The organism is Pelomonas sp. Root405 (assembly GCF_001425165.1).
Lineage (GTDB): Bacteria > Pseudomonadota > Gammaproteobacteria > Burkholderiales > Burkholderiaceae_C > Pelomonas.
This window is the reverse complement of sequence record NZ_LMDU01000013.1, coordinates 396,087-452,680: the sequence shown is the minus strand read 5'-3', so window position 1 is coordinate 452,680 and position 56,594 is coordinate 396,087. Positions and strand designations below refer to the sequence as shown.

Below are 56,594 nucleotides of genomic sequence, written 5' to 3'. Positions count from 1 at the left end.
CCGCGGTCGGCAGCGACTGCCGTGTCCACATCGAAACCTCGGCGCGCGGTTTCGGCGCCATCTGGTCGGCGGTCGTCAGCGACTTTCATCAGCGCCACCAACTCGCCGGCGTGCTGCTGTCCATCCATGACATGGGCGCCACGCCGGCCGTCGTCAGTCTGCGGCTGGACCAGGCCGCGCAGGAGTTGCAGCCATGATCAGCTATGCCGAATGCTCGGCGCGTGAGCGTCTTGCGCTGGTGGTCGACAAGGGCAGCTTTCACGAATGGCTGCCGCCGTCGATGCGGCTGACCAGCCCGCATCTGGCCCAGCTGGGCGTGCCCTCGGCCTTCGACGATGGCGTCGCCATCGGCCGCGCGACGCTCGATGGCCATGAGGTCTTCGTCGCCGCGCAGGAAGGCGAGTTCATGGGCGGCGGCGTCGGCGAGGTGCATGGCGCCAAGCTGGTCGGCCTGATGAAGCGCGCGCTGCGCGACCGGCCCAAAGCGGTAGTGTTGCTGGCCGAGTCCGGCGGCGTGCGCCTGCATGAGGCCAACGCGGGTCTCATCGCTGTGTCCGAGGTGATGCGCGCACTGCTCGATGTGCGCACCGCAGGCATTCCCGTCATCGTGCTGATCGGCGGCGCCAATGGCTGCTTCGGCGGCATGGGCATCGTGGCGCGTTGTGCCGACCACATCGTCATGAGCGACCTCGGTCGGCTGGCCATGTCGGGCCCCGAGGTCATCGAGGCTTCGCACGGTGTCGAAGAGTTCGACTCGCGCGACCGCGCCCTGGTCTGGCGCACGACCGGCGGCAAGCACCGCTGGCTGAGCGGCGATTGCGATGCGCTGGTGGAGGACGACGTCGCCGCCTTTCGCGCGGCAGCCATCACAGCGCTGGATGCGGCGCGGCCGGTCACGCTGGATTTGCTGGAAGCGGAACACGCCCGGCTCGCCGCGCGCCTGCTTTTCGAAGGAAATGACGCGGTCGCCTTCTGGGCGTCGACCGGTGCGGCCGACGCCGCCCGCGTGCCCGACCTCGATGTGGCCGCGCTGCAACCGCTGGGAGCACACTGATGGACTGGCAGACGCTTGCGGATGAGCTCTTCGGTGCCGGGCACGGCATCACACGCGACGGCGACCTGCTGCGCGGCACCGTCGAGTTCGACGGTCAGCCCCTCACGGTCATCGGCAGCACCGACCATGCGCCAGTCGGGGTGCAGCTTGCGCTGGCCCAGGCGCGTGCCGTGCTTGACACGCTGGCGCAGCACCCGAGCCGCGGCATCTTGCTGCTGATCGACACCCAGGGCCAGCAGCTGCGCCGCCGCGACGAGTTGCTCGGCATCAACCGCGCGATGGCCCATCTCGGCATGTGCATCGACCTCGCGCGCCGTCGCGGCCATCGTGTGCTGGGCCTTGTCTATGACCAGGCGCTGTCCGGCGGCTTCATCACATCCGGCCTGATCGCCGATGCCTGCGACGCGCTGCCCGAAGCCGAGATCCGTGTCATGCGCCTGCCGGCCATGGCCCGTGTCACCAAGCTGCCCGAGGCCATGCTGGCCGGGCTGTCCGAGTCCAACCCCGTGTTCGCGCCGGGTGTGGACAACTACGTGGCGATGGGCGGGGTGCGCAAGCTCTGGCAGGGCGACCTGGCCACCGCGCTGCGAGAGGCCTTGGCCAGCGCGCCGACAGCCGACCAGCGCGCCGAGGACGGCGCCGCGCGCGGCGGCCGGCGGATGGCCGCCCGCGTGGCCCAGTTAGTGCTGGACGCGCCATGACGCCGCTGCACCGCCACCAGATCGCCTGGCTGTCCAGCGCCGGCTGGGCGCGCCTGCTGGGCGGCAGCTGGGACGAGACGGCGCGTCACTGCCTTCAGCATTGGGCCGGGCATAGCCTGCCCGTGGTCGTCACACGCCAGTCGATGGATGACGGCGACACCATTGCCCTGGGCCTGTGCGCGCCGGGCCGCTGGCAGCGCCGCCGCCTCGCGCTGCGCGTGCCGCTGGCCGAGGTGCTGTATTTCGACGAGTTCCCGCGCCTCGACCAGGTCCTCGGCCAGCTACCCGCCAGCGCGCGCCCTGCGGCGCGGCAACTGGCTGAACGGCTGCAGGTCGATGGCGTGACAGCCCGCGCCTATGGCAGCCACGGCTGGGAGCACTTCACCGGGCTGGACCATCTGCGCGAGGGCTCGGACGTTGACCTGTGGGTGGCGGTGGAGGACGCGCAGCAGGCGGATGCCGTGACCGCGGTGCTGGCCGGTTTCGTTGCGCCGACGCTGCGGCTGGACGGCGAACTGGTGTTCGAAGGTGGCGCCGCAGTGGCGTGGCGCGAATGGCAGGCCTGGCGCGCCGGTCGAGCCCACACGCTGCTGGTCAAGCGCCTGCACGGCGCGGCGATGGCCACTTCGCTCCATGAGTTCGAAGGCGCCGAGGTCAGCGCATGAAGCCTCAACGCGCAACCGCATCTCACGTGCCCGGCGCGCACGAGATCGGCCGTGCCGCCACGCTGGCCCTGCATGACGAACTCGCCCTGACGCCCAAGCCCGGCCTCGTCACGCTGACCGACCGTGGCAGCCATGGCGACATGGATGCCCACACCTTCATGCGCAGCCTGTTCGCGCTGCGCAGCTACTTCGTGCGCATCGCCGAGCTGGGCGCGGCCGGCGCGCCCTTTGCCGAGCTGGAGCGCTGCGGCATCGCCGCCGAGGCCCGCATGCTGGCCGCTACGGGCGGCGTCAACACTCATCGCGGCGCCATCTTCATGCTCGGCCTGCTCTGCGCATCGGCCGGCGCGCTGTCGGCACAAAGTCAGCGGCCCACGCCCGCGGCCGTGCGCCAGACGCTGCTGGCGAGGTGGGGCGGCACGCTGCGCGTGCGCGCGCAACGACCGCCCACGTTGCCCGGCGGCATAGCCGCGCGCCGCCTGGGCCTGCGCAGTGCCTCCGACGAGGCAGCGCTCGGGTTTCCAACGCTGTTCGAGACGGCCGAGCCCGCATTGCGCGCGGCACGTGGGCGCGGGCTGGCGAGCATGCCGGCCCAGCTGGACACGCTGTTCGCCGTCATGGCCGTGCTGGACGACAGCAACCTGGCGCACCGCGGGGGGGTGGAGGGACTGCGTTTTGCGCAGGCGGCCGCGCGCGATTTCCTCGCCGCCGGTGGCGCTTCGCAGGGCCCTGAAACCGCCGCAGCCATCGGCGCCGAGTTCGTACGCCGCCGACTTTCGCCCGGTGGCTCGGCCGACACACTGGCTGCCGCCTGCTGGCTGCAGCGCATCGGGTGACGCTGGCGCTGCTCTTCCCGGGTCAGGGCGGGCAACACCCGCTGATGCTGCCCTGGCTGGACGCCCAGCCCGAAGCCGCCGCGCCGCTGCAGGCCATGGCTGGCCACCTGGGCGCGGACTGGCGGTCGCGGCTCGGCGACGCGGCTTGGCTGCACAGCAACCAGGTGGCCCAGCCGCTGCTGACCGGCCTCGAAATCGCGGCCTGGCGGGTGCTGGCGCCTGTGCTGCCGCAGCCCGCCGTGGTCGCCGGCTACAGCGTGGGCGAACTTGCAGCCCATGCAGTGGCCGGGGTGTTCGACACCGACACGGCGCTTGAGCTGGCCGCTCTTCGCGCGCGGGCCATGAGCGACAGTGTGGCCGGTCAGGCCACCGGGCTGCTGGCCGTGCAGGGTCCGGGTGCGCTGGCTTTGGCCGAAGCTTCACCGGGCCTGGCGGTCGCTATCCGCATCAACGCCGAGCGCGCCATCGTCGGCGGTGCGGTCACTGCGCTGGAATCCGCTGCGGCAAACTGGACCGCCGCGGGCTTTCGCTGCACGCGCCTGCCCATCGCCGTCGCCTCCCACACGCCGGCCATGTCCGCTGCCGCAGCGGCGGTCGCTCAACGCCTGGCCGTGCTGACCCTGAGGCCACCGTCGACATCCATCGTCTGCAACTTCAGCGGCAGCGCGAGTCGCAACTCTGCCGTTCTGGCCAACGCGCTGTCCCAGCAGATTGCAAGCACCGTGCGCTGGGACGACTGCATGGATGCCGTGGCTGAGCGCGGCGTGCGTTGCGTGCTGGAGGTCGGCCCCGGCTCGGGGCTCGCGGCAATGTGGCGCAACCGCCATCCGGCCATCCCGGCGCGCTCCGTCGACGAGTTCCGTAGCGCAGAGGGCGTGCTGTGCTGGGTTGACGATTGCATGGGGCGTGCGGCCAGCGCTTGAGGCCCCTGCTTCGCGCTCACTGTGAACTCGACTCGCCGAGTTCAGTGTCGGTGCTTTCCTCCAAGGGCGGGCGTTGGTCAACAAACAGCCCGGCGATGGCGAAGACGACAGGAACGTAGTCGACGACGGCGTAGGTCTCACGCCTCTGGCCGCCATAGGCCTGAATGGCCGCCGAGAGGTTGCCCTTCTCTTCGCGCCACTGCATCAAGAGGTTCGCCGCCATGCCCAAGGCGGCGCATTCGTCCATCAACTGTCCAAGCAACTTGGCCGGCGGTAGCTGCCCGTATGCATGCACCGCAGGAAGTGCCTTGGCTTGTGCGGCCATGCCTGCGATTGTGGACGGGCGGATCTGGGCCGGACCGAACGAGAGGTCGGGGATACGGCCGGACAGTGCCAGCGCCGTCTTCGCGAGCCACCACTCCATGCGTCTTTGCGGCCAGCTGCGATTGAACTTCTCGACCGCAACGACGGCCATGGCCAACCGGGCCAGTTGCTGGGTTTCGCGCTCGCCGCCGCCGGCGAACGCACAACCTTCGATGTTCGGATCCGGAACCGCCGTGAATGCGCGCAGGCCTGTCGAGGGGTCAGTTTCGATGGCAAAGCTGGACAGGTACCCGGACCGCAGGAGGACGTTCGCAGCGACACGGTTCCTCGCGGCACCGTGGATGGCGTCGTTGACCGGGCGAGCCAGCGTGCCCTGCCGCTCCAACGGAATCAGGGGAACGAGGACGGCGCGGCTGGGCGACGCTGCGCTGGACTCCTTCGCCTCATTGCCTTCAGATGAGGGCTTGAGGTACTCGGGGCCCGTCAGGCTGAGGCAGGCAGCGATCGCCAGTGTCCCGAGCAGCAGCGGCATTGCCAGCGCACCTGTTCCCGGTGTGCTGAGCGGCGGGACTGCAGGGGCCGATTGCCGTAGGCGAAACCGCTTCACGTCGTGAGCGCCTTCATGGCGAAGGACGCGATGCTGGAGTTCAGCAGCCAGAGCCCGCCCACCCGGGCCAGTTCCTTCATTGATACCGACTCTGTGCCGGGCGGGCCTGCGGCCCAGTGTTCAACCAGGTAGATGCCGAACAGCATCCCGAGCACGGTCACATAGCCGAAAGCCAGCATGTAGATCGCGTACAAGCCCAGGAATGCGGGCTTGAGGTGCGCCACGGCGGGATTGGCCAGCAGATCCCAATAGACCATGGCAGGCCAAGCGGAGAGCAGCGAAGCGAAGAACCCCGCGGCGAACAGCGTCGGTCCATAGAGGTTGCGAACGCGCCGGGCGAGGCTGGATCTGACTGCTCGCGCGCCCCCGGGTCTGGAAAACGCAACGATGTACACGCCAGCCGCAAGGCCGACCAACAGCGGCGACGCCGTCTTGGTCAACAGGGCAAGGACGTGGTTATGCGCCGTCCGATCTGAGAAGAGGGACTCGAAGGTGAAATAGAAGTCGATCGGGATCAACAAGGCGCTGAGACGCGCCCCGACCAGCGTACCGAAAACCACCAGCACGAACAGCGGTGCATGGAGTGTGGGGAATGGTGAATTCATGAGCTGATGACACCTTGCAGATCGGGGTGCGTTGTTTTGTTCGGCACGATGACCTCCTAATCCGGCGGCCACGGTTTCAACGCTGATGTGAGCGCCGGCAATGAGATGGCAGTTTGACGCGGGGGGCAAGGGCGAGGGGCAGCAACCAGCCACTTTCCCGGCGCCCATACTCAACCTTGTGGATAGGCGCTAAGGCCCCAAGGACCTTTCCCGTTTACCTTCACCGGTGCGCCGGGGCTGCTGAAGAACGTGTAGCGCTTGGTGTTGCCGCGCGGTCGGGAGGCGCATTGGTCCGCTTGGCCAGCCCGAGAACAGGTATGCGAGGAGGGCGAGCGCTTCTTGCGAGCGCCGCATCCTCGTAGGGGCGGTTCAAAGGTCGGGGATGCGCTCGTGGTGGCCGGCCACCGCAAGGTGGCTGACGAGCGGCATACCGGGGCCCCAGGCGTGGATGAGCCAGCCGGCCGGCTCAAGCGCGATGGCGAGCGGCGCATCGGGCGCGAGGTCGAGGGCGACCTGGTGGGCCGTGGACGGTGCGGAGATGACGCTGGCGTGCGCGATGCGGCCGAGTGTCATGCGGTGCAGATGGCCGCAGACGACGCGGTCCACCTGGGGATGGCTGGCGATCAGCCCCTCGAACTCGGTCAGGCCCTGCTGCAGGCCCATCGCATCCATGGCCGCCAGGCCGGTGCCGTGTGGCGGGTGGTGCAGGGCGACGATGGTGGGCGTGGCGGGCCGCTCGGCCAGCAGGGCCTGGGCCTGGCTCAGCCTGGACGCATCGAAGCCGCCCTCGGGGCGGCCAGGCATCAGGCTGTCAAGCACGACCAGGCGCAGCGGGCCGGGCAGGTCCAAGGCGTACTGGATGGCCGCATGGCCCGGTGCGCCGCATTGCACGCCGCTGATGCCGGCGAACGTTTCCTGCAGCGGCGCGCGCGCATCGTGGTTGCCCGGCAGCAGCGCCAGCGGCAGGCCGGCGGCCGTCAGCGGTGCCAGCAGATCGCGCAGCTGCGCGTACTCGGACGGGTGACCCGCATCGACGAGGTCGCCGCTGATCAACACGGCCACCGGCCGGGGGCGGACCTGCAGCACCCGATCGACCGCATGGCGCAGTGCGGCCGCGGTGTCGACGCGGCCGGAGATGAGCCGGCCCGGATGGGTGATGTGGGGGTCGCTGAGCTGGACCAGCAAATAGGGTGTGGCGTCCATGGTCAGCGTCCTGGTTTCAGTTGCGCATCAACGTGGATTTGTCGTCTGCGAAGCAGGGCAAACTCATTTCCGCATCAAAGTGCTTTTGCCAAACAGCGACTCGATCAGATCCACCGCCACCAGGGCCGTCTTGTTTCGCTCGTCCAGCGCCGGGTTCAGTTCCATCAGGTCCATGGACGCCATGCGGCCGGTGTCGGCAATCATCTCCATGCACAGGTGGGCTTCGCGGTAGGTCGGGCCGCCACCGACCGTCGTGCCGACGCCTGGCGCCATCACGGGGTCGAGGAAGTCGACGTCGAAGCTGACGTGCAGGTGGGTGTTGTCGTCCAGCGTAGCCAGCGCCAGCTCCATGGTGTGGCGCATGCCCATCTCGTCGATGAAGCGCATGTCGAACACTTCCAGGTCGTGTTCATGCACGAAGCGGCGTTCGCCCTCGTCGACGCTGCGGATGCCGATCTGGCGTATCCACTTCGGGCTGACCGCAGGCACATGGCCGCCGATCTCGATGAGTTCCTTGGGACCGAAGCCGCACAAGCAGGCGACCGGCATGCCGTGGATGTTGCCGCTCGGCGTCAGTTCGCTGGTGTTGAAGTCGGCATGGGCGTCCAGCCACAGCACGCGCAGCTTTTTGCCGGTGTCGCGGCAGTGGTGGGACACGGCGGCGATGGAACCCAGGCCCAGACAGTGGTCGCCGCCCAGCAGCATGGGCATGCGACCGGTCTTGAGCTCGTTGTAGACGGCGTCGTGCACGATGCGGTTCCAGGCCACGACCTCGTCGAGGTGGCGATAGCCTTCCACCGGCGGCGCCCAGGGGTTGGACGGGCCGACAAGGTTGCCCCGATCGACGACATCGACGCCCCGCGCACGCAGCGCCTCGGCCAGGCCGGCCACGCGAATGGCCTCGGGGCCCATGCTGGCGCCGCGTACGCCGGCGCCGACGTCGGTGGGTGCGCCGATCAGGGAAACGTTTCTGAGCTTGGTCATGGTGCGGGAACGATTGAAAGTTCGGGTTCGCCTTGGAGCACGGCCCATGCCTCTTCGGCCGTCTCGACGTAGTGGAAGAGCTTTTCGTCGCCGGGGCTGATCATTCCCGTCTCCAGCAGCAGCTCGATGTTGATCAGCTTGGTCCAGAACTCGCGCCCGAACAGCAGGATGGGGCGGGGGCGGCTCTTCTTGGTCTGGATCAGCGTCAGGCTTTCGAACAGCTCATCCAGCGTGCCGAAGCCGCCAGGAAAGCACACCAGCGCGATGGCGCGCATCAGGAAGTGCATCTTGCGCAGGCCGAAGTAGTGGAAACGAAAGCACAGTTCCGGCGTGATGTAGGGGTTGGGGTACTGCTCGTGTGGCAGCACGATGTTCAGGCCGACGCTCTTGCCGCCCACCTCGTAGGCGCCGCGGTTGCCGGCTTCCATGATGCCGGGGCCGCCGCCGGTGGCGATGACGATGGGCTGGCTGCGCTCTGAGCATGCGCTGGTCACGATCTGCGCGAAGCGGCGCGCCTCCTCGTAGTAGCGGCTCATGGCCAGCTGGCGGCGCGCCTTGACGGCGCCGGCCTCGTCGCCGCGGTCCTCGGCCACGGTCAACAGCGCCTGGGCGGCCTCGGCCGACAGGATGCGCGCGCTGCCGAAGATGACGATGGTCGACTTGACGCCCTGCTCGTTCTGCATGACCTCGGGCTTCATCAGCTCCAGCTGCATGCGCACGTGGCGCATGTCCTGGCGCAACAGGAAGGTGTCGTCGGCGAACGCGAGCTGGTAGGCGCTGCCGGGCTGGTCGTACTCGGGGTGGGGCTGCAGCGTGCGGACTTCTTCCTTGGCTGTCGGGAAGTTGCGCGTCGGGACGTCGGTGGGCTTCATGGGCGGGGGCGATTGTGGGCAGGTCAGTGCCGAATTTTGTGCCGCAATGCTGCGGCCCCGCGGGATTTCATCCACCGCTGCAGACCGAGCACTCCAGGTCTCGCTGCATGGCGATCTCGCTCCACTGCATGCGGCGACCGTCCAGCATCAGCAGCCGGCCGGCAAGCGGCTCGCCCACGCCGGCCAGCAGCTTCAACGCCTCGGCGGCCTGCATGCTGCCGATGATGCCCACCAGCGGCGCGAACACACCCATGGTCGAGCAGGCCACGTCCTCGAAACCCGACTCGGGTGGGAACAGGCAGGCGTAGCAGGGCAACTCGCGTGAGCGGCTGTCATAGACGCTGATCTGGCCGTCGAACCCGGCGGCAGCGCCCGAAACCAACGGTTTGGCGTGACGCACGCAGGCGGCATTGACGAGGTGGCGGGTGGCGAAGTTGTCGGTGCAGTCGATCACGACGTCCACGCGGGGCACCTCGGCATCCAACAGGGCGGCGTCGGCCTTCTCGGCCAGCGCGCGCACCTGCACGCCAGGGTTGAGTGCGGCCATGCGCGCCGCGGCTGAGTCGACCTTGGGCTGGTCCAGGCTGCTCATGTCGTGGGCGATCTGGCGCTGCAGGTTGGTCAGCGACACGGTGTCGTGGTCCACCAGCGTGATGCGGCCCACGCCCGCGGACGCCAGGTAGAGCGCCACCGGCGAGCCCAGGCCGCCGGCGCCGATCACCAGCGCCTTGGCATCCAGCAGGCGCTGCTGGCCTTCGATGCCGATGTCGTCGAGGAGCAGATGGCGCGAATAGCGCAGCAGGTCGTCGTCGGTCATTGCGTCAGGATAGCGGCACGGTCAGGGTGCAGGTACAAGCCCGCGCCCGGCAAAGGCTTGCGGCGGCGCCGACACTGGCGCGCATGCAGCCACCCACCACGACCCGGCACGGCTCCGCGCAGACGCTGCTGCTCGCCACAGCTACGGGCCTCGCCGTCGCGTCCATCTATTACGTGCAGCCGCTGCTGGGCCTGTTGTCCGACCAGTTCGGCGTCGGAACCGCCACCATCGGGCTGCTGCCCACGCTGACCCAGCTCGGTTATGCCGCGGCCATCCTGCTGCTGTCGCCGCTGGGCGATCGGTACGACCGCCGCCGCATCATCGTCATCAAGGCGGCCGCCCTCGTCGCGGCGCTGGCCTTTGCGGCCATGGCGCCGGGCTTCGCGTCCTTGTGCGTCGCCAGCGTGGCCATCGGCCTGATGGCCACGCTCGCGCAGGACCTGGTGCCTGCCGCGGCCACGCTGGCGCCAGAGGCGGAACGCGGCAAGCGCGTGGGGCAGGTGATGACGGGGCTGCTGCTGGGCATCCTGCTGTCGCGCGTGGCGGCCGGCTCGGTGGCGGCGTGGGCGGGCTGGCGGGCCGTCTATGCGGCAGCGGCCGTGGCGGTTGCGCTGCTGATCCCGCTGCTTTGGTGGTCGCTGCCGCGTTTCGTGCCGGCGACACAGCTCAGCTACGGTGCATTGCTGGCATCCATGGCGCGGCTGTGGATCCAGCACGCACCGCTGCGCCGCGCGGCATTGGCGCAGGGTCTGCTTAGCGTGGCGTTCAGCGCGTTCTGGTCCACGTTGGCGCTGGTGCTGGCCGGGCCGGAGTTTGGACAGGGTAGCGCCGTGGCGGGCGCCTTTGGGCTGGCCGGCGCGGCTGGCGCGCTGGTGGCGCCGCTGGCCGGCGGCATGGCCGACAGGCGCGGGCCGCATGCGGTCATCCGCATCGGCGCCTTGCTGGTCTTCATCGCCTTTGCCGTACAGGCGCTGGCGCCGGCCTCGCTGTGGCTGTTGGTGGCCGTGGCGATCGTGTTCGACCTGGGCGTGCAGGCGGCGCTGATCTCTCACCAGAGCGTCATCTACAGCCTGGACCCGGCGTCACGCAGCCGGCTCAACGCCGTGCTGGTCAGCGTGATGTTCGTCGGCATGGCCAGCGGCGCGGCATTCGGCTCAACGCTGCTGGCGGCCTTTGGCTGGCGTGCCGTGCCCGTGCTCGGCGCGGCGGCGGCACTCGCCGCCTGGCGCATCACCCGGCGCCGCTAAAAAAAAAACGGGCCTCTTGCGAGGCCCGGTGCTTGAAACATAGTCAGGAGCTTATTGTTCTTATTCCGTGGTCTTGGCTTCGGCCTTGCGTTCCAGCGGCGCCTTGGACGCAATCACTGGCTGGCCCTTGAGCTGGTTCAGTGCCTGCACCAGCGGGAAGTCTTCGGCCGAGCCGAACTCAGGCAGCGGCTTGGGCGGCTCGGCGCGCTTGGCGTACTCGGCTTCAAGCTTGGCGCGGGCTTCCTCGCGGGCCTTCTGGCGTTCTTCGTTGTCTTCCGGACCGTTGTTCAGGTGCTTTTCCAGGTCGGCCTCGCGCATGCGCAGCGCGGCGAAGACATTGCCCTCGGCGGTTTCGTCCAGCATGACGTCGGGCGTGATGCCCTTGGCCTGGATGGCGCGGCCGGCCGGTGTGTAGTAACGGGCCGTGGTGATCTTCAGCGCCGTCTCGGGGCCGAGCTGGCGCACGGTCTGCACCGAGCCCTTTCCGAAGGTCTGGGCGCCCATGACGGTGGCGCGCTTGTGGTCCTGCAGGGCGCCGGCGACGATTTCGCTCGCGCTGGCTGAGCCTTCGTTGACCAGCACCACCAGGGGCACGGTCTTCAGCGCAGCCGGCAGGCGCTTCAACGGGTCGTCGCCACCGCGGCGGCGATAGTCGTCCGGCGTGGCCTTGTAGCTGGCCTTGGACTCGGCGATCTGGCCGTTGGTCGACACAACCTCGACGTCCTTGGGCAGGAAGGCAGCTGAGACGGCGACGGACGCCTCCAGCAGGCCGCCCGGATCGTTGCGCAGATCGAGCACCAGGCCCTTGAGCTGGGGCTCTTGCTTGTAGATTTCTTCGAGCTTCTTGGCAAAGTCTTCGACCGTGCGATCCTGGAACTGGCTGACGCGGATCCAGGCATAGCCCGGCTCCAGCACCTTGGCGCGCACGCTCTGGACCTTGATCTCCTCGCGGACGATGGTCACCGGGAAGGTCCGGTTCTCGGCTTTGCGATAGATGGTCAGGCTGACCTTGGTGGCCGGGTCGCCACGCATCTTCTTGACAGCCTGCTCGATGCTCAGGCCGCGCACGGCGGAGTCATCGATGCGGCTGATGAGGTCGCCGCTCTTGAGGCCGGCGCGGAAGGCGGGCGAGCCTTCGATGGGGGAGACGATCTTGACCAAGCCGTCTTCCATGCCGATCTCGATGCCGACGCCGACGAACTTGCCGGACGTGCCTTCACGGAATTCCTTGAAAGTCTTCTTGTCGAAGAACTGGGAGTGCGGGTCGAGCCCGGAGACCATGCCGGCGATGGCGTCGTTGATCAGCTTCTTCTCGTCGACGGCCTCGACATATTCAGCCTTGACGAGCCCGAAGACGGCAGCGAGCTGCTGCATTTCGTCCAACGGCAGCGGGGAGAGGCTGCTGCGGGCGTTGGCCTGCAACTGCATCGTGGTGAGCGCGCCTGCAACGCAACCGAGGGCAACCCAACCAGCGACTTTCAACTTGGAGCTCATGAAGCCGAGTCCTCTATCAACGTGATCCTGCCTAAACAGCTGGACAGGTGAGGCCAAGTGTAGCCCGGCCCCCCTAGAAATCCGGGCCCATTTACCCTGCGGAAACCCTTCAAATCCAGCGTGCAGTGACGAAATGCGCGTTGGCCTACGTGACGAAAGTCAGTCGTTACCAGGCGTGCTTCCTCAACAGCTCAGCTTCTGCCCGGCCAGCCTGCAGGTGGCCAGCGGCTGGCCCAGCGCATTGAAGGCCTGCAACTGCCAGCCTTCGGGCGTTGCGGTCAGCAGCGACAGGCCGAAATCGGTGTGACTTTGAAATGTTTCCAGGCTGACGCCGGGCAGCAGCTCGGCCTTCAGCGCAGCCGCCGCGTTGATGCGGCCCGATGCGGCCGAGCCGCCATTGCCTATCACCAGGCTGGCTGGCTGATTGCTCGCGAAACCGAGCACCTGGTGGATGTGCAGATGTCCGTGCAGCGTGGCCTGCACCCCCGGCGGGAACAGGCGGCCCGGCGTCGCGTCCTGCAGCAGCGGTGTCAGGCCAGACGATGCCTTGCGCGGCGCCCCCGTCAGGCTGGGGCCGAAGGCCAAGCTGGGGTGATGGCTGGCGAACAGGCTCTGGATGCGGCCTTGGGCCAAATCGGCCACGCGGTCGAGCTGCTGGCGCCAGCGCGCCCAGGCGGGTGAATTTCTGGCTGGCGTTCGGCTGCCGACCGCCGATGAATCGAAGACGATGAGCTGGCTGCGAGGCGACAGCGGCACCGTGAAGGGCTCAGTGAAGTCGCCGTTGTTGAAATCGCCGGGCGCGAGTTCGGGCTGGCAGACGCGGGCCGGGCCGGCCTCCGCATCCAGATAGCGCAGCCAGCCCTGGCCGGCGCGCGAGCAGGCCTCGTGATTGCCACGCACGAACACCCAGGGCGCGGCAGCCAGCAGGGTCCCGGCCGGCCGGAATAAATCCGCCTGCCAGGCGTCGTCCCCGTAGCCCCAGGGGCTGCCCGCGCAGCTCGCCATGCCGGTCGGGCAGGGGCTTTCGCGGTAGTGATAGTCGCCCACATGCACGACCAAGTCAGGCTTGAGCGCCAGTGCGCGCGCCAACACGCGCGGGAAGGGCCAGCCAAACGCGTCGTTGCAGGGCTGGAAGTCACGCTCCGAGGCCTTGAGCCGGCAACCGGTGTCGCCGATGACGACGATGCGGCGCAGCTCGGCCTTGGGGGCGTGCAGCGTCAGGTGGCCGACTTGCACGCTGGCCGCGCCCGCAGGCCAGGGCGCTTCGCAGGCGCGCAGCGTGAAGCGGGTGGGTTTGCGCTCGGGCTGGGTGTTGCCGGGCGGGGGCGCCTCGTCGCCGGGTGCGCTGCGCTGCTGCATCGGCACGGTGCTGTCACCCCAGCGCAGTGTGGGGCAGACCTCGTCGGTCAGCGCGCGCACGGCCCAACCGGGGCCGGAGACGGCCTGCACCCAGGCCTGCTGCAGGCCGACCGGCGGTGGCGGGGCGGGCGGCGGTGGCGTGGCGCAGCCGGCCAGGGTCAGCAGGGCGATCAGCGCGACCTGCCAGGTGAAACGCGCGCGATGAATCATGTGTCGATCAACTGTGTGAGCGTCGGCAGATTAGCGCGGTCGCGGCGGGCGGCAGCCTGTAGATTGCCGCCACCCCCAACTTCGTTGCCCCTCATGCCTGTTGCCAAACGTGTTGCTGTGCTTGCCCTGGCGTTGTGCTCGTCGACCTACGCTGCGCAGATCGGCACCATCCCGCCGGCCCAGGCGCTGATGGCGGAGCGCGTGGCGGCGCTGCCGGCGGCCGAGCGTGCGGCATGGGCGGGCTACCTGGCCCGCTCCGACGCGCAGCGCGCCGCCGACCGCGCCGCGCTGGCCGCCGAGCGCAAGGGCATGGCGACTTGGCCCGCCGCGCCCGCCAGCGGCAACGGCGCGGCCACCATGCCGCTGGACAAGCCAGCAGAGTGGTATGCCGGCGACGCCGCGCTGCTGGTCGCCCACAACATCCTGAGCTACCAGACCCCCGCTGGCGGCTGGGGCAAGAACCAGCCGCGCAACATGGCGCCGCGCCAGCCGGGCCAGTCCTTTGTGGCTGACAACAGCCCGGCGGGCGCGAGTGACGCGCCCTGGAACTTCGTCGGCACCATCGACAACGACGCCACCATCACCGAGATCCGCTTCCTGGCCCGCGTGGCCGCTGCACACCCGGGCGCGGCCGGCGAGCCCTGGCGCCGGGCGACGCAGCGCGGCGTGGCCTATCTGCTGGCGGCGCAGTACCCGCGCGGCGGCTGGCCGCAGGTGTGGCCGCTGCAGGGCGGCTATCACGACGCGATCACGCTGAACGACAACGCGCTGGTGGCGGTGGCCGAGCTGATGGGCGCCGTCGCGCGCGGCGAGGCCGGGCTGGACGCGCTACCGGCGCCGCTGCGCGCCGAGGCCACCGCCGCCGAGGCGCGGGCGGTGCAGCTGCTGCTGGCCACGCAGGTGCGCGCGGGCGGCAAGCTCACGCTCTGGGCCCAGCAGTACGACCCGCTGACGCAGGCGCCGTCCGCGGCGCGCAACTACGAGCCGTCGGCGCTGAGCAGCGGCGAAAGCACCAAGGTGCTGGCCCTGCTGATGAGCCTGCCCGAGCCGTCACCGGCCGTCATCGAGGCGGTGCGCGCCGGCATCGCCACGCTGAAGCAACTGGCCGTGCACGACCGCGCCTGGGTCATGGTGGACGCGGTGCAGGGCAAGCGGCTGATCGAGGAGCCCGGCGCGGGGCCGCTGTGGTCGCGCTACTACGACCCGGTGACGCTCAAGCCCGTGTTCGGCGACCGCGACCGCAGCCTGCACGACGACGTGCACGGTGTCAGCGCCGAGCGCCGCCGAGGCTATGCCTGGTGGGGCAACTGGCCGCTGCAGACGCTGGCGGCCTACGATGCCTGGGCAAAGCGCTGGGGTGTAGGCCAGCCGTCCTGATCAGGCCTGGGTGTAGGCCGTCTTCACGGTTGTGTAGAACTCCGCTGCGTGGCGGCCCTGCTCGCGCGGGCCGTAGCTTGATCCCTTGCGGCCGCCGAAGGGCACGTGATAGTCCACGCCGGCCGTCGGCAGGTTGACCATCACCATGCCGGCCTGCGAGTGACGCTTGAAATGGGTGGCGTACTTCAGCGACGTCGTGGCGATGCCGGCGGCCAGGCCGAACGGCGTGTCGTTGCTCAGCGCCAGCGCATGTTCGTAGTCACGGGCGCGCAGCACGCTCACCACTGGGCCGAAGACCTCTTCGCGGTTAATGCGCATGTCGGGCGTCGTGTCGGTGATGAGCGCCGGCGTCAGGTAGAAGCCCGGCGCACCGGCGGCGTTGGTCTCGATGCGCTCGCCGCCTTGAGCCAGCTTGCCGCCTTCGCCCTTGGCGATGCCGATGTAGTCGGTGTCCTGACCGAGCTGGCTGGCGTCGACGACGGGGCCGATGTCGGTGCCGGCCTTGCGGGCGTCGTCCACCTTCAGCGTCTTCATCTTGTCGACCATGGCCGCGATGAAGCGGTCATGGATGCCCTCGGTGACGATGAGGCGGCTCGATGCGGTGCAGCGCTGGCCGGTGGAGAAGAAGCCGCTGTTGACGGCGGCGTTGACGGCCACGCTCAAGTCGGCATCGTCGAGCACGATCATCGGGTTCTTGCCACCCATCTCCAGCTGGAACTTGGCCATGCGGGCGACGCAGGCGGCAGCCACCTTCTGCCCCGTGGCGACGGAGCCGGTGAAGCTGACGGCGGCAACGCGTGCGTCGTTCAGCAGCTTCTCGCCGACGACCGAGCCGCGGCCCATGACGAGGTTGAACACGCCGGCCGGCAGGCCGCTGCGCGACAGGATTTCGGCCAGCGCCCAGGCCGAACCGGGCACCAGGTCGGCCGGCTTGAAGACGACGCAATTGCCCCAGGCCAGCGCCGGCGCGATCTTCCAGGCTGGAATCGCGATGGGGAAGTTCCACGGCGTGATCAAGCCGACGACGCCGACGGCCTCGCGCGTCACCTCGACGCCAACGCCGGGGCGCACCGAGGGCATGGTTTCACCGCCCGGCCGCAGCGCCTCGCCGGCAAAAAACTTAAAGATGTAGCCGGCGCGAGCGACCTCGCCGATGGCTTCGGGCAGGGTCTTGCCTTCCTCGCGAGCCAGCAAGTCGCCCAGCTCGGCGCGGCGGGCCAGGATTTCGGTGCCAACGGCATCCAGGATGTCGAAGCGCTGCTGCGGCGTAGACAGGCTCCAGGCCGGAAAGGCGGCGCTTGCGGCAGCGATAGCCAGGTCGGCCTGCGCCGCATCGGCCTGGGCGTACTCGCCAACCAGGTCGCGCGTGTCGGAGGGATTGATGTTGCGGGAGACGGCATGGCCGTCCAGCCATTCGCCGTTGATGAGGTTCTTGAACATGGGATGAGCGGGTTAGCGGTCTAGGGCGGGGCGCTTGGGGTTGAAGGTCCAGCCGGGGATCAGATATTGCATCGCGATGGCGTCATCGCGTGCCCCTAGGCCGTATTGCTTGTAGAGCGCGTGGGCCTTCTCGACCTCGGCCATGTCCAGCTCAACACCCAAACCCGGCTTGGCCGGCACCTTGACGTGGCCGTCGACGATCTGCAGCGGCTCCTTCGTCAGGCGCTGGCCGTCCTGCCAGATCCAGTGCGTGTCGATGGCCGTGACCTTGCCTGGCGCGGCGGCGCCCACGTGCGTGAACATCGCCAGCGAGATGTCGAAGTGGTTGTTGGAGTGCGAGCCCCAGGTCAGCCCCCAGTCGCGGCAGGTCTGCGCCACGCGCACCGAGCCGGCCATGGTCCAGAAGTGCGGGTCGGCCAGCGGGATGTCCACACTCTGCAGCGACAGCGCGTGGCTCAATTGGCGCCAGTCGGTGGCGACCATGTTGGTGGCCGTGAGCAGGCCGGTGGCGCGGCGGAACTCGGCCATCACCTCGCGACCGGAGAAGCCGTCCTCGGCGCCGCAGGGGTCTTCGGCGTAGGCCAGCACGCCCTTCATGTCGCGCATCAGCCGGATCGCGTCCTTCAGCAGCCAGCCGCCATTCGGGTCCAGCGTCACGCGGGCGTCGGGGAAGCGCTCGTGCAGCGCGCGGATGGCCACGACCTCCTCGTCACCGCGCAGCACGCCGCCCTTGAGCTTGAAGTCGTTGAAGCCGTAACGCTCGCGCGCGGCTTCGGCGAGCTTCACCACCGCCTCGGGGGTCATCGCCACATCGTGGCGCAGGCGGAACCAGTCGTTGTCGGCGTCAGGCTCCGAGTGGTAGGGCAAGTCGGTCTTGCCCTTGTCGCCGACGAAGAACAGATAACCCAGCATCTCGACCGCGTCGCGCTGCTGGCCTTCGCCGAGCAGCGCGGCGACCGGCAGGCCGAGGTGCTGGCCGAGCAGATCGAGCATCGCCGACTCGATGGCCGTGACGGCATGGATGGTGGTGCGCAGGTCAAAGGTCTGCAGCCCGCGGCCGCCGACGTCGCGGTCGGCGAAGGCCTTCTGCACCGTCTGCAGCAGGCCCTGGTGCGAGCCGACCGGCTGGCCGACAACCAGTGCGCGCGCGTCCTCCAGCGTTTGGCGGATCTTCTCGCCGCCCGGCACCTCGCCGACGCCGGTGTTCCCGGCGCTGTCTGTCAGGATCAGGATGTTGCGGGTGAAGAACGGCGCATGGGCGCCGCTGAGGTTGAGCAGCATGCCGTCGCGCCCGGCGACGGGGATGACACGCAGCTCTTTGATGACGGGTGTGGAACTGCTCATGGCGAGAGTCAATCTGCAGTGATCTTTCGCTCGATGATGACTTTCTTCCAGCGCTCGAATTCGGCGTTTTGGAAGGCGGTGAACTGCTCGGGCGTGTTGGCAACGATCTCGAAGCCCTGCTCCAGCAACTTTGGCTTCACGTCCGCGGCGTTCAGCGTCTTGACGATGCCGGCGTGCAGCTTGGCCTTGACGTCGGCGGGCAGACCCTTGGGCGCCGCGACAGCCTGCCACGAGTACACCTGCACGCCCTTGATGCCCAGCTCGTCCATGGTCTGCACGTCGGGCAGTACCGGCGAGCGGGCGGTGCTGGTGATGCCAAGCGCGCGCAGCTTGCCGGCCTTGATCTGCGGCAGCGCGGTGTTGATGTTCATGAAGCTGGAATCCACCTGGTTGCCCAGCAGATCGGTCATGACCGGGCCGCCGCCCTTGTAGGGAATGTGCAGGCCGGTGGTGCCCGTCTGCTGCCAGAACAGCTCGGCGGTGATGTGGTCGCTGGAGCCGTTGCCAGACGTGCCGAAGCTCATCTTCTGCGGGTTGGCCTTTAGGAAGGCGAGCACCTCGGCCATGGTCTTGTGCGGCGACGCGGCGGGCACGACCAGCACGTTGGGCGCCTGCACGGCAACGGTGATGTAGTCGAGGTCCTTGGTCGGGTCGTAGGGCAGGTTCTTCAGCAGATGCGGGCCGATGACCAGCGGCCCGAGCGACGTGACGAGGACGGTGTAGCCATCCGGCGCCGCGCGCTTGACCATGGCCGTGCCGATGGTGCCGCCCGCGCCGCCGCGGTTGTCGACGACGAAGCTGCCGCCGACGCTTTCCGGCAGCTTGTTGCTCAGCAGGCGTGCAATGGCGTCGGTGGAGCCGCCGGGCGGGAAGGGCACCAGCAGCGTCACCGGCTTGGCCGGCCAGGCCTGGGCCACAGCAGTGCCGGTGATCGAAAGAGCCGTGAGGCTGAGCAGCACGGAGGTCAGCAGTCGCTTCATTGGTTTGTCTCCAGGTGGTTGTTCGGGAACGGGCTTACTGCGGGCCGAGCTTGGAGATCAGCGCGCTGAGCTGGTCGACCTCGGCGGGCAGCATGTCGGACAGCGGCGGGCGCACCGGGCCGGCCGTGTGGCCGACCAGCGTGGCGCCGGCCTTCACGATGGACACGGCATAGCCCTCACCCTTGTTGCGCAGCGCCACGTAAGGGATGAAGAAGTCGCGCACCAGGCGGTTGCAGGTCTCGGTGTCGTTGGCGGCATGCGCGTTGTAGAACTCCATCGCCGTTTTCGGGATGAAGTTGAAGACGGCCGACGAGTAGACCGGGCAGCCCATGGCCTTGTAGGCACCGGCGAACAACTCGGCCGTGGGCAGGCCGCCCAGGTAGGCGAAGCGGTCGCCCAGCGTCTGGCGGATGGAGACGAACTTCTCGATGTCGCCCAGGCCGTCCTTGAAGCCGATCAGGTTGGGGCAGCGGTCGGCCAGCACCAGCAGCGACGCGGGCGTCAGCTTGCAGGCGCCGCGGTTGTAGACGACGACGCCGAACTTGACGCTCTTGCAGACGGCCTCGACGTGGGCGATCAATCCTTCCTGGCTGGCCTCAGTCAGGTAGTGGGGCAGCAGCAGCACGCCCTGGGCGCCGAGGCGCTCGGCTTCCTGGGCGTACTGGATGGCCACACGAGTGCCGCCACCGGCACCGGCCAGGATGGGTGTGCGGCCGCGGCAGGTGTCCAGCGCCACCTTGATGACGTCGCTGTACTCGCCCGGCTCCAGCGAGAAGAACTCACCCGTGCCACCGGCCGCGAACAGCGCCGACGCGCCGTAGGGCTGCAGCCATTCCAGGCGCTCGGCATACGGCTTGGCCGCGAAATTCAACTGCGCGTCGAAGTCGGTCAGCGGGAAGGACAGCAGACCTGCTTCGAGGACGGCTTTGAGTTCTTGGGGCGACATGGGCAGGTCTCCGTCGTGTGGAATAAAGAAGTTGTAGGTCATCGTACAACTCCAATCAAATCACAGTAGACTAGGGATAACCCGTTATCGGCGGTTCTTTACACCGCCCAGATTGGGCAGTTCTGCCTGGGCGCGGCGGCGCCGCTCGCGGCTGTTGGAAAGGTGGGTGCGCATCGCTGCGCGGGCGGACTCGGCGTCCTGACTGGCGATAGCGTCGAGGATGCTCTCGTGCTCGGCGTTCACCCGCCGCATATAGGCCAGCCGCTCGGCACTCATGTCGGCCACCGGCTCCAGCCGGGCGCGCGGGATGATCTGACTTCCCAGCGTCGCCATCAGTTCTGCGAAATGGCCGTTCTGCGTGGCGCGCGCGATCTCCAGGTGGAACTGGAAGTCGGCGGCGACCGAGTCCTCGCCGGCTTCGACGGCAGCGATCACGGCGTCGAGCGCCTTGCGCAAGGCGGTGAGGTCGCCGGCAGTACGGCGCTGGGCGGCCAGCCCTGCGGCCTCAGTCTCCAGCCCGATGCGCAGCTCCAGCACGGCAATCACGTCCTGCAGCGTGCCGAACTGCTCCGGCGTGATCTTGAAAGAGGGCGCATCGCCAGCGCCGAGCACGAAGGTGCCGATGCCATGCCGCGTCTCCACGAGCCCGGCCGCCTGCAGCTTGGAGATGGCCTCCCGCACGACAGTGCGACTGACCTCGAACTCCCCCATGATGGCCGCTTCGGTAGGCAACTTGTCGCCCGTCTGCAACTGGCCGGCCCGGATGCGATCACCGAGCGAATCGACCAGTTCGAGGGCCAGCGTGCGCGGCCGGCGGCGGCCAAGAGCTTGATTCAAGGGTTAACCCGAGGTTTTGAAATGGACAGCGCGTCTAAAGTGACGTTAGTTGTACGACAACTAGACGACGTACGTCCACTCAACTTTAGCAACGCTCGCCGCCGCCATGCCTGATGTTTCCCCCCGTCCGCCCCTGACGCTGCGCATGCGCGCGGAGGACAACGTCGCCATCGTGGCCAATGACGGCGGCTTGGCCGCGGGCACCGTGCTGCCCGAGGGCGTGCCGGGCGCCGGCCTGGCGCTGCTCGACAAGGTGCCCCAGGGCCACAAAGTCGCGCTGCGCGACATTGCCGAGGGCGAGGCGGTGCTGCGCTATGGCGTGCCCATCGGCTATGCGCTGAAGTCCATTTCAGCCGGAAGTTGGGTGCACGAGCGCTTGCTGCAGATGCCGTCAGCCCGTGCGCTGGAAGGTCTGCCCATCGCCACCGTGAAGCCGCCCGCTGCCGAGCCGCTGGAGGGCTTCACCTTCGAGGGCTATCGCAACAAGGATGGCTCGGTGGGTACGCGCAATATCCTTGCTATCACGACCACCGTTCAGTGCGTCTCCGGCGTCGTCGCCCAGGCCGTGGCGCGCATCAAAGCTGAACTGCTGCCGCAATTCCCGAGCGTCGACGATGTCATCGGCCTGGAGCACAGCTATGGCTGCGGTGTGGCCATCGACGCGCCCGACGCCATCATTCCCATCCGCACGCTGAAGAACATCGCGCTGAACCCCAACTTCGGCGGCGAGGTCATGGTCGTCAGCCTCGGCTGCGAAAAGCTGCAGCCCGCACGGCTGCTGCCGCCCGGCTCCTTTCCGATCACCGACGAGCGCGACCCGGCTAGCGGGCCGGAGACGATATGCCTCCAGGACGACTCGCACGTCGGCTTCATGTCCATGCTCGACGACATCCTCAACAGCGCCCGGCCGCATCTGGAGCGCCTGAACGCCCGCAAGCGCGAGACCGTGCCGGCCAGCGAACTCGTCGTCGGCGTGCAATGCGGCGGCAGCGACGCGTTCTCCGGCGTGACGGCCAATCCGGCGGTGGGCTTCTGCGCCGACCTGCTGGTGCGCGCTGGCGCCACCATCATGTTCAGCGAAAACACTGAAGTGCGCGACGCCGTCGAGCAGCTCACCAGCCGCGCCGCCACGCCGGAAGTCGCCGACGCGATCATTCGGGAGCTGGGCTGGTACGACCGCTACCTGGACCGCGGCCGCGTCGACCGCTCGGCCAACACCACGCCCGGCAACAAGGCCGGCGGCCTGAGCAACATCGCCGAGAAGGCCATGGGCTCCATCATCAAGAGCGGCAGCTCGGCCATCTCGCATGTGTTGTCGCCGGGCGAGAAGCTGCGGCGCGACCAGCGCGGCCTCGTCTATGCCGCCACGCCGGCCAGCGACTTTATCTGCGGCACGCTGCAACTGGCGGCCGGCATGAACCTGCACATCTTCACCACCGGCCGCGGCACGCCCTACGGCTTGGCCGAATGCCCGGTCGTCAAGGTCGCCACGCGCACGGACCTGGCGCGCCGCTGGCACGACCTGATGGACATCAACGCCGGCCGCATCGCTGACGGCGAAGCGACGATCGAGGAGACCGGCTGGGAAATGTTCCGCCTGCTGCTTGACGTCGCCAGTGGACGGAAGAAGACCTGGGCTGAGCACTGGAAGCTGCATAACAGCTTGGTGTTGTTCAATCCGGCGCCGGTGACCTAAGAGGGTGGAAGGGAATCCTGCAAGCCCGCCTTGCCTCGCCAAAGCGGCCCACTCGTCGTTGCAAATGCTCGCCGTAGCCTCAGCTACGACTGCGCTTTGTGCCTAGATTGGACCGCTTTGACGAGCCGTTTCGGGCACGCCGGATCCCCTCCCACCCTCTCCCTCTATATTGGCTGCCATGAGCACCCAGCAGCAGCCCACCGTCCCTACAGCCGAACCCGGAACCGCGCTCCAGGGCGTCACGCAAGTCGTCGCCGAACCCCTGCGCTTTAAGGCCAAGCTGGCCATCGGCGAGAACGCCTATGCGTCGCTGCGCATGATCAACCGCACCCGCGAGATCTGGGACGTGCTCGGCGCCGCCGGGGCCGGCGCAGCGCTGGCCAAGGCGGGCGCCCTGGGCTTGGGCGCGGCTGCCACGCCGGTCGGCTGGGTAGCCGTTGCGGCACTCGCTTCCGGTGGCGCCTGCTACGGCCTCTATCGCTGGTTGGGCGACACCAAGGGCTCGCGTGTCATCGAGATCCCGAAGTTCCTGAACACGCCGCTGGACACGCTCGGCCTGGCGCTGTTCGACCTCATCGCGCCGCTGGCGCTGCGGCTGGCCGCGGTGGACGGCCGCATCGAGTCCGCCGAACGGCAGGCGCTGGTGCAGCACCTGGTGGACGACTGGGGCTTGGACGAAGGTTTCGTCACCCAGGCCATCGAGAAGATCGAGCCCGGCGTCATGCAGGGATCGGTCGAGGAAATGGCGGCGGAGCTGTCGGCCTTCCTACACGCCAACCCCGATTGCAACCACAAGGCCATCGCCACTGATCTGGGGCAGTTTCTGCGCAAGCTGCTGGAGGCCGGCGGGCCGCTGAGCGAGGCGGAGGAAGTGGCGCTCGCCGCCAGCCTGGCGCGGTTGCTGGAGGAGCCGGATGGCCCGCTCGCCAAGGCCTGGCTTGCGGCGAGGTCCGGTGCCGGCAAGGCGGCCGAGCAGCTGGGCAGCACGGCCAAGGACGCGGCCGGATGGGCGCGCGAGCGCCTGCCCAAGACGGAGGAATTGCAGGCGGCGGCCGGCACCGCGGCGAGCAAAGCTTGGCTCGGTGCCCGCTCGGGTGCCGAGCAATTGGGCTCCACGGCCAAGGAAGCCGCCGACTGGACGCGCGAGCGGCTGCCGACGCCCGAGCAGCTGCAGGCCATGACGAGCACCGCCGCGACGCAGGTGCAGCAGACGGTACAGAAGGCCGCTTCATGGGCGCAAGACAAGCTGCCAGCGCCCGAGCAGGTCGAGGGAGCCGCCAAGCGCACGCTGGACCTGGCCAAGGCCGGCATCGAGCGGATCAAGAGGCGGCCGGGCCGCTGACGCAACCCGCCCGGGCAGGAGCGCGGTGCCTGAGGCCGGCCGCCGCGCCGTCAGCATGGATCGGGCACCATCCTGCGCAGCGGCGTGCTGGACCCTCAGTTGGCCTGCCCGCCATCGACGAGCTGGCCTTTGGCGCCCATGTGCTGGCGCGCGGCCGTGATGGCTCTGTGTGGAGCTGGGGCAGCAATGCGTGGGGTGAGGGCGGCAGCGGCACGGCGGGGGACAACGCCTTCTACCCGCGTGCGGCCACGAGCATCCGCCTGGATTGAGCTGACCGAAGCGCCCCCCCGCCACGCGCGACGGGGGCGTCCCTGGGCTCTGCGCCTCAGGCGGCAGCAGCCACGGCGACGCCTTCGCTGACGAAGATGCAGTCGCCGTCCTCGAACACGCGCACCTCGCCGGCCGTGAACGGCTGCCAGGCTTCGCCATGGGTAAGCGGCTCGGTCGAGACCAGCGCCATGCGGTCGGCCGGGTTGTTCACGGTGGCCAGGTCCACGCTGAGATCGCCGTCGCGCAAGGAAACGTGGCCGAAGGGCGGGCGGCGCTGCAGCCAGTGCAGCTTTGTGGATGCATGCGCCAGCATGGCGCGGCCATCGGTCAGCAGCAGGTTGAAGCGGCCGTGCTCGGCGATCTCGTGGATCCAGGGCGTCAGCGTCTCGGCCAGCTCGGGCCAGTCAGGCAGGTGGTTGCCGAAGTGCTGTTGCAGACGCTGCATCAACAGGCAGAAGGCGCGCTCGCTGTCCGTCTGGCCGGTGGGCTTGAAGCCGCCGGAAAGCTGTGGGTGGAAGTCTTTGAGGTCGCCGTTGTGGGCGAAGACCCAGATGCGCCCAGCCCATTCGCGGCGAAAGGGGTGGCAGTTCTCCATCGCGCGGGCGCCCTGGGTGGCCTTGCGGATATGGGCCAGGATGTTGCGTGCGCGCACCGGGTGGTGGCCGTAGTGCCGGGCCTTGGCGGAGTCGGCTGCCGGGCTGTCCTCGACGACCACTTCGCAGTCCTCGCCTTCGTGGAAGGCGACTCCCCAGCCGTCGACATGGTCTGCGGTGCGCCCGCCGCGGGCGGCAAAGCCACTCAGGGAGAAGGTGGCGGCGGCTGGCTGGCGGCTGTTGAGGGCGAAAAGCTCACACATCGGGTGGGGCGCAAAGCTGTCGGTGCTGATTGCAACGCCACAAGTCTGACGATGGATGACATAAAGCCCAACAAAGCTTTTGTCATGTGCTCATGCCTTGCGGCATGTGTCACACCGCGCGGCGTGCGGATTCCACGAGGGCGCGCTGTGCCTCAAGCAGCACGGCCGTCGCTTCGTAGGGTGCCAGCAACTCGGCGCTGACGAAGGCGCCGTTGACGAGCACGGCGAGCTGGGCAGCCAGCATGTCCGGCCGGAGCACATCAAGACGCCTGGCAAGGTCCGTCAAGCGGGAGCGCAGTGCCTGCATGTGGGCACGTGCCACCTGGCGGGCCGGGTGATCCTGCTCGGCGAACTCGGCGGCCACATTGATCTGCGGGCAGCCGCGGTAGTTGGCGCGGCCCAACCGCTCGCCGATCCAACGCATCTGGGCTGCCAGCTCGGCGCTCGCGTCGCCGGTGTTCTCCGCGGCGACGCCATCCCACGTGGCCCAGAAGTCCACGTCCTCACGCTCCAGGAAGGCAACGATGAGGTCGTCCTTGGTTCGGAAGTGGCGGTAAAGGCTGCTCTTGGCGACGCCGGCCTGCTCGATGACGAGGTCGATGCCAACGGCCCGCACACCGTTCTTGTAGAACAGCTCGGATGCCACGCCCAGCAGGCGCTCGCGGACGTTCAGGGTTTTGAGGGCGGTTTCAGCCATGTCTTTATCCCGCTTGATTCAATGTTGACACGATACAGACCATTCTGTATCGTTCAAAGAACAGACAGGTCTGTATCGTTTGAAAGGATTGATATGAAGCAAATTGGCAAGGCCGTTGCGGTTTATGGCGCGGGCGGGCACACCGGGCGATTCGTCGTCGACGAGGCGTTGAGCCGAGGGTTGACGGTGGTGGCCATAGGCCGGGACGCGTCCCGCCTTCCTGCGGGCGTGCAGGGGCGGGTAGCGGCCGTCGACGATGCGGGCGCGTTGGATGAAGCGCTGAAGGGCTGCGGCGTTGTCATCAACTGCGCCGGTCCGTTTCTCGACACGGCTGCACCGGTCATCGAGGCGGCTTTGCGGATGCGCTGCGGCTATATCGACGTGGCGGCCGAGCAAGCCAGCGCGCGGGCCGTGTTCGAGGACTTCGATGCGCGCGCCCGAGCGGCTGGCGTGGCCGTGATCCCGGCCGCCGGCTTTTATGGCGGGCTCGCGGACCTGCTGGCCAGCGCGCTCGCGTTCGGCGGCCCGGTGAGCGAGCTGGGCGTCGCCATCGCGCTGGACCACTGGTGGCCCACTGAGGGGACTCGCAAGACCGGCGAGCGCAACCAGGTACCGCGCGTCGTGCTGCAGGACGGCCAACTGGTGCGCATGCCGACCCCCGCGGCCCAGCAGGCATGGGTATTCGGTAGCGGGCATGGCGAACAAGCGGTGGTGGAACTGCCGTTCAGCGAGGTCATCACCATTGCCCGACACCTTGACGTGAAGAACCTGCGCTCGTGGCTCACCTTGTCCTCACTGCAGGAGATCCGCGACACCGCGACGCCGCCCCCCACGGCCAGCGATGCTCAGGGGCGCTCGGCGCAACGATTCGAGATGGTCGTCCAGGCCGGCGACAGGAAGGCCATCGCGCGCGGCCAGGACATCTACGCGCTGTCGGCACCGCTGGTGGTCGAGGCGGCCGAGCGCATGCTGCAACCCTCCTTCAAGCTCAGCGGTGCGCTGGCACTGGGCGAGGCCTTTGAGGCCAAGGATTTCCTGCAGTCGCTCAAGGACGTCGAACTGCAATTGCCGGGCTGAGGAAAGGCGCCAGCCAACGCATCTGCGGCTTGTCCTTGCCGTCCTTGCCGGGCTCCAGCGACAGGAAATAGTCGCCCCAGGTCGGGCCGCCCGCCCACCACAGCCAGCCCGTCCAGACGTCGGTATTCGCCTGCAGGTGCTTGAGCGCGCCCGTCACGGCCTGCTCGCAGACGGCATTGGCGCCGCCGCCCAGTTCGCCCAGCAGGGCGCGCTTCTTGTTGGCCTTGAGCCAGGCGGTGAAGCGCTGCAGCCGCTCGACGCCGATGGTGGGACTGACGCATTCGGTGTGCGTGCCCGAGCCATCCTTGTCCAGGTACTGGTGCACCTCGAACACCATGTTGTCCAGCGGGTCGCGCACGCGGCCCATCACATCGGCGTTGGGCGTGCCGTACCACTTGCTTTCGAACCAGCTCCAGGCGCCGGTGTAGCCGTTCCCGGGCAGGGTGATGAGGTTGGTGGCGCCCGTCTTGCGGATGGCATCGACGGCCGCCTGGGCCGCGTTGGCCCACGTTTCGGTCGGCATGTTGCGCGGCTCGTTGACGAGGCCGAACTGCACCTTGGCATTGCCCTTGAACTGAAGTGCCAGCCGGCGCCAGAAGTCGGCGAAGGCGGCGATGGGCACCTCGGGCTTGCCGACATGCACCTCCTTGTAGGCGGCGTAGTTGTGCGGGTCCAGCAGCACGTGCAGGCCGCGCGCAGTGGTGCCGTCGACGAACTCCCGCAGGCGGGCCAGCTCGGTCGGGTCGAACTCTCCGTTCAATGTCGGCTGCAGGCGTTCCCATCGGAAGGCGATGCGCATCAGGTTCATGCCCTTGGCCTGGTAGTAGGCCGTGCTGGCCACCGTCGGATAGACGAAGTCTTTGCCGTAGACGCCGGGGAAGGGCAGCTTCTCGCCCCATTCGGCGCTGGACAGGCTGATGCCGCGCCATTCGAGCGGAGCGGCCTGGGCGGTGGCCGCGGCCAGCAGCAGCATGGCGCCAATGAGCAGTTTCATGGGTGGTCTCCTCAAAAGGGGTCAGGGCGTGGCGCCGTACAGCGCCCGCACGAGGTCGGTCCGCCAGGCATGGGCCTGAGGGTCATAGAGGCCGAAGCCCGAGGCCAGCTCCCAGTACATCCAGGACAGCTGGCGGCTGGCCATCTCGGCACGCATGGTCTGCAGATAACGCACGCGGGCCGCCGGCGCTGCGCGGCTGTAGGCGCCGAACTCGCCGACCACGACTGGGTAGCCCAGGCGCTTGGCCTCGTTGGCGGCGAGGTCCAGGCCTTCGCGGATCTTGGCCAGTTGGGTCGCGTCGCAGCAGTCCACGCCAACCGGCGGCGACGGGTTGACCCATTCGGCGCCCTGGTGCGTGAAGGCGAAGGGCTCGTAGTGGTGGACGGTCAGCAGCAGGTTGGCGTCGGCCGGCAGTTGCAGCCTGGACAGCGCCCACGGGCTGTTCCACTGCACCGGGCCGATCATGACGACGCGGCTGGGGTTGCTGGCCCGCACCACGCGAAGAGCGCGCGAGGCCAAGGTGTTCCAGTCAGCTTCGAGCTTGTTGTGCGGCTCGTTGTAGAGCTCGAACACCAGGCCGGGCCCCGCGGCCGCGAAGCGCTCGGCGATCTGCCGCCACATCGCCAGGAAGCGCAACTGCACTACGTCGCCAGCGACGCTGGCCTCGCCCGCCTCGGCGGCGTCGCCGTCGAGCTGGTGGTAGTGGTGCATGTTCAGCACCACGGTGACACCGCGCGCCAACAGGCGGTTGACGATACTCTCGACCCGGCTCATGAAGGCTGCATCGATGGTGGCGGCGGCGTCGGGGCTGGCGTGGTTGCTCCAGCGCACCGGCAAGCGCACCGCCTTGATGACGTGGCCCGCGGCGGCGCTGCCGCCCTGGCCGACGAGCGCGATGAATTCGTCCTCCACCCGCAGGCCCCAGGCGCCCTCGGTGGGTGCCTCCAGCATGTTGCCGAAGTTGATGCCGCCCGCCAGCGCCGCAGCGGCCGCGCGAGCCTGGGCCGAGGCGCCCGGGAGCGTGCCAGCCGGCATGGTCGGGTAGGCGGCCCAGGGGTCGGCGGCAGCGGGCGCGGTGGCGGCGGTCGCGCCACCGCCGCCACCGCCACATGCGGCGAGCAGCGAAACCAGCAGCGCAGGGTTGAACAGCATGCGCAGGCGGCCAAGGCCGGAAAGCTTCATTTGAGTACCTCGTCTTTCAGGAAGCGCGTCAGCTCATCGGCCATCTGGGCATGCACGTCGATGCGCGGATGGGCCCACGCAAAAGCCTCGAAGCGGTAACTCCACACCTTGGCGTCGCCCTCGTCACGCAGCGCCTGTACCGCGCCGGTCACGGCGCGCGGGATGGCAGGCTGCTCGCGGGGCGCGGACATGCCGCCCATCAGCAGCACGAGCCTGGCGTTGGGATAGCGGCCGCGGAGCTGACGCACGAAGGCGAGGTAGCGCGCGCCGAAGTCGGCCGCGATGGGCTGACCCTTGGACGCCGGAAAGCCGTGGTCGTTCTGTCCCAGGTTGAGCAGCACGACATCCGGTGCGCGCGGGTCGGGTGGCGCGATGGCCGCGTCCTTGCGCGGCGCGACTCGCGTCCACACGTCGGGCATCAGCAGGTCATGCCAGGTGGCCGTGATGCCGATGCCGCTGACGGCGATGCCAACATAGTCCGCGCCTAGGCGCTCGGCGGTCACCGCGCCATAGGCACGCGTGCCGTCGTGGGGGTAGAGGTCGTCGTACTGGTCGTCGCCGACATCGCCGTTGCATGCTCCCGCGGTGATGGAGTCGCCGTAGAAGGCCAGCTTCAGCGGGCGGGCCAGCGGCGGGTCGAGCAGCCTTGCGTCCTCGGCCAGGCGCAGGCCGTGCAAGGACACCTCGGCCATCGAGCCTTCGGTGCGCTTGATGAGGCGCAGCGTGTGCTCGCCATCGGCCAGCGGCTCGCGCAGCCGCCACACAGTCAATGCCTGGCCCGGCACCGCCAGCGGGCGCACGCGGCCATCGATCTCGACACTGAAGTGGCTGGTGCCCCAGTGCGTGGACGAGAACTCCAGGCTCAGCTCGCGGCCGGTAAAGCGCGCACGGAGTTCACTGCCGCTCCAGGCCAGCAGCTTGGACGCGGGCAGCGCACCGCTGCCGACGCGGCCCACCCAGCGCAGCCTGGGATCGTCGGCAGGGATGAGGCCCATGCGGTTGGTGGGCGCCTCGCGCACGAAGTCGCTGGGACGCAGCTCGCGCGGATACAGGCCGGCCGACATGACGGCCAGCAGGCTGGCTGTGCGGCCGCTGCCGGCCCACTCGTCCTGCTTCATGCGCACCTGCAGCAGGTGCGCGGTAGGTTCGAGGTCGCGGCCGACGACGCGGTAGTGCCAGCCGAGATAGCCCTTGCGCTCGGGCACATGGCCTTGCAAGGTGACCCAGGGGCCGTCGTCCACGCGGGCTTCAAGGTTGCGGTAGTGCTCGCTTTCGGCATGGAAGACGGCGACCTCGCTGCCGTAGACGAGGAAGCGGGCTTCGGCGCTGTCGGCTTTCGTCACCCAGCCGGGCTGCTGGCCAACCCACTCGGGATGGACCTCGCCGCCGCGCTCGAAGCCGTGCGACTGATAGGGCTTGAGCGTGTCCCCCCCCAGCAGGCGCGTGAATTCATGGGCGTGGCCGTTCAGCGGTTCCGGCAGCGCCGCGGTTGCGGCGGTCGTCGCACGGGCAGCGGCGCGCAGCATCTCGGCCAGGGCCAGTGCGATGCGCTGGTGACCAGTCGCATTGGGGTGCACAGGCTCGTCGTAGAGCGACGCCCAGCGGTCTTCGCCCGCATCGACGCGGGCCTGCATCCAGCGGCCGAAGTCCAGCGCCGACAGGCCGTAGTGCGCGGCGAGCTTGAGCTGCAAATCGACCGCGTCACGCGCCTGGTTGCCTTGCTGGGTCAGGCCCAGCACGACGACGGCGGGTGGCTTCTTCGCCGTCAGTAGGCGGCGCAGGATGGCCTCAAAGCTGCTGCTGCGCACGGTTGCGTCCAGCCATTGGTCGTTGACGCCGAACTCGACGATGACCAGGTCGGGCGACTTGTCCAGCACGTGCGCCTGCAGCCTCTGAACCGCGGCTGCAGAGTCGGTGCCACTGACGCCTGCGTTGACCAGCCTCACCTTGGGGCCGAGCGACTTGGCCAGCAGCGCGGCCCAGCCGCGTTCCCGCGGCGGCTGGGCGGCGTAGCCCGTGGTGATCGAGCCGCCGATGCCGGCAACGGTGATCGCCTCACCGGCCTCCAGTCGTTGCATGACGCGCTGCAGTCGCGCATCGGCCTGTCCGGTTGCCGGCAACATCAAAGACAAAGACAACGCAAATCCTTTCAACCAGTTCATGTCAACCTTTTGTGGCGCCGGCCTGCAGGCCGGCGACGAACTGCTTCTGGAAGACCAGGAACAGCACGATGGCCGGCAGCGATGCGAGCAGCGAGCCGGCCATCAGCACGGCGGCCGACTGCGGGTTGAAGCTCAGGTCGCCGGCCATCTTGCCCAGCTGCAACGGCAGGGTCAGCGTGGCTGCGTCGTTGACGACGAGCAGCGGCCACAGGAAGTTGTTCCATTCACCCACCGCCACCGGAATGGCGATGGCCGCCAGCGCCGGCCGCAGCATGGGCAGCACGACGCTCCACCAGATGCGCAGCGTGCCGGCGCCGTCCAGCGTCGCGGCGCTGACGAGTTCGTCGGGCACGCTGAGCATGACCTGGCGGAAATAAAAGACGACGAAGGCCTTGGCAAGACCGGGCACCAGCAGCGCGGCGTAGGAGTTGATCCAGCCTAGCTGCGCCACCGTGACGAAGTTGGGCACGATGGTGACTTCCCATGGCAGCATCATGGACACGAGCAGCGCGCGGAACAGCCAGCGGCTGCCGGGAAAGGGCTTCTTGGTCAGCACGAAGGCGACCAGCGACGCGGCCAGCAAGCTGACCACCGTGACGACGACGGTGACGAGCAGGCTGTTGGCATAGAAGCGCAGGAAGCCATGACCTTCGACGCTGACCTGCAGGATGCCGGCAAGCTTGTCGGGGTCGGCCGTGGTGCCGGCCCAGTCGGGGTTGAAGAAATTGCGCCAGGTGGGCGCGGCCGGCCACAGCGTGGGCGGCTGGCGCAGCAGCTCGGCCACTGTCTTGAAGGCGCCGACTGCCATCCAGTAATAGGGCAGCAGCATGGCCGGCACCAGCAGCCACAGCGGCGCGCGCAGCCATGCGGCCCACTTCATCGCATGCCCTCCCTGCCGATGAACTTCAGGTTCAGCCAGGTCAGGCCGAACAGGATGGTCGTGAGCACCCAGGCGGCGGCCGAAGCCAGGCCCAGGTCGAGGTGTCGGAAGCCGCGGTCGAAGAGGTAGGTGACCAGCATCAACGCCGAGTCCAGCGGGCCGCCCAGCGTATCGACCGCGCCGTAGAGCAAATACGGCTCGTAGAAAACCTGGAAGCTGGCCACCATGCCGGTCACGCTGACGTAGACCAGCGTCGGCCGCAGGTTGGGCAGCGTGATGTGCTGCAGTTGCTGCCAGGGCGAGGCGCCATCCAGGCGCGCGGCCTGGTACAGCTCTTCGGGAATGGCGCGCAGCCCGGCCACGAAGATGACGAGGTTGTAGCCGAGCACCGACCACACGCCGACGAGCACCAGCATCGGCAGCGTCCATTGCGGGTCGCCGAGGAAGCGCGCCGGGTCCAGGCCGAATGCGGCGCGGATGCTGTTGAAGAGACCATAGGCTTCGGAGTTGGCCAGCCACTTCCAGGCCGAGATGGCACCCACGCCGCCGGCGACGGCAGGCAGGAAGAACGCCACACGTACCCATTGGTGCAGGCGCGAGTTGCTGCCGAAGTTCAGCGCCAGCACCAAGCCAAGCAGCACTGCGATGATCGACACCGAGGCCATGTAGGCGGTGGTGTTGCCCAGCGCGGTCCAGAAGCGCTCGTCGGCGAAAAGTTCGGCGTAGTTGCGCAAGCCCACGAAGACCGGCTCGTCGGTGGCGTGGTAGTCGGTGAAGCTCAGCCAGGCCGACCGCAGTACAGGCCAGGCGACAAAGAGGCCGAAGAGGGCGAAGAAGGGAGCGACCAGCAGGATGTCGCGGCCGTGGCGGCGCCAGATCATCGGGAGACCCCCAGCGCGCGATTCATCACGGCAGCGGCGCGGCTAAGCTCGGTCTGCGCATCGCCACCCGCGAGCACGACGCGCTGCACGGCGCGCGTGACGATGTAGTCCTGCCGCATCCAGGCCGGGCAGGGCGGCGGGCCCTCGGCGTCGGCCAATTGGGTGAGCAGCGCCTCGCGAAAGGGCAGGGGCAGGCTGGCGATCTGGTCCTGCCGGCCCGAGGGCAGCCACATGCCGCCGTGCTGCAGCGCCGCCTCGGCCATGCGCCGCGTGACCTCGGGCTGGTAGACGGTGCGCATGAAGTCGAGCGCGAGGGCGCGGTTAGGCGAGAAGCGCGTGATGGCCAGCACCGTGCCCCCCAGCACCGCCGTGCGCTTGCCCGTTGGGCCGGTCGGCAGCGGCGCGGCGGCCCACTTGCCCACCAGCGATTTGTGCACCATGTCCATGCGCGACAGCAGCCAGGTGCCCGACTGCATCAGGCCGTAGGCGCCACTCGCCAGGCCGCCGTCGGCGTCGGGCCAGCCATCGGTGGGCGCCTTGAGCTCGCGGTACAGACGGGCGTAGTAGGTCAGCGCGCGCGTCGCTTCCGGAGTGTCGATGACGGCGCGGCTACAAGTCGCGTCATAGACCGCACCGCCGGCTTGGCGCAGATAAGGATAGAAGCCCAGCCAGCTTGTGTTGCCCCACTGCTGCGCAAACCCGTGGCCTTGCGTGCGCAAAGCGCGGGCCGAGCCCATGAAACCCTCCCAATCGGCAGGCGCGTTCGCAGCCAGATCGCTGCGGTAGTACTGCAGCTGCACGTGCATGTCGAAGGGTGCGCCATAGAGCCGGCCGTCAGCACTGCGGATGGCCCGCAGCGCGCCGGGGTTGGCGTGTTGCTCCAACTGCTGGGCGAGATCGGGCGCGGCCTCGTTCAGGTCGACCAGTGCGCCCTTGGCACCGAGCGCGATGGCGTAGGACGTGCTGCCGGTGACGAGATCGGGGCCCCGCTTGCTGGCCAGCGCCGCGGAGTATTTGGTCATCGCGTCGGCCCAGGGCACGTCCCGCACTTCGATGACCACGCCGGGGTGGCGGGCGCGGTACGCCTCGACGGCTGGCTGCATCACGCGTGGCGTCTTGTCGTCGCCCACCATCCAGATGACCAGGCGGGCGGCCAGCGCCTGACCGCAGCCGACGGTCAGGCATAGCGAGATGGCGAGCTTGGCAAGGGTGTGAGGCACGGCTCGAACGGCGGCAATACGTCAATCGTTTAGTAAACGAAATTGATTATCCGCAAGCCAAGGGACGCGCAATAGTGACACGCCCCCTTATTTAATCGGTGCTATCCCTGATCGCCGGGATTTCTTAAGAGAAACAGAATGCGCAACAAATTAATGTTTAGCGCCCATGCAGTGCGGCGGCGCGAGGACCTTGAGCGCAGTGATCTCCGAACACCTGATCGATCTCCATGAAGGCTGGCAAGTGGCGGAAGTGCCCGCCGGCGCGGCCCTGGCCGCCCTTGACGCGGCCGAGTGGTTGCCTGCCGCCGTGCCCGGCACGGCCCATGGCGCGCTGCTGGCCACCGGCCGCATTCCCGACCCCTTCTACGGCCGCAACGAGGCCGATGTGCGCTGGGTGGGCGAGCGCCGCTGGATCTGGCGCCTGGGCTTCGACGTCGAAGGCGAGCTGGCGCCGCACGAGGAGCTGGTCTTTGAAGGCCTGGACACCTATTGCACCGTGTGGCTGAACGGCGAGCGGCTGTTTGCATCGGACAACATGTTCGTGCCGCACCGTGTGGATGTGCGCCGGCACCTGCGGGCGGGCCGCAACGAATTGCTGCTGTGCTTCGAGCCGCCGCTCGCCAGCGCCCGCGAGGTGGAAGCGGTGCACGGCAAGCGCCAGCTCTGGAACGGTGACAGCGCCCGGCTGCATGCGCGCAAGGCGCAGTACCACTTCGGCTGGGACTGGGGCCCCGAGCTGCTGGTCAGTGGCCCCTGGCGACCGGTGCGGCGGCACAGCTGGGCGGCGCGTATCGACGAGCTGCAGTGCCGCAGCGACGTGGATTTGGCCGGCCGGCAGGCGACGCTGGAAGTCTCGGCACGCTTGCACGGTGCCGGCGCCGGGCTGCTCTGCGCCTTCGAGCTGCTCGGCCCGGATGGCCGCAGCGTCGCGGCGCAGACCGTGCCGGCCGGCGTCGCCCGGGCGACCTTGAACCTGGCCGACGCCCAGCTTTGGTGGCCGCGCGACCTGGGCGGCCAGCCGCTTTACACGCTGGTGGCGCGCGTGCTGGATGGCGAGCGTGAGCTGGCCCGGGACAGCCGCCGCATCGGCCTGCGTACCGTCCGCCTGGTGCAGGCGCCGGTGGACGGCGAGGCCGGCAGCAGCTTTCACTTGCAGGTCAACGGGCAGGATCTTTTTGCAGGCGGCGCCAACTGGATTCCCGACGACAACCTGTTGGAGCGCATCTCGCCCGCCCGCTATCGCGAGCGAGTCGGTCAGGCGGCTGCGGCCAACATGAACATGCTGCGAGTCTGGGGCGGCGGCATCTACGAGCACGAAGCCTTCTACGAGGCCTGTGACGAGCAAGGCATCCTGGTGTGGCAGGACTTCATGTTCGCCTGCGGCATCTACCCGGCCAACGAGGCCTTCCTCGCCAGCGTGCGGGCCGAGGCTGAAGCCGCGGTGAAGCGGCTGCGCCATCACGCCTGCCTGGCGCTCTGGTGCGGCAACAACGAGGACTACATGATTGCCGAGTCGCTCGGCCTGGCCGGCCCGGGCGTGCCAGCTGAACGCTTCGAGGCGCGGGCGATCTACGAGCGGCTGCTGCCCGAGGTGTGCGCAGCGCTGGATCCGGACGGCATCTACTGGCCCGGCAGCCCATTCACACCCGGCGATGCCAAGTCGTCCGACGCCACGGTGGGCGACCGCCACAGCTGGGAGGTATGGCACCAGCAGATGCTGCCCTATCAGCGCTATGGCGATGTGCAGGCCCGCTTCGTCAGCGAGTTCGGCATGCAGTCGCATCCCTCGCTGGCATTGTTCGAATCGGTGCTGCCTGAGGAAGAGCGCTTTCCGGAGAGCCGCACGGTGCAGTGGCACAACAAGGCCGGCTCCGCGGCCGGGCCGGACGGCCACCGCCGTTTGTCCGTCTACCTGGCCGACAACCTGCGGGTGGGGAGCACGCTGGCGGATCACGTCTACGCCACGCAGTTCGTGCAGGCCGAGGCCATGCGCGTGGCCTACCAGGACTTCCGCCGTCGCTGGCAGCAGCCGGGCGCCCGCGCGGTGGGTGGCGCGCTGGTTTGGCAGCTCAATGACTGCTGGCCGGTGACGAGCTGGGCACTGATCGATTCGAGCGGCACGGTGAAGCCGGCTTGGCATGCAGTTCGCCGCGCGCTCAGCAAGCTGGCGGTTGCCGTGCGGCTGGAAGAGGGTGGTGCGCGGCTCGCGGTCATGAACGGCGGCATGGCGGACATGGCGGTCACGCTGCGGCTGCGCTTGTTCGCGATGGATGGCCGCCAGCTGGCCGCGGCGCAGTTGCCGCAAGGCGTGCCGGCCGCCTGCTGTGTCGAGGCCACGCAGCCGTTGCCTGCTTTCGCTGAACCGGTGGTGGCCGAACTGTGCGCGGTCGACGCCGAAGGTGCCGAGCTCGCGCGCGACTGCGCCTGGACGGAGCCGTTCAAGTTCTACCGGCTGGGTGGTGCGCGCATCGAGATCACCGTCCAAGGGCAGGAGCTGCAGCTCAGCTGCGACAGGCCCGTGAAAGGCTTGTGGCTCTCGGGCAACGGCTTGGCGCTCTCGGACAACTTCATCGACCTGATGCCCGGTGCGCCGCGCGGCATCAAATCACAGATAGCGCTACCAAGCGCCTTGGAATGCGTTGCCGTGGACCACGCCACGCGACGGATCGACTTGTTTTGATAGAGGAGTGCAACCCCAGGCGGAATGAGTGAATCCCCTGTAGTTGATTTCCCGATGTGGTCGGGGCTTGATAGTTGTTACCGTTACCAAAACAGGTTGAGGTCATGTGCCTGCAACCGCGACATGAGCCCGCAAGGGTCGAATGTTTCCCACCAAAGAGGAGCAAACCAGGATGAGACATTTCAAACAGACAACCTTGTCATTGGCGGCAGCCCAGGCCTTGATGGTCTTGGCCATGCCGGCGATGGCACAGCAGGCGCCCGCTGCGGCAGCGTCTGCACCGGCCAAGTCACAGCAGTTGGAGACGGTCGTGGTGTCGGGCCAGCGGGCCGCACTGCAGTCGGCCCAGAAGCTCAAACAGGAGTCCGACGAGATCGTTGACTCGGTCGTGGCGGACGACATCGGCAAGCTGCCCGACCGCTCCGTCAGCGAGGTGCTGCAACGCATCGTCGGCGTGACGATGGACCGTGTGATGGCCCGCGGCGACCCGGCTCGCTTCTCGGTCGAAGGTTCGGGCGTGCTAATCCGCGGCCTGACCTATGTGTCGTCCCAGTTGAACAGCCGTGAAAGCTTTTCCGCAAACGGCGGCCGTGGTCTGAGTTTCGAGGACGTGCCGCCCGAGCTGATGGCTGGCGTCGACGTCTACAAGAACCCGTCCGCCGAACAGATCGAGGGCGCCATCGGTGGCCTCGTGAACCTGCGCACCGCGCTGCCGTTTGACTACAACGGCTTCAAGGCCGGGCTGGGCGTGTCGCTCACGAAGAACGTGCTGCGCGACGACCAGAAGCCGACCGTTTCGGGCCTGCTGTCCAACACTTGGAACACCGACATCGGCAAGGTCGGCCTGCTGGTCCACATGGCCAATTCCAAGAGCTCGACCCGCACCGACGGCATGTCCGCGGATCCGTACTTCCGGGAAGTCGCTCGCTGGAACAAGGACAGCGATACCAACAACGCCTACTACCTCCCTACCGCTGAAAACCATTGGTTCCCCAAGGCGTTGGGTTGGCAGACGCTTGCGTTCGACCGCTCGCGCAAGGGCACGTATGTGGCAGCGCAATGGAAGAAGGACACACTGCAGGCGGCACTGACCCATTTCCGTTCCAAGTACGACTTCTACTGGGATGAAAGCTCCATCGCCAGCCAGGCAGATCCGTATTCGTCGACCGTGTCGAATGCGACTTGGGGCAGCAACGGTGCACTGCTGACGGGCACGCTCAGGGATCCTGCGAAGGGCGGCATTCCCTTCAATGCGAACACGCGCTTTTCCACAAGCAGTTCGGACACGAAGGAAACGACCTTCAATCTGGTTTGGACGCCGAGTTCCAATTGGCGGATCGCCAACGACTTCCAGTTCATTGAGTCCAGGAGCGGCACCTTCGACTCGACCGTGGCGACCGCTATCAACATGCCCAAGGAAACCTTGGACTTGACCGGCGAATTGCCGCGCCTGGTTTTGGATGCTGCGGACCAGGCTTACCTGGCCGACCCGTCCAAGTACTACTGGGGCTTCACCATGGAGAGGCTGTCAGAGAGCAAAGCCAAGCAAAAGGCGTGGAAGGGTGACGTCAGGTACAACTTTGACCACCCGGTGCTCCAAGACTTGCGCTTCGGCCTGCGACTCACCGACCGTGACGTGAGCAATCAATCGCCCCGCTGGTACAACTGGCAGGCGGTCACGCAGACTTGGCAATCCGCAGAGTTCGACCAGGGCGCCATTGGCCAGAATTGGGACTGGCACCCGATCAAGAGCCTGGCCTACCTGTCGCGCTTCGGCGGTCAAACGCAGGTCAAGCCGTTCAACAACTTCATGAACGGCAAGAACAACGTCGCAGCGCTTGTGCTGCCGACGATGGCGGTGGCCGCGAACTACCCCACCTCCTACTCTGAACTGCACAGCTACTACACCACGCTGTGCGAGGAGTACAAGGCCGAGAAGATCTCGAAGGGCGGCAATCCCGGCAACAGTTGTGCCCCGGCGTTCACCCCGGTCGCTCCCGGCACGGTCTCGGCGCGCGACAACGAGCAGCACGAAACCACAAAGGCTGCGTATGCGCAGCTGCGTTTCGGGTTCGACGAGTGGAACGTGCCTGTCGACGGCAACGTGGGTCTTCGTGTCGTCAACACCAACTACAACTCGACCGGCTACCAGTCGCTGAACTATGACGATACCGATGCGGTGACCGGCCCATTGATCGGAGGTCCGATTCCTGTGTTCACCGGCTACCGGCGGCCAATTGAGATCAAGAACAGCTACACCGACGTTCTGCCTAGCCTGAATCTGCGTTGGAAGTTCAACGACAAGATGCAGTTGCGATTCGCGTATGCGAAGGCGGTCGCACGCCCCGACCTCAGCGCACTGCAGCCCAACGTGATCTTGGATGCTGGCAGCGCCACCGTTCGTACGATCGTTGATCGGACGGTGACGCCGGAGGTGCGTACCAACTATGTGGACGATCTGCGCAACCGCGGTCAGGCCTTGGGCAACCCGATGTTGAAGCCGGTCAAGTCGGATCAGTTCGACGTGTCGGCCGAGTGGTATCTCGACAAGGCAAGCTCGGTCACGATGGCTGTGTTCAACAAGCGCCTGAAGGACGTGATCGTCAATCAGGTGGGCATCCTGACGGAGGTTGACAACACAGGCAAGCCGTACGAGTTCGCTTATTCGACGCAGGTGAACGGTGCCAAGGGTTGGGCGCGCGGCGTGGAGCTTGCAGTTCAGCACTACTTCAACGGACTGCCTGGTTTGCTCGCTGGCTTGGGTGTGCAGGCCAACGTGACCTACGTTGACAGCAAGCAGAAGCGCTACAACGCCGTCGGTGGCAACGAGTGGTGCAGCAGCGCCAGTGACGGCCGGAATCTGAGCCTGTTCGTCAACGGTTGCGACACCAACGGCCAGTCCTACGGTGACCACCCGCTGCCCAACCTGTCGCGCAAGGCCGCCAACCTGGCGATCCTGTACGACCACGGCCCGATCTCGGCGCGCATTGCCTATGCCTGGCGTGGCAAGTACATGAACGGCGTGGCCTTCCCGGACAACACCGGCCCGAACCAGACCAACGGCCTGAATGCCAATCCGCAAAGCCCGCAGTACGGACGCAACAACATGCCGCTCGGCCTGCCGATCTGGACGGATGACTTCGGCCAGCTCGACCTCGGCGTGCAGTACAGGTTCAACAACAACCTGACGTTCGCGTTCGAAGGTCAGAACCTGACCGACGCGATCTACAAACAGTTGATGCAGCAGCACATCGGCTTCACGGGTCGGAGCTGGTTCGTTTCGGGCCCGCGCTACTCGGTGTCCGCACGTCTGAACTTCTGATCGAAACCGGGTTTGTCCCGGTTCCACACAGGCCTGGCGCTGCGGCGCCAGGCCTTTTTTTTGGGTTACTGTCCCGTTGACAACGAGAGGGCGTCCGATGGAGAAACAACGCATGCCTGACGGCGGACCGCTGCGCCGCATCGTCATCGTCGGCGGCGGCACCGCAGGGTGGATGACTGCTGCGCCGCTGGGTCAGCTGATGGGCGGCGGCGACCACGCCGCGACTTGCGAGGTCGTGCTGATCGAGTCACCCGAGATCGGCACGGTCGGTGTCGGCGAGGCCACGCTGCCCACCATCCGCTACTACAACAACTCGCTCAAGCTCGACAACGCGGAGTTCATGCGCAAGACGCAGGCGAGCTTCAAGCTCGGCATCGAATTCAAGGACTGGGGCCACCTCGGCAACCGCTTCTTCCACGGCTTTGGCGAGTTCGGGCCGGCCATCCTGAATCGCTCCTCCGTTTCCCACTGGTTGCGTGTGCATGGCCAGGCTGGCGGGATGGGCTACGAAGACCTGTCCACCGCCACGGTGATGGCGATGCGCAACCGTTTCGTCCCGCCGGACGGGGACGTGGCGTCGGCCGCCAATGCGTACTCCTTCGCCTTCCATTTCGACGCCGGCCTGTATGCGGCCTTCCTGCGCGACTATGCGATGGCGCGGGGTGTCAAGCGCGAGGAGGGCACCATCGTCGACGTGTCGCTGCGCCCCGGCGACGGCTTCGTGACCGCCGTAACACTGGCCGACGGCCGGCGCATCGAGGGCGACCTGTTCATCGACTGCTCGGGCTTCCGCGCGCTGCTGATCGAAGGCGTGTGCAAGGCGGGTTATGAGGACTGGAGTCACTGGCTGCCCTGTGACAGCGCTCAGGCAGTGCCTTGCGCCCGCGTCGAGCCGTTGACGCCCTACACCACGTCCACCGCACGCAGCGCCGGCTGGCAGTGGCGCATCCCGCTGCAGCACCGCACTGGCAACGGGCATGTCTACTGCAGCGGCTACGTCAGCGACGAGGAGGCCGGCGAGGTGCTGATGCGCAACCTGGACGGCGCCGCGCAGGGCAACCCGCGCCAGCTGCGTTTCAAGACCGGCATGCGCAAGAAGGCCTGGGACAGGAACGTCGTCGCCATCGGCCTTTCGTCGGGCTTTCTGGAGCCGCTGGAATCCACCAGCATCCAGCTCATCATGGACGGCATCGGCCGCCTGATCGAGTTGTTGCCGGACCGCCGCTGCGATGCTCATCTCGCGGCCGAGTACAACCGCCGCATGACCCGGCAGTACGAGTCCATCCGCGACTTCATCGTGCTGCACTACAAGCTCACGAAGCGCGATGACAGCGAGTTCTGGCGCTACTGCGCGGCCATGCCCATCCCCGACGACTTGACGCACCAGATCGAGGTCTTTCGCCGCAGCGGCCGCGTTGCCATCCTGGACCCCGACAGCTTTGCCGAGCCCTCCTGGGTGTCGCTGTTCCTCGGCCTGGGGCTCTCGCCGGAGCGCCACGACCCGCTGCTCGGGCAGGTCGACGAGCACGCGCTTCGCGGCCACTTCGAGCGCCTGCGCACAGCCATCGCCAAGACCGTGGAGGGCATGCCTGACCACGGCGCTTTCATCAACAAGCATGTCAAGGCTCCTGCGATGGAGATGACCAAGTGATGAGCAACGAACAGGCCATTCGCCGCATCGTCATCGTGGGCGGGGGCAGCGCCGGCTGGATGACCGCCGCGCCGCTCAGCCAGATGTTCGGCACGCAGCCGGGCGGCCCGGCCAACCCCGTCGGCTGCGAAATCGTGCTGGTTGAGTCGGCGGACATCGGCACCGTCGGTGTCGGTGAGGCCACGCTGCCCAGCATCCGCTACTACAACGACGCGCTGGAGCTCGACAACGCCGAGTTCATGCGCAAGACCCAGGCTAGCTTCAAGCTCGGCATCGAGTTCAAGGACTGGGGCCACATCGGCAACCGCTTCTTCCACGGCTTCGGCGGCTTCGGCCCGCCCATCGTGAACCGCTCGTCAGTGGCGCACTGGATGCGGCTGAACCGCACGGGCGGCATGCCCAGCTACGAGGACTGGTCGACCGCCAGCGTGATGGCGCAGCGCAATCGTTTCGTGCCGCCCGAAGGCGGCCCGCCGTCGGCGGCCAACTCGTATTCCTACGCCTTCCACTTCGACGCCGGTCTGTACGCGAACTTCCTGCGCGACTACGCATTGGCGCGCGGCGTCAAGCGCGAGGAGGGCACCATCGTCGATGTGTCGCTGCGCCCCGGCGATGGCTTTGTCACCGCCGTGACCCTGGCTGATGGCCGGCGCATCGAGGGCGACCTGTTCATCGACTGTTCAGGCTTTCGTGCGCTGCTGATTGAAGGTGTGATGAAGGCCGGCTACGACGACTGGACGCACTGGCTGCCCTGCGACAGCGCCCAGGCCGCGCCCTGTGACAAGGTCGTGCCGCTCACGCCGTACACGACGTCCACGGCGCGCAGCGCGGGCTGGCAATGGCGTATACCGCTACAGCACCGAACGGGCAACGGCCATGTCTATTGCAGCGGCTACACCAGCGACGAGGAAGCCGGGCGCGTGCTGATGAGCAACCTTGACGGCGCACCCCAGGGCGAGCCGCGGCAGCTGCGCTTCAAGACCGGCATGCGCAAGCGCATCTGGGAGAAGAACGTCGTGGCCGTGGGCCTGGCCTCAGGCTTCCTGGAGCCGCTGGAATCGACCAGCCTGTCCCTCGTCATCCATGGTGTCAGTGCGTTGGTGGAGTTGTTCCCCGACCGCAGTTGCGAGCCGCATCTGGTCGATGAATACAACCGCCGCATGACGCGGCAGTACGAGTCCATCCGCGACTTCATCATCCTGCACTACAAGGAGACGGCGCGCGACGACAGCGAGTTCTGGCGCTACTGCAAGGCCATGCCCATCCCGGACACGCTGGCGCACCAGATGGACAACTTCCGTCGCAACGGCCGCGTCGTCGTCCTCGACCGGGACAGCTTCGGCGAGGACTCGTGGTACTCGCTCTACCTCGGCCTGGGCATGAGGCCCGAAGCCTTGCACCCGCTTTTGGCGCAGGTGGACGAGGCGACACTGCGGGAGCACTTCAAGCGGCTGCACATGGCCATCTCCAAGACGGTGGATGACATGCCCGACCACGCGGCCTATCTGGGCCGCCTGGTCGGCACTCGCTGAGCTTCAGCCGGCTGCGCGCTCTTTCAGGAAATCCGCATAGGCGAGCGCGCTGCGCTTGAGCGTGCGCTGCTGCGTCTCGAAGTCCACATGCACGAGGCCGAAGCGGCGCTCGTAACCGAAGGCCCATTCGAAGTTGTCCATCAGCGACCAGACGAAGTAGCCGCGCACGTCCACGCCGTTGTCCATCGCCCGCGAGCAGGCCGCGAAGTGGCCCTTCAGATAGGCCTGGCGCTGCAGATCGTTGACCTCGCCGCCTTCGACGGTGTCATGGCTCGACATGCCGTTCTCCGTGACGTAGAGCGGCGGCAGGTTGGCGTAGTCGCGCTTGAACGCCTCAAACAGGTCCTGCAGGCCTTGCGGGTAGACCTCCCAGTCCATCGTCGTGCGCTCCACCTCGGGGTGGCGCACCCAGTCGATGGTGTCCGGCCCCTTGGACGCCAGCACGGCGCGGCTGTAGTAATTGATGCCGAGGTAGTCGATGGGACGCTTGATGATGTCCATGTCGCCGTCCAGCACCAGCGGCTCGCAACCCTTCCACAGCCGCCACAGGTCTGCGGGGTACTCGCCTTTGAGCAGCGGGTCGAGCACCCAGCGGTTCTGGTAGGTCTCGAACAGAGACGCAGCGTCGCGGTCCTCGGCCGTGTCCTTGTCGGCATAGCCCGGCGCGCAGTTGATGACGATGCCGTGCAGCGCCTGCGGCGCGTTGGCGCGCAGGATGGGCAGCGCCAGGCCGTGGCCCAGCAGCAGGTGGTGCATGGCCTGCGCGGCCCAACGGTTGTTCTTCAGGCCAGGCGCGTGGTGGCCATCGCCATAGCCCAGGTAGGCCGAGCACCAGGGCTCGTTGTGCGTCGTCCAGGCGGCCACGTCGCCATGGCCGGCGAGCTCGCGGCTCATCAGGTCCGCGTACTCGGCGAAGCGATAAGCCGTGTCGCGGTTCAGCCAGCCGCCGCGGTCTTCCAGATACTGCGGCAGGTCCCAGTGATAGAGCGTCACGAAGGCCTTGATGCCGCGCGCGCCCAAGCCGTCCAGCAGGCGCTTGTAGAAGTCGATGCCGCGCGCGTTGGGCTTGCCGGCCTCGTCCATGACGCGAGGCCAGGCGATGGAGAAGCGGTAGGCGTCCACGCCCAGGCGCTTCAGGATGTCCAGGTCTTCGTCCAGCCGGTTGTAGTGGTCGCAGGCCACATCACCGTTCTCGCCGCGCAGCACCTTGCCGGGCGTGGCGCAGAAGCGGTCCCAGATGGATTCGAGCCGGCCGTCCGCGTGGGCGGCGCCTTCGATCTGGTAGGACGAGGTGCCCGCGCCGAAGACGAAATCTCGGCGGCGCATCGGTGAGCCAGCGGGCGGGGCGACGAGGTCGGCCAGGGAGTTGGGAGGCGAGTTCAGGTCCATATCGCGCGGCGGCTAGGGTTGGGTAACGGAATATTCTATGCAACAACAAATGTTTAGTGAACAATGTTGAGCCTAGGTTTTGCCCCGGGGTCGGCGGGACGCCGATGCACAGGGCGTACTCGAGCGCCGATGACACAATCGCCGCCGATGTGCAGCGCTAAACAACAGCTGGAGTTCGGGCCATGGCCGACAAGGGAGTGACGATTCGCGAGTTGGCCGAGGCCGCCGGCGTGTCCATCGGGACGGTGTCCCGCGCGCTGAAGGGCCAGCCGGGCTTGTCGGAGCAGACTCGCAGCCAGGTGCTCGGTGTCGCGCAGAAGATGGGTTATGACACGGCCAAACTGCGCACCGGCAAGCCGCGCCGCATGCTCTTCATCTACAGCCGCCACCTCGGCTCGCTGGCCAACAACCCGTTCTATTCCTATGTGCTGCACGGCGCCGAGACAGCCTGCCGCGAGGCCGGCGTACCGCTGAGCATCATGTCGGTGGTGGCGGGTGACGATATCGCCGGCCAGGTCCGCCGCCACGAGGCGGACGCACTGCTGGGGGCGGGGTACTTCGACCCGGAAGCCATGGAGGCCGTGCGTCGCTGCGAGCTGCCGCTGGTGCTGGTGGACCACTTCCACCCCGGCGTGCGCTGCGTCAACGATGACAACCTGCAGGGCGCCTGGCTGGCAACGCGGCATCTGCTGGACGGAGACTCTCAGCGCATCGCGGCCATCTTCGGGCCGCTGGCGCACTACTCCACCTCACTGCGCGCCAAGGGTTTCCGCCGCGCGCTGTTCGAGGCGGGCCGCCTGTTCGACCCCGACTATGAGGTCACCCTGGACCCGGCGCTGGACTACCGCGAGGCGGGCCGCGACGCGATGCGTCGCCTGCTGGCATTGCCCCAACGGCCCGATGCCGTCTTCGCCTACAACGACTCGACGGCCATCTTTGCGATCGAGCTCTGCCACGAGATGGGGCTGCGCGTGCCCGAGGACATCCGCTTCATCGGCTACGACGACATCGAGGCTGCCGCACGCAACAAGCCGCCGCTCTCCACCGTGAAGATGGACAAGGAAGCCCTCGGCAACGTGGCCGCGCGCGCCCTGATCGAAGGCGATATCGCACCCAACGACGCCTCGCTGCCCGTGGAGCTCGTCGTGCGAGAAAGCTCGATGGCCGCACGCCCGCCAGTGGTCGCCCCAGCCCTAACGCGCAAGCCGAAGCGCCAGCCGGCCTAGGTGTTTCACCGCTTTTGTTCGCGCGTGAGTCGAACAAAAATTCGTCTGTTTACTAAAAAGTGCTGCCTCAGGCGGCCAAGGAGACAGACGTGCTTGCCGATTCCGCTGGGGCCGCCGCGCCCTTGATGCGCCCTGCAGCGGCGCCCGCGCCGGTGGCCAATGACCGCGTGCCGACGTCGCAGAAAGTCGGCTTCGGCCTCGGCTCCTTCCACGACATGTGGGGCCACTGGCTCTACCAGTCCCTGGTCTTCCACGTCTTCAACATCGGCCTGGGCGTGGCGCCGCAGCTGATCTCGATGGCCATGGGCATCAAGATCTTTGCGGACGCGGTGTCCGACGCGATGTTCGGCTGGATCTCCGACAACACCCGCAGCCGCTGGGGGCGCCGTCGCCCCTTCATCCTCGTCGGCGGCATCCTGACGGGCATCGGCCTGCCGCTGCTGTTCGCCGTCGGCCGCGGCTGGACGGACACCGAGTACTTCATCTTCCTCCTCGTCTCGACCTGCCTTTACGCGCCGGTCATGAGCTGCTTCGCGATGCCCTGGAACAGCCTGGGTGCCGAGCTGACGCCGGGCTACCACGAGCGCACGCGCGTGATGTCCATCAAGAACGCGATCCAGAAGATTCCTGAGCTGGGCATGTTCGTCGCCGCGCAGTTCACGACGCTCTACTTCTTCCACGACGCCAGCGGCAAGCCCGACATCCTGCTGGGTGCCCAGGTCTACACCGCCATCCTGGGCGGCATCCTGGTGGTCCTGGCCATCGTCATCTTCTCGCTGACGCGAGAGCGCTATTACGAGAGCTTCGTCGCCCAGAGCCGCCAGCGGGTGCCGTTCAAGGACACCCTGTACCGCACGCTGAAGAACAAGCCCTTCCGGCTGATGTTGGGCACCATGCTCACCTACAACATGGCCACCGCCATGGTCGGGCTGTTGGGCTACTACGCGACCGTCTACTACGTCTGCGGCGGCGACGTCGTGGCGGCCACGAAGTGGAACTCCCTGATGGGCGTGGCCGGGCTGGTCAGTGGCCTCGTCGGCATCGCCTTCGCGGGCTGGGTGGCCAAGCGCTGGGGCAAGCGCAATGCGCTGATGACCGTGCTCTGGCTGGGCATCGCCGCATTCATCGGCGACTGGTTCTTCTACAACCCGCAGCTGCCCTGGCTGCAGTTGTTCGCCAGCGGCGGCGTGGCCTTCATCGGCGCGGGCTTCTGGACGATCTACGGCTCCGCCATGGCCGACGTCATCGACCACGACGAACTCTCCAGCGGCCAGCGCCGCGAGGGCTCGTTCGCGGCCTGCGGCTCGTGGATCAGCAAGGTCGGCCTGGCGCTGGGCAATAGCGCCTCGGGCTGGGTGCTGGCCTTCACGGGCTTCAACGCCAAGCTGCCCGTGCAGGGTGAAGACGCCATCTTCCTGATCCGTGTCTGCCTCTCGGGCATCCCCATCATCGGCCTGCTGATCGCGCTGGTCGTGGTGTCGCGCTACTTCCTGACCGAGCAGCGCATGCACGAGATCCGCATCGAGCTGGAAGCCCGCCGCGGCACCGTTTAGTCCCACCCCCCAACGGAGTTCTCCATGACCTCACCCTGGCTGCGCCATGCGTTGCTGGCCGTGTTGACCTGCGCCGCCGCCACGGCCGCGCAGGCGCAGATCGGCCACGAAACCCTCAAGCTCGACGCCCCCAAGCCCAACCTCGCGCCCACGCCGCCGATGGGCTGGAACTCCTGGAACAAGTTCAAGTGCGACGTCAGCGAGAAGCTGATCCGCGAACAGGCCGACGCGATGGTCTCGTCCGGCATGAAGGCCGCCGGCTACCAGTACATCGTCATTGACGACTGCTGGCAGAAGAGCCGCGACGCGGACGGCAATATCCAGGCGGACCCCGAGCGCTTCCCCAGCGGCATCAAGGCGCTGGCCGACTACGTGCACAGCAAGGGCCTGAAGTTCGGCCTCTACTCCGACGCCGGCGCGTTGACGTGCGGCGGACGCCCCGGCAGCGCTGGCCATGAGTTCCAGGACGCGCGCCAGTACGCCAAGTGGGGCGTGGACTACCTGAAGTACGACTGGTGCTACACCGGCCCGCGCAACCCCGAGGCGGCCTACACCATCATGGCCAAGGCCCTGCGCGAATCCGGCCGCGACATCGTCTTCTCCATCTGCGAATGGGGCAACAGCCGCCCGGGCCGCTGGGCTCACCCGGTCGGCCACCTGTGGCGCACCACGGGCGACATCTGGGACGCCTGGAAGGGCAAGAAGGAGTGGTCGCACGGCATGCTCGACATCATCGACATGAACGCCGACCTGTGGAGCGAATCCGCCCCGAACGGCTGGAATGACCCCGACATGCTGGAGATCGGCAACGGCGGCATGACGACGACCGAGTACGAGAGCCACTTCTCCATCTGGGCCATGCTTGCCGCGCCGCTGATCGCCGGCAACGACATGAGCAAGATGAACGCCGACACCAAGCGCATCCTGACCAATGCCGAGATCATCAAGGTCGACCAGGACCCGCTGGGCCGCCAGGGCCGCCGCATCTGGCGCCAGGGTGACCTGGAGATCTGGGTGCGCACGCTGGCGGGCGGCGACCGCGCGGTCGTGCTGTTCAACCGCGGTGAAAAGCCGGCGGATATGAAGGTCAGCTGGGACCAACTGGACCTGCCCGCCAAGCTGAAGGCCGAGGTCCATGACCTGTGGTCCGGCAAGAAGACGCGCGGCGTCGCCGGCGAGTTCGGCGGCCGCGTGGCGCCGCATGGCGTGCTGATGTTCCGGATCACGCCGACGCCTTGATGCGCTGCCAGCGGTCATGAAAAAGCCGCTCGGCGCGTGCTGAGCGGCCTGGGCTGGCAACCGAACGATCAGAAGTCGTAGGACGCGCGCACGTAGTAGGTGCGGCCGATGGCGTTCGTGTAGCGCGGGTCGTAGCCGGCCTGGAAGACCTGCGTCTGATAACTCAACGGTGGGTCGCGGTCGGTGAGGTTGCGCACACCCACCGTCAACGAGGCGCCCTTCATCGGCCGCCAGGAGCCGAACACGTCCATCGTCGCGTAGTTGCTCACGCGGTGCGTCGGGTCGACGTCGACGTAGCCGGACTTGTAGTACGCCGTCGCACCCGCCGTGAAGGCGTTCCGCGTCCAGACGCCCGACAGCGTGTGCTGCCAGCGGAACACCGGGCCGGCACCGGAATAGACGCCGACGTTCTGGTTCCACGGGCCGCCGCCGAAGTCTTGGTACTCGTACTTGTCGACGTAGGTGCTGTTCAGGGCGAAGGTGAAGGTGCCGACTGCCGAGGGCAGCCGATAGTTGGCGGTGATGTCGACGCCATTGGTGTTGGTGCCGCCGAGGTTTTGCTGGCGCACATCCACGTAGCCGCAGTTGGCGCCCGGGCACTGGTTGCCGTTGGTGGACAGCTGCCCCGCAGGGTTGCGATGGAAGTACTGGCCGAACAAGCCGTAGTTCGCGGGGTCGAACAGAGAGGCGTCGCCCACCACGCCAATCTGGTTCTTCAGGCGCAGCCACCAGAAGTCCATACCGACGCTCAGGTCGGCCAGCGGCTGGACCATGACGCCGAGCGTGGCGTTCTTGCTTTTCTCGGGTTCCAGTTCCATGTTGCCGCCGTTGAGGACCATGAACTGGGCCTTGCACACCGCCGGGCTGCCGGTGCCGCTGGGGCACAGCAGCGGGTCATTGACAGTGCCCGAGTTGGTGAAGGTCTGGGCCGCGTTCAACTCGAACAGCGACGGGGCGCGGAAGCCGGTGGAATAGGAGCCGCGGACCAGCACCTGCCGGGTCGGCTGGAAACGGAAGCTGAACTTGGGGTTCGTCGTGTTGCCGAAGTCGTTGTACCTGTCGTGGCGCACGGCAGCGGTGACATCCAGCGATTGCGACAGCGGCACGTTCAACTCGGTGTACGCCGCCGACACCTTGCGCGAGCCGGCGCTGTAGGTGGCAGGGTCGATGCCCGTTGAGTCGACCACGAGCGTGGCGTAGTCGGGGTTGGCCTGCTGCACGAAGCGCTCCTTGCGGAACTCGGCGCCGACGGCGATGGCAGCCCGGCGGCCCGCACCCAGCCAGTCGCCCAGCTCACGGCTGGCGCGCGCGTCGAGGTTGGTCGTCGTGCCCTTGCCGAACAGGATCAGGCCGGACGCGCCGGCCTGGTCGAGCAGGGCCTGGCCGGCGCTGCTCTGCGGGCCGAAGGGGTTGATCACGCCGGTCAGCACGCCTTCGTAGACCAGTGGGCCGCTGGCATAGCCGCTGGTCAGTTCCTGGTCGACCTTGTTGCGGTTGCGGCTCACGCCCACCGCGTAGTCCCAGCCGGCGGCCACGCCTTCCAGCGACAGCGTCAACCGCTGCTGCGTGTTGGTGTTGCTGTCGCCGCGCGACCCGTTGGGCATGTCGCGCCAGCGGGCGATGACGTAGCCCGGCTGGATGGTGGCGCCCCCCTCGGTCACCGTCTCGCCGACCAGGCCGTCGTCGAAGGCCGGGTCCAGCGCCGGGTTGGTCGGGAAGTAGGGGTTGGGCGTGCCGTCGGGCCGCAGGCGGTTCATCGGCAGGAAGCCGAACGGGACCGGCGCGATGAGAGTCTTCACGTTGCTGCGGGTGATGAAGTACTCCGCGCTAAACACGTGCTCGCCCAGCTTCACGTCACCCTTGAGCATGGCCGAGGCCCGTTCGCTCTTCGGGATGTAGTCCACGAAGTTGGACGTCGTCATGTAGCAGGAGGTGTTGTCGCCGGCCGGGACGATGAAGGTGCCCTCGGTGCAAGCTGGCGCGCTTGGGTTGTACCAAACGTCGGGGTCCTGGTAGTAGTTGGCCGGGAAGGGCGAGCCCGAGATGCCGCCCGGATAGCGGGTGTTGAACGGCCGCTCCGAGCCGGTGATGCGGTCCTGCTTCTGAAAGTCCACAAAGCCGAAGACGTTGAAGCCCTGCGTGTACAGGTCGCCGTAGCCAAATCCCGCATTGGCGTTGTGCGACTTGCCGCCGGCATGCTCGGGCACGTCCGCGCCGACGGTGACGGTGCCGCCGCGGTAGTCCTTGCGCGTGATGAAGTTGATGACGCCGCCGATGGCGTCCGTGCCGTACAGCGCCGACGCGCCGTCGCGCAGCACCTCGATGCGATCGATGGCCGCCATCGGGATCATGTTCAGGTCGGGCGCTGAGCCGTCGAATGCGTTGTTCGCGATCCGACGGCCATTCAGCAGCACGAGGGTCTTGTTGGCGCCGATGCCGCGCATGTCGGCGAAGGAGGCGCCGCCGGTCGCCGAGCCCACGGCCTGGCTGGTGCCCAGGCTGGTCTGGCTGGCCGTCAACGTGGTCATGATCTGCTCGACGGTTGTCAGGCCCTGTTGCCTGATGTCGCGCATCCGAAACACCGTGACCGGCACGGCGGTCTCGGCGTCCAGGCGCTTGATGGCCGAGCCGGTCACCGTTACGCGTTCAATCTGCTGCGGCTCGGCCGGCTGGCCCTGTTGCGTCGGTTGGGCCCAGGCGTTGATGCCGCCCACGATCAACATGACCGCGGCGGCGACTTTGGTTTGCTTCATGACTGCTCCAGAGAAGAAGGGTCACCCGAGGGGTGTGGCGGGCCGCAGCAAATGACAAACCTGCCGCCTGTGCGGGGCTTGCCGGGATGCGGCCGCACGTCCTCCTGAGCGCTGCAAGGCGTCGCTCGATGAGCTGACTGAAAAGGTTTCGGTAAAACCTGCCCGGCGGGGTCAGGTCGTGCGGTCAGTGACCAAGGCGTCGCGATAGCAGCGCCGCGGCGTCGCGCAGCGCGCCGACCAGCGGCCCCTCCAGCGCGGTGTCGAAACTGGCACTGGGCCCGATGGCCGTCAGCGACAGCACCAGCCGTCCTGACGCCTCGAAGACCGGCGCCGCTGCTGCGCTGACGCCAGCCACCACGCTGTCGCGCGACGTCGCCAAGCCGGTGGCGCGCACGGCGGCGGTCACGGTCTTGGCGGGCATCGGTTCGCCCAGGGCCGCCGCCTCCTCGGCGCGCCAAGCCGCGAACAACCGCCCCGACGCTGTGCCCGCCAGGCTCATCACCGTGCCGTGGCGCATGCTGATGTGCACAGGCGTCGGCCCCTCCGCCACGCGCACGATGGTCGGCCCGCGTGTGCCCCAGACCGCAATCGCCACGGTGTGGCCGAGCTGCAGTGCCAACTCCTCGATGACCGGCGTTGCCAGGCGGATGGGGTCGTACTGCTGCAAACTGATCAGGCCCAGTTGCAGCGCCAGAGGTCCCAGGCCATAGGCGCTGCCGCCTGCCTGTTCGACCAGGCCCAGCTTGATGAAACTGACGAGGTAGGGGTGCGCCTTGGCCGGCGTCATGCCCGCCTCGCGGGCGAGATCCTTCAGCGCCATCGGACGGCCTTGGTGGGCCAGCGCCAACAGCAGTTGGCCGCCGACCTCGATGCTCTGGATGCCACGTGGGGCCTTGGAATCAACCATGCAAAAAATTCTATATTGGTGAATTGATTTGGAATAGGCTAAATTTCGGGATCGACGTTGGAGACCCGCATGACGACCAAAGCCTTTGCCTCGCAAGCCGACCTGGAAGAAAAGAAGGTCACTTTCGAACGCCTGTCCGAGCACGCGTGGGCGTACACGGCCGAGGGCGACCCCAACACCGGCATCGTCATCGGTCGCGATGCGGTGATGGTGATCGACACCCAGGCCACGCCAGTCATGGCGGCCGACGTCATCCGTCGCATCCGCGAGGTGACGGCCGCGCCGATCAAGTACGTGCTGCTCAGCCACTACCACGCGGTGCGCGTGCTGGGCGCCTCCGCCTTCAAGGCCGAGGGGCTGGAGCAGGTGATCGCCAGCGAGGCGACGCTGGCCCTGATCAAGGAGCGCGGCGAGCAGGACAAGGCCAGCGAGATCGGCCGCTTCCCGCGGCTGTTCCGCAACGTCGAGTCGGTGCCTGCCGGCCTGACCTGGCCAACGCTGACCTTCAGCGGCCGGCTGACGCTGGACCTGGGCGGCGTCAAGGTCGAGATGTTCTCGCCCGGGCGCGGCCACACGGCCGGCGACACGGTAGCCTGGCTGCCTGAAGAGCGCGTGCTGTTCAGCGGCGACCTGGTCGAATTCGACGCGACGCCTTATTGCGGCGATGCTCACTTCGCCGACTGGCCGGCCACGCTGGACGCCGTCGCTGCGCTTGACGCCAACGCGCTCGTTCCCGGGCGCGGCCCGGCGTTGAAAGGCGCGGAGCAAGTGGCCGCGGGCTTGAGCGGCACGCGCGCCTTCGTCAGTGAGCTGTACGCCGCCGTGCAGGCCGGCGTGGCGGCAGGTGATGCGCTGAAGCCCGTCTACCAGCGCACGATGGCCGCGCTGCGTCCCAGGTACGGGCACTGGGTCATCTTTGATCACTGCATGCCCTTCGACGTGACACGCGCCTATGACGAGGCTGGCGGCACGGCCCACCCGCGGATCTGGACCGCGGAGCGCGACGTGGAAATGTGGAAGGCCCTCGAAGGCGCTTGAGGTCGGCATGAGCCAGCCGCACTACCTGTATCACCAGAGCGTTGAACAACGCTCTGGCCAGCCGCAGCGCCGCCCGGTTGTCATCGTCGGCGCCGGCCCGGTCGGCCTGACGCTGGCGCTGGACCTGGCCAGGCGCGATGTGCCCGTCGTCGTCATCGACGACAGCGACCGCATCGGCGAGGGCTCACGCGCCGTCTGCTGGGCCAAGAAGACCTTGGAGGTGCTCGACCGTCTCGGCGTGGGTGAAGCGGTCGCGCGCGAGGGCGTGCGCTGGCAGCGCGGCCGCGTCTTCCACGGCGAGCGCGAGGCCTATGCCTTCGACCTGCTGCCCGAGGCGCATCACAAGATGCCGGCGATGGTCAACCTGCAGCAGGACGTTGTGGAGGCTCGGCTCGTTCGCGCGGTGCAACTGGACCCTCGCATCGAGTTGCGCGGCAAGCATGAGCTGATCGGGCTGGAACAGGACGCCGACGGTGTGACGCTGAACGTGCGAACACCGGACGGGCTGTTCGACATGCGCGCCGACTGGGTGGTCGGCTGCGACGGCGCGCGCAGCCCCACCCGCACGCTGCTGGGCTTGAGCTTCCAGGGCCAGGTCTTCGAAGACCGCTTCCTGATCGCCGATGTGCGCCTGGCGCCTGGCTTGCGGCCGCGCGGCCTGGACCCGGCCCGGCCCGAGCGCTGGTTCTGGTTCGACCCGCCGTTTCACCGCGGCCAGTCGGTGTTGCTGCATGCGCAGGCGGATGGGCTGTGGCGCATCGACTTCCAGTTGGGACGTGATGCGGATGTGGAGGCCGAGCGGGATCCGGATCGAATCCATTCGCGAGTGGCCGCCATGTTGGGCAGTGATCAGTTCGAGCTGGCCTGGTCGTCCATTTACCAGTTCGCTTGTCGTCGTGCGGACCGCTTTCGCATCGGGCGTGTGCTGCTCGCAGGTGACGCGGCCCACCAGGTCTCTCCCTTCGGCGCGCGGGGCGCCAACAGCGGCGTGCAGGATGCCGACAACCTCGGCTGGAAGCTGGCCGCCGTCATCAAGGGGGAGGGCGGCGAGGCCCTGCTCGATGCCTATGAGTTCGAGCGCATCGAGGCCGCCGACGACAACATCGCCCACTCCACCCGCGCCACCGACTTCATCAGCCCCAAGACCGCGCTCAGCCGACGCCTGCGCCGCGCCGCCCTCGACCTGGCCGCCCATGCCGATTTCGCCAAGCCGCTGGTCAACAGCGGACGGCTGTCGACGCCGACCGAACATGTCGATTCGCCGCTGAGCACGCCCGATGCCGAGCACTGGACCGGTGGTCCCGAACCCGGCTGCCCGGCGCCCGATGTGCCTCTGGAGGGCGGTGGTTGGCTGAGCGAGCGGCTGGCCGGCGACTTCGCCCTGCTGGCTTTCGGCTGGCCCGTCGCAGTCGACGGCCTGCGCGTCATCGAGCTGCCGGGCGAAGGCATCGCCGCCACGCGCTACGGCGCCCGGCCGGGCAGCGTTCACCTGATCCGCCCCGACGCCGTGGTGGCGGCGCGTTGGCACCGCTTCGACGCCGAAGTGGTCGACGCAGCACTCGCGCGTGCACTGGCCCACGAGCAAGGCAGACAACATGCATGAACTCAAGCTGACCCCGAACTTCGGTCGCGAGGCCGACGCCTTCTACGCCGAGCTCATCAGCGCCCAGGCGGGGCTCACCGACGAGGCAGCGGCCGACTGGCTGGCGCGCCTGACCCTGATTCTTTGCAACCACATCGGTGACCGCAAGGTGCTTCGTGAAGCCTTTGCGCTCGCCAGCGAACGGCATGACTGAACTGACTCCTTTGCAGTACCTCACCGGCTTCGGCAACCAGCACAGCAGCGAGGCTGTTCTCGGCGCGCTGCCCATCGGCCGCAACAGCCCGCAGCGCGCGCCGCATGGCCTGTACGCCGAGCTGCTGTCCGGCAGCGCCTTCACCGCGCCCCGGGCCGACAACCAGCGCACCTGGCTGTACCGGCGTCGTCCATCGGTCGTCGTCGGCGGCTACGAGCCGCTGGCGCATCCGCTGTGGAAGAGCGGCGCGCTTGAGGGCGAGTGCGCCTCCCCCGACCCGCTGCGCTGGGGGCCGATGCCGCTCGACGGTGATGGCGACTTCGTCGACGGCCTGCGCAGCTATGCCGTCAACGGTGAGGCGGGCTCGGGCGGCATGGGCGCGCTGGCCTATGTCGCAACCCGCTCGATGGGCCGCCGGGCGCTCGTCAATGCCGATGCCGAGATGTTGCTCGTACCGCAGCAGGGCCGCCTGCTCGTGACGACCGAATTGGGTCGGCTCGAAGTCGCACCCGGCTCCATCGCGCTGCTGCCGCGCGGCATGGCGTTCAAGGTCGACCCACTCGACGTGCCGGCGCGCGGCTATGTCTGCGAGAACCACGGCGCCGCCTTTCGCCTGCCCGAGCTTGGCCCCATCGGCTCCAACGGCCTGGCCAACGCGCGTGACTTCGAGGCGCCGGTCGCATGGCATGAACAGCAGGACGGCGACTACGAAATCGTCAAGCGCTACGGCGGCCAGCTCTGGCGCGCCCGTCAAGGCCACACGCCCTTCAACGTCGTCGCCTGGCACGGCAACCTCGTGCCCTACCGCTGGGACACGTCGCGCTTCATGGCGATCAACACCGTCAGCTTCGACCACCCCGACCCCAGCATCTTCACGGTGCTGACCAGCCCCAGCGACACGCCCGGCTGGGCCAATGTCGACTTCGTCATCTTCCCGCCGCGCTGGATGGTGGCCGAGGACACCTTCCGCCCGCCCTGGTACCACCGCAACGTGATGAGCGAGTTCATGGGCCTGGTGCTGGGCCAGTACGACGCCAAGCCCGAGGGCTTCAAGCCTGGTGGCGCCAGCCTGCACAACAGCTATGTGCCTCATGGCCCCGACACCGAGGCCTTCGACAAGGCCAGCGCCGCCGACTTGAAGCCGCACAAGCTGGACCACACACTGGCGTTCATGTTCGAGACCCGCTGGCCCCTGAAACCCACCGCCTGGGCCTTGCGCGACGCGCCGCTGGAAACGAACTACGCCAGCTGCTGGCAAGGCCTCAAGGACGAATTCAAAGCATGAGCCACATCGACCACACCCACGACGCTGCCGCCCTCTCCTGGGTCGCCTCGGCCAACGATCCGTCCACCGATTTCCCGCTGCAGAACCTACCCTTTTGCAGCTTCCGAACCAAAGGCACGTTGGAGCCCTTTCGCGTAGGCG

Annotated in this window: 47 protein-coding genes (2 of these 47 cut by a window edge); 23 read left to right on the top strand and 24 right to left on the bottom strand. The window is 67.7% G+C overall.

Annotated features, from left to right (window positions below; translation table 11 throughout):
* The 6 genes in view from mdcC to ASC81_RS17960 are tightly spaced (each overlapping or abutting the next) and all read left to right on the top strand, a layout consistent with a single transcriptional unit that may run on beyond the window.
* On the top strand, positions 1–197 hold the 3' portion of the coding sequence (gene mdcC, locus ASC81_RS17985) for a malonate decarboxylase acyl carrier protein (protein WP_056269910.1). Its footprint begins 127 nt before the window's first position; only the last 197 of its 324 coding nucleotides appear in the window; its start codon lies beyond the left edge, outside the window; the stop codon is at positions 195–197.
* The gene (locus ASC81_RS17980) at positions 194–1,054 is read left to right on the top strand and encodes a biotin-independent malonate decarboxylase subunit beta (protein ID WP_056269907.1); all 861 of its coding nucleotides are present in this window, start codon (positions 194–196) and stop codon (positions 1,052–1,054) included. The genes mdcC and ASC81_RS17980 overlap by 4 nt, the downstream gene beginning before the upstream one ends.
* Positions 1,054–1,755, top strand: coding sequence for a biotin-independent malonate decarboxylase subunit gamma (locus tag ASC81_RS17975; protein WP_056269905.1), 702 nt, complete (start codon positions 1,054–1,056; stop codon positions 1,753–1,755). The genes ASC81_RS17980 and ASC81_RS17975 overlap by 1 nt, the downstream gene beginning before the upstream one ends.
* A complete protein-coding gene (mdcG, locus tag ASC81_RS17970; protein ID WP_056269902.1) occupies positions 1,752–2,420 on the top strand; it encodes a malonate decarboxylase holo-[acyl-carrier-protein] synthase in 669 nt (222 codons plus the stop codon). The genes ASC81_RS17975 and mdcG overlap by 4 nt, the downstream gene beginning before the upstream one ends.
* Entirely contained in the window at positions 2,417–3,256 is an 840-nt protein-coding gene (mdcB, locus tag ASC81_RS17965) for a triphosphoribosyl-dephospho-CoA synthase MdcB (protein WP_056269900.1), read from the top strand. Before mdcG ends, mdcB begins: the two co-directional genes overlap by 4 nt.
* The gene (locus ASC81_RS17960; RefSeq protein WP_056269898.1) at positions 3,253–4,179 is read left to right on the top strand and encodes an acyltransferase domain-containing protein; all 927 of its coding nucleotides are present in this window, start codon (positions 3,253–3,255) and stop codon (positions 4,177–4,179) included. Before mdcB ends, ASC81_RS17960 begins: the two co-directional genes overlap by 4 nt.
* Before the next feature lie 16 nt (positions 4,180–4,195).
* On the opposite strand, the gene ASC81_RS17955 is transcribed toward ASC81_RS17960, so the two are convergent.
* From ASC81_RS17955 to ASC81_RS17930, 6 genes are all read right to left on the bottom strand, one after another.
* Entirely contained in the window at positions 4,196–5,035 is an 840-nt protein-coding gene (locus ASC81_RS17955; protein ID WP_056269895.1) for a hypothetical protein, read from the bottom strand.
* 71 nt (positions 5,036–5,106) lie between these two features.
* Entirely contained in the window at positions 5,107–5,715 is a 609-nt protein-coding gene (locus ASC81_RS17950) for a hypothetical protein (protein WP_056269893.1), read from the bottom strand.
* 369 nt (positions 5,716–6,084) lie between these two features.
* Positions 6,085–6,918 (bottom strand): metallophosphoesterase, encoded by an 834-nt coding sequence (locus ASC81_RS17945; protein ID WP_056269890.1) that lies wholly within the window; start codon positions 6,916–6,918, stop codon positions 6,085–6,087.
* 63 nt (positions 6,919–6,981) lie between these two features.
* Positions 6,982–7,902 (bottom strand): arginase, encoded by a 921-nt coding sequence (gene rocF / locus ASC81_RS17940; RefSeq protein ID WP_056269886.1) that lies wholly within the window; start codon positions 7,900–7,902, stop codon positions 6,982–6,984.
* On the bottom strand, positions 7,899–8,774 hold the full coding sequence (locus ASC81_RS17935; RefSeq protein ID WP_056269883.1) for an LOG family protein: 876 nt from the start codon (positions 8,772–8,774) through the stop codon (positions 7,899–7,901). The genes rocF and ASC81_RS17935 overlap by 4 nt, the downstream gene beginning before the upstream one ends.
* Positions 8,775–8,841: 67 nt before the next feature.
* Entirely contained in the window at positions 8,842–9,591 is a 750-nt protein-coding gene (locus ASC81_RS17930; protein WP_056269879.1) for a HesA/MoeB/ThiF family protein, read from the bottom strand.
* 83 nt (positions 9,592–9,674) lie between these two features.
* Here ASC81_RS17930 and ASC81_RS17925 point away from each other — a divergent pair, with 83 nt between their 5' ends.
* A complete protein-coding gene (locus tag ASC81_RS17925; RefSeq protein WP_056269877.1) occupies positions 9,675–10,838 on the top strand; it encodes an MFS transporter in 1,164 nt (387 codons plus the stop codon).
* A 60-nt stretch (positions 10,839–10,898) separates the two neighbouring features.
* Here the strand turns inward: ASC81_RS17925 and ASC81_RS17920 are convergent, their stop codons facing one another.
* Complete coding sequence (locus ASC81_RS17920) at positions 10,899–12,332, bottom strand: S41 family peptidase (RefSeq protein ID WP_056269875.1); 1,434 nt, start codon at positions 12,330–12,332, stop codon at positions 10,899–10,901.
* A 183-nt stretch (positions 12,333–12,515) separates the two neighbouring features.
* Entirely contained in the window at positions 12,516–13,901 is a 1,386-nt protein-coding gene (locus ASC81_RS17915) for a metallophosphoesterase (RefSeq protein WP_056269874.1), read from the bottom strand.
* Between the two features lie 93 nt (positions 13,902–13,994).
* Here ASC81_RS17915 and pelA point away from each other — a divergent pair, with 93 nt between their 5' ends.
* Positions 13,995–15,278 carry a pectate lyase gene (gene pelA / locus ASC81_RS17910; RefSeq protein ID WP_082536614.1) on the top strand — a complete coding sequence of 428 codons (1,284 nt, stop codon included), beginning with the start codon at positions 13,995–13,997 and terminating at the stop codon, positions 15,276–15,278.
* Here the strand turns inward: pelA and ASC81_RS17905 are convergent, their stop codons facing one another.
* The 5 genes from ASC81_RS17905 to ASC81_RS17885 form a co-directional block, all read right to left on the bottom strand.
* A complete protein-coding gene (locus ASC81_RS17905) occupies positions 15,279–16,718 on the bottom strand; it encodes an aldehyde dehydrogenase family protein (RefSeq protein WP_056269870.1) in 1,440 nt (479 codons plus the stop codon).
* A 12-nt stretch (positions 16,719–16,730) separates the two neighbouring features.
* Positions 16,731–18,062 (bottom strand): glucarate dehydratase, encoded by a 1,332-nt coding sequence (gene gudD / locus ASC81_RS17900; protein WP_056269868.1) that lies wholly within the window; start codon positions 18,060–18,062, stop codon positions 16,731–16,733.
* An 8-nt stretch (positions 18,063–18,070) separates the two neighbouring features.
* Positions 18,071–19,042, bottom strand: a complete 972-nt coding sequence (locus ASC81_RS17895) for a tripartite tricarboxylate transporter substrate binding protein (RefSeq protein ID WP_056269865.1) — start codon at positions 19,040–19,042, stop codon at positions 18,071–18,073.
* Positions 19,043–19,076: 34 nt separating this feature from the next.
* Positions 19,077–19,988, bottom strand: a complete 912-nt coding sequence (kdgD, locus tag ASC81_RS17890) for a 5-dehydro-4-deoxyglucarate dehydratase (protein ID WP_056270049.1) — start codon at positions 19,986–19,988, stop codon at positions 19,077–19,079.
* Positions 19,989–20,072: 84 nt separating this feature from the next.
* Positions 20,073–20,825 (bottom strand): FadR/GntR family transcriptional regulator, encoded by a 753-nt coding sequence (locus ASC81_RS17885; RefSeq protein ID WP_056269862.1) that lies wholly within the window; start codon positions 20,823–20,825, stop codon positions 20,073–20,075.
* A gap of 106 nt (positions 20,826–20,931) precedes the next feature.
* Between ASC81_RS17885 and garD the strand changes: the two genes are divergently transcribed.
* Positions 20,932–22,521: a galactarate dehydratase gene (garD, locus tag ASC81_RS17880; protein WP_056269860.1), complete on the top strand. Its 1,590-nt coding sequence runs from the start codon at positions 20,932–20,934 to the stop codon at positions 22,519–22,521.
* A 178-nt stretch (positions 22,522–22,699) separates the two neighbouring features.
* Positions 22,700–23,863, top strand: coding sequence for a TerB family tellurite resistance protein (locus tag ASC81_RS17875; RefSeq protein WP_082536613.1), 1,164 nt, complete (start codon positions 22,700–22,702; stop codon positions 23,861–23,863).
* 325 nt (positions 23,864–24,188) lie between these two features.
* Here ASC81_RS17875 and ASC81_RS17870 read toward each other — a convergent pair whose 3' ends face one another.
* Positions 24,189–24,989: a class II glutamine amidotransferase gene (locus tag ASC81_RS17870; RefSeq protein ID WP_056269855.1), complete on the bottom strand. Its 801-nt coding sequence runs from the start codon at positions 24,987–24,989 to the stop codon at positions 24,189–24,191.
* A 109-nt stretch (positions 24,990–25,098) separates the two neighbouring features.
* Positions 25,099–25,686 (bottom strand): TetR/AcrR family transcriptional regulator, encoded by a 588-nt coding sequence (locus ASC81_RS17865; RefSeq protein ID WP_056269852.1) that lies wholly within the window; start codon positions 25,684–25,686, stop codon positions 25,099–25,101.
* 21 nt (positions 25,687–25,707) lie between these two features.
* On the opposite strand from ASC81_RS17865, the gene ASC81_RS17860 reads away from it, so the two are divergent.
* Positions 25,708–26,763 (top strand): saccharopine dehydrogenase NADP-binding domain-containing protein, encoded by a 1,056-nt coding sequence (locus ASC81_RS17860; RefSeq protein WP_235533699.1) that lies wholly within the window; start codon positions 25,708–25,710, stop codon positions 26,761–26,763.
* Here the strand turns inward: ASC81_RS17860 and ASC81_RS17855 are convergent.
* From ASC81_RS17855 to ASC81_RS17830, 6 genes are all read right to left on the bottom strand, one after another.
* Positions 26,732–27,757 carry a glycoside hydrolase family 5 protein gene (locus ASC81_RS17855; protein WP_056269848.1) on the bottom strand — a complete coding sequence of 342 codons (1,026 nt, stop codon included), beginning with the start codon at positions 27,755–27,757 and terminating at the stop codon, positions 26,732–26,734. The two genes, ASC81_RS17860 and ASC81_RS17855, sit on opposite strands and share 32 nt — an antisense overlap.
* Positions 27,758–27,778: 21 nt before the next feature.
* Positions 27,779–28,939: a glycoside hydrolase family 5 protein gene (locus ASC81_RS17850; RefSeq protein WP_056269845.1), complete on the bottom strand. Its 1,161-nt coding sequence runs from the start codon at positions 28,937–28,939 to the stop codon at positions 27,779–27,781.
* Positions 28,936–31,017, bottom strand: coding sequence for a GDSL-type esterase/lipase family protein (locus tag ASC81_RS17845; RefSeq protein WP_162245921.1), 2,082 nt, complete (start codon positions 31,015–31,017; stop codon positions 28,936–28,938). The genes ASC81_RS17850 and ASC81_RS17845 overlap by 4 nt, the downstream gene beginning before the upstream one ends.
* Before the next feature lie 85 nt (positions 31,018–31,102).
* Positions 31,103–31,981 carry a carbohydrate ABC transporter permease gene (locus tag ASC81_RS17840; protein WP_056269840.1) on the bottom strand — a complete coding sequence of 293 codons (879 nt, stop codon included), beginning with the start codon at positions 31,979–31,981 and terminating at the stop codon, positions 31,103–31,105.
* Complete coding sequence (locus tag ASC81_RS17835; protein WP_056269837.1) at positions 31,978–32,862, bottom strand: carbohydrate ABC transporter permease; 885 nt, start codon at positions 32,860–32,862, stop codon at positions 31,978–31,980. The genes ASC81_RS17840 and ASC81_RS17835 overlap by 4 nt, the downstream gene beginning before the upstream one ends.
* The gene (locus ASC81_RS17830; RefSeq protein ID WP_056269833.1) at positions 32,859–34,082 is read right to left on the bottom strand and encodes an extracellular solute-binding protein; all 1,224 of its coding nucleotides are present in this window, start codon (positions 34,080–34,082) and stop codon (positions 32,859–32,861) included. The genes ASC81_RS17835 and ASC81_RS17830 overlap by 4 nt, the downstream gene beginning before the upstream one ends.
* Positions 34,083–34,281: 199 nt before the next feature.
* Between ASC81_RS17830 and ASC81_RS17825 the strand changes: the two genes are divergently transcribed.
* The 4 genes from ASC81_RS17825 to ASC81_RS17810 all read left to right on the top strand — a co-directional run bounded on the left by ASC81_RS17825 (position 34,282) and on the right by ASC81_RS17810 (position 43,267).
* On the top strand, positions 34,282–36,762 hold the full coding sequence (locus ASC81_RS17825; protein ID WP_056269830.1) for a glycoside hydrolase family 2 protein: 2,481 nt from the start codon (positions 34,282–34,284) through the stop codon (positions 36,760–36,762).
* A 142-nt stretch (positions 36,763–36,904) separates the two neighbouring features.
* Positions 36,905–40,084, top strand: a complete 3,180-nt coding sequence (locus tag ASC81_RS17820) for a TonB-dependent receptor (protein WP_235533698.1) — start codon at positions 36,905–36,907, stop codon at positions 40,082–40,084.
* Positions 40,085–40,181: 97 nt separating this feature from the next.
* Positions 40,182–41,735, top strand: a complete 1,554-nt coding sequence (locus tag ASC81_RS17815) for a tryptophan halogenase family protein (RefSeq protein WP_235533697.1) — start codon at positions 40,182–40,184, stop codon at positions 41,733–41,735.
* On the top strand, positions 41,735–43,267 hold the full coding sequence (locus tag ASC81_RS17810) for a tryptophan halogenase family protein (RefSeq protein WP_056269823.1): 1,533 nt from the start codon (positions 41,735–41,737) through the stop codon (positions 43,265–43,267). Before ASC81_RS17815 ends, ASC81_RS17810 begins: the two co-directional genes overlap by 1 nt.
* 3 nt (positions 43,268–43,270) lie before the next feature.
* On the opposite strand, the gene ASC81_RS17805 is transcribed toward ASC81_RS17810, so the two are convergent.
* Complete coding sequence (locus ASC81_RS17805) at positions 43,271–44,593, bottom strand: GH1 family beta-glucosidase (RefSeq protein WP_369820864.1); 1,323 nt, start codon at positions 44,591–44,593, stop codon at positions 43,271–43,273.
* 245 nt (positions 44,594–44,838) lie between these two features.
* Between ASC81_RS17805 and ASC81_RS17800 the strand changes: the two genes are divergently transcribed.
* The 3 genes from ASC81_RS17800 to ASC81_RS17790 all read left to right on the top strand — a co-directional run bounded on the left by ASC81_RS17800 (position 44,839) and on the right by ASC81_RS17790 (position 48,674).
* Entirely contained in the window at positions 44,839–45,882 is a 1,044-nt protein-coding gene (locus ASC81_RS17800) for a LacI family DNA-binding transcriptional regulator (RefSeq protein WP_056269818.1), read from the top strand.
* Between the two features lie 89 nt (positions 45,883–45,971).
* Positions 45,972–47,435, top strand: a complete 1,464-nt coding sequence (locus ASC81_RS17795) for an MFS transporter (RefSeq protein WP_156392215.1) — start codon at positions 45,972–45,974, stop codon at positions 47,433–47,435.
* A 24-nt stretch (positions 47,436–47,459) separates the two neighbouring features.
* On the top strand, positions 47,460–48,674 hold the full coding sequence (locus tag ASC81_RS17790) for a glycoside hydrolase family 27 protein (protein ID WP_056269812.1): 1,215 nt from the start codon (positions 47,460–47,462) through the stop codon (positions 48,672–48,674).
* Between the two features lie 68 nt (positions 48,675–48,742).
* Here ASC81_RS17790 and ASC81_RS17785 read toward each other — a convergent pair whose 3' ends face one another.
* A complete protein-coding gene (locus tag ASC81_RS17785; RefSeq protein WP_056269809.1) occupies positions 48,743–51,427 on the bottom strand; it encodes a TonB-dependent receptor in 2,685 nt (894 codons plus the stop codon).
* 184 nt (positions 51,428–51,611) lie between these two features.
* On the bottom strand, positions 51,612–52,334 hold the full coding sequence (locus ASC81_RS17780; RefSeq protein ID WP_056269806.1) for an IclR family transcriptional regulator: 723 nt from the start codon (positions 52,332–52,334) through the stop codon (positions 51,612–51,614).
* 69 nt (positions 52,335–52,403) lie between these two features.
* On the opposite strand from ASC81_RS17780, the gene ASC81_RS17775 reads away from it, so the two are divergent.
* The 5 genes in view from ASC81_RS17775 to fahA are tightly spaced (at most 7 nt apart) and all read left to right on the top strand, a layout consistent with a single transcriptional unit that may run on beyond the window.
* On the top strand, positions 52,404–53,372 hold the full coding sequence (locus tag ASC81_RS17775; protein ID WP_056270043.1) for an MBL fold metallo-hydrolase: 969 nt from the start codon (positions 52,404–52,406) through the stop codon (positions 53,370–53,372).
* 7 nt (positions 53,373–53,379) lie between these two features.
* Positions 53,380–54,975 carry an FAD-dependent oxidoreductase gene (locus ASC81_RS17770; protein WP_056269803.1) on the top strand — a complete coding sequence of 532 codons (1,596 nt, stop codon included), beginning with the start codon at positions 53,380–53,382 and terminating at the stop codon, positions 54,973–54,975.
* Positions 54,968–55,168 (top strand): DUF2783 domain-containing protein, encoded by a 201-nt coding sequence (locus ASC81_RS17765; RefSeq protein ID WP_056269801.1) that lies wholly within the window; start codon positions 54,968–54,970, stop codon positions 55,166–55,168. Before ASC81_RS17770 ends, ASC81_RS17765 begins: the two co-directional genes overlap by 8 nt.
* Positions 55,161–56,453: a homogentisate 1,2-dioxygenase gene (gene hmgA / locus ASC81_RS17760; RefSeq protein WP_056269796.1), complete on the top strand. Its 1,293-nt coding sequence runs from the start codon at positions 55,161–55,163 to the stop codon at positions 56,451–56,453. Before ASC81_RS17765 ends, hmgA begins: the two co-directional genes overlap by 8 nt.
* A protein-coding gene (fahA, locus tag ASC81_RS17755) for a fumarylacetoacetase (RefSeq protein ID WP_056269793.1) crosses the window boundary here: on the top strand, positions 56,450–56,594 show its beginning. The gene runs 1,100 nt beyond the window's last position; the window shows 145 of its 1,245 coding nt (coding positions 1–145); it begins with the start codon at positions 56,450–56,452; its stop codon lies off the right edge, out of view. Before hmgA ends, fahA begins: the two co-directional genes overlap by 4 nt.

Excerpts from the sequence above, each read along its gene's own strand:
- ASC81_RS17920 (WP_056269875.1), bottom strand. The coding sequence starts at position 12,332 with ATGAGCTCCAAGTTGAAAGTCGCTGGTTGGGTTGCCCTCGGTTGCGTT.
- gudD (WP_056269868.1), bottom strand. The coding sequence starts at position 18,062 with ATGAGCAGTTCCACACCCGTCATCAAAGAGCTGCGTGTCATCCCCGTC.
- mdcG (WP_056269902.1), top strand. The coding sequence starts at position 1,752 with ATGACGCCGCTGCACCGCCACCAGATCGCCTGGCTGTCCAGCGCCGGC.
- ASC81_RS17850 (WP_056269845.1), bottom strand. The coding sequence starts at position 28,939 with ATGAAGCTTTCCGGCCTTGGCCGCCTGCGCATGCTGTTCAACCCTGCG.
- ASC81_RS17780 (WP_056269806.1), bottom strand. The coding sequence starts at position 52,334 with ATGGTTGATTCCAAGGCCCCACGTGGCATCCAGAGCATCGAGGTCGGC.
- ASC81_RS17895 (WP_056269865.1), bottom strand. The coding sequence starts at position 19,042 with ATGAAGCGACTGCTGACCTCCGTGCTGCTCAGCCTCACGGCTCTTTCG.
- ASC81_RS17950 (WP_056269893.1), bottom strand. The coding sequence starts at position 5,715 with ATGAATTCACCATTCCCCACACTCCATGCACCGCTGTTCGTGCTGGTG.
- ASC81_RS17930 (WP_056269879.1), bottom strand. The coding sequence starts at position 9,591 with ATGACCGACGACGACCTGCTGCGCTATTCGCGCCATCTGCTCCTCGAC.
- ASC81_RS17770 (WP_056269803.1), top strand. The coding sequence starts at position 53,380 with ATGAGCCAGCCGCACTACCTGTATCACCAGAGCGTTGAACAACGCTCT.
- ASC81_RS17925 (WP_056269877.1), top strand. The coding sequence starts at position 9,675 with ATGCAGCCACCCACCACGACCCGGCACGGCTCCGCGCAGACGCTGCTG.
- ASC81_RS17875 (WP_082536613.1), top strand. The coding sequence starts at position 22,700 with ATGAGCACCCAGCAGCAGCCCACCGTCCCTACAGCCGAACCCGGAACC.
- ASC81_RS17955 (WP_056269895.1), bottom strand. The coding sequence starts at position 5,035 with ATGCCGCTGCTGCTCGGGACACTGGCGATCGCTGCCTGCCTCAGCCTG.
- pelA (WP_082536614.1), top strand. The coding sequence starts at position 13,995 with ATGCCTGTTGCCAAACGTGTTGCTGTGCTTGCCCTGGCGTTGTGCTCG.
- ASC81_RS17980 (WP_056269907.1), top strand. The coding sequence starts at position 194 with ATGATCAGCTATGCCGAATGCTCGGCGCGTGAGCGTCTTGCGCTGGTG.
- ASC81_RS17835 (WP_056269837.1), bottom strand. The coding sequence starts at position 32,862 with ATGATCTGGCGCCGCCACGGCCGCGACATCCTGCTGGTCGCTCCCTTC.
- ASC81_RS17810 (WP_056269823.1), top strand. The coding sequence starts at position 41,735 with ATGAGCAACGAACAGGCCATTCGCCGCATCGTCATCGTGGGCGGGGGC.
- ASC81_RS17870 (WP_056269855.1), bottom strand. The coding sequence starts at position 24,989 with ATGTGTGAGCTTTTCGCCCTCAACAGCCGCCAGCCAGCCGCCGCCACC.
- mdcB (WP_056269900.1), top strand. The coding sequence starts at position 2,417 with ATGAAGCCTCAACGCGCAACCGCATCTCACGTGCCCGGCGCGCACGAG.
- ASC81_RS17865 (WP_056269852.1), bottom strand. The coding sequence starts at position 25,686 with ATGGCTGAAACCGCCCTCAAAACCCTGAACGTCCGCGAGCGCCTGCTG.
- ASC81_RS17800 (WP_056269818.1), top strand. The coding sequence starts at position 44,839 with ATGGCCGACAAGGGAGTGACGATTCGCGAGTTGGCCGAGGCCGCCGGC.
- ASC81_RS17860 (WP_235533699.1), top strand. The coding sequence starts at position 25,708 with ATGTTGACACGATACAGACCATTCTGTATCGTTCAAAGAACAGACAGG.
- ASC81_RS17945 (WP_056269890.1), bottom strand. The coding sequence starts at position 6,918 with ATGGACGCCACACCCTATTTGCTGGTCCAGCTCAGCGACCCCCACATC.
- ASC81_RS17790 (WP_056269812.1), top strand. The coding sequence starts at position 47,460 with ATGACCTCACCCTGGCTGCGCCATGCGTTGCTGGCCGTGTTGACCTGC.
- kdgD (WP_056270049.1), bottom strand. The coding sequence starts at position 19,988 with ATGTCGCCCCAAGAACTCAAAGCCGTCCTCGAAGCAGGTCTGCTGTCC.
- ASC81_RS17845 (WP_162245921.1), bottom strand. The coding sequence starts at position 31,017 with ATGCAACGACTGGAGGCCGGTGAGGCGATCACCGTTGCCGGCATCGGC.
- ASC81_RS17775 (WP_056270043.1), top strand. The coding sequence starts at position 52,404 with ATGACGACCAAAGCCTTTGCCTCGCAAGCCGACCTGGAAGAAAAGAAG.
- ASC81_RS17785 (WP_056269809.1), bottom strand. The coding sequence starts at position 51,427 with ATGAAGCAAACCAAAGTCGCCGCCGCGGTCATGTTGATCGTGGGCGGC.
- ASC81_RS17935 (WP_056269883.1), bottom strand. The coding sequence starts at position 8,774 with ATGAAGCCCACCGACGTCCCGACGCGCAACTTCCCGACAGCCAAGGAA.
- ASC81_RS17975 (WP_056269905.1), top strand. The coding sequence starts at position 1,054 with ATGGACTGGCAGACGCTTGCGGATGAGCTCTTCGGTGCCGGGCACGGC.
- ASC81_RS17820 (WP_235533698.1), top strand. The coding sequence starts at position 36,905 with ATGTTTCCCACCAAAGAGGAGCAAACCAGGATGAGACATTTCAAACAG.
- hmgA (WP_056269796.1), top strand. The coding sequence starts at position 55,161 with ATGACTGAACTGACTCCTTTGCAGTACCTCACCGGCTTCGGCAACCAG.
- garD (WP_056269860.1), top strand. The coding sequence starts at position 20,932 with ATGCCTGATGTTTCCCCCCGTCCGCCCCTGACGCTGCGCATGCGCGCG.
- ASC81_RS17840 (WP_056269840.1), bottom strand. The coding sequence starts at position 31,981 with ATGAAGTGGGCCGCATGGCTGCGCGCGCCGCTGTGGCTGCTGGTGCCG.
- ASC81_RS17855 (WP_056269848.1), bottom strand. The coding sequence starts at position 27,757 with ATGAAACTGCTCATTGGCGCCATGCTGCTGCTGGCCGCGGCCACCGCC.
- ASC81_RS17805 (WP_369820864.1), bottom strand. The coding sequence starts at position 44,593 with ATGCGCCGCCGAGATTTCGTCTTCGGCGCGGGCACCTCGTCCTACCAG.
- ASC81_RS17765 (WP_056269801.1), top strand. The coding sequence starts at position 54,968 with ATGCATGAACTCAAGCTGACCCCGAACTTCGGTCGCGAGGCCGACGCC.
- rocF (WP_056269886.1), bottom strand. The coding sequence starts at position 7,902 with ATGACCAAGCTCAGAAACGTTTCCCTGATCGGCGCACCCACCGACGTC.
- ASC81_RS17915 (WP_056269874.1), bottom strand. The coding sequence starts at position 13,901 with ATGATTCATCGCGCGCGTTTCACCTGGCAGGTCGCGCTGATCGCCCTG.
- ASC81_RS17815 (WP_235533697.1), top strand. The coding sequence starts at position 40,182 with ATGGAGAAACAACGCATGCCTGACGGCGGACCGCTGCGCCGCATCGTC.
- ASC81_RS17905 (WP_056269870.1), bottom strand. The coding sequence starts at position 16,718 with ATGTTCAAGAACCTCATCAACGGCGAATGGCTGGACGGCCATGCCGTC.